We start from the raw sequence: 46575 nt of genomic DNA, 5'->3' as shown, positions 1-46575 counted from the left end.
ATGGGTTTTCCGTGTTGGTGTTGTTTGTTCCACACGCCATCGTAACGGATGGCACTACCAACGCGGAGCCCTTTCATGCCTACTGACCCCTTTGAGTCACTGACTGACCCCTTTGACATCCGTAGTAGTAATGTCAAAAAATCAATCACCAAAAACTCCCATTGACACGTCTCCTTGTGCTTGCTTAAGAATTACTTGGCCGCTGATAGTCAATTTCTCAGCATTAAGCGAGGTTTCGATATCCAAAGGAAGACCCCTCTCTTCTTGACCACGCAATCCTCGCACTTTCCCGTATGAGGTAGAATTTATGATCTCAATATCTTTTGTGTAATTCCCATAAGACTGTGGATCCACTGACAATACCCCCTCATTAAAAGCCGATCCAGTGGGATTGGAACCCTCAAACTCCACTGTTACTTTGATCCATGTCACATCGGCCGCCAACCCTTCCCCATCGAAATCAAGAAGCATAAACATATTCCCATGGCTCATTGTTCCTCGAATCTTAAAACGACTGGCGTTTCCATATGATACATGGTGAAGGCATTTCAAGCTGCCATGCCTCGAACCTCGGACATCCCATGACGCCGACTCACCACTCCCCCAGTGTAGAACGCTTGCATGAACGGTGGCTCGCGTCACTCCACTTAGAAAACCTATTGGGAGCCCTAAATAAGTTACATCAGATGGGCTTTCTTTCGCAAAAAACAGCTCAACCCTATGAGTATAAGGTCCAATCTGGACGGGTCCATAAAAATCCGCTTGAGCTAGATCTAATGAATCTTTCACTTGCTGACTTAGAGAAGCGGGACTTTGAGCAAGCTTAGACACGCCTTCAACTCGCAAATTCCCCTTTGCCCCCGCGGAGTCCAAGAGAACATTCAAATCACCTTCAATATCCGTATCCCCTAGAGCCTGTCCGTGAGATATTGAAATTGCATGTGCCAAAAACGCAAGAACAAGACTTGGAAATTTAAATTTCATTGTGAGTAGAGCTCACGACTTGCACTTCTAAACGTCAATCGCAAAAACAAAGTTTCTCTATTCTCGCAGCTACCTCATCGAAAGCCCTTGCTATACGGGCAACAAGACATGACCAGCTCCTGCTCATCAACCGAGCATCAAAGGGGGCAGTCATGAATGGCGCTGCGTTAAGGCGTATTTCGGTCAGAATTAGGTAATGAAAGCCGCCTGAAGTAAAGTAAGCATCTTGTGAATATTCAACCCCTTCTGCCCGACTTCCCGTCGACCACATTTGCCACTTCAAAGCGCGTCCAGAAAGCAACCATCCGCAGCAAGAGGCGAGAGAGGATCGCGAGTCTCCCAGTGGCGACGGGGTAATATTCGAGGATATACTGCCGCCAAGGAAGACGCAGGTCGATGACTGTTGCTACCACACTGACCGATCATCGGTGCTACGACGGACTGCACGCGCTCTACGCCCGTCGGCGGGTGATCGACTGCGCTTGCGCGACATCAAGACCACGCTGAACTTCGTGATGATCAGGGCTCGCGGCGACCTGCACGGGGCGATGGATGAGAGCTTCTGAGCCAAGGTCGGGAAACCGCACAGGTGGTAGCCACTCCTGAGCATTCCCATTGACGGAGGAGGATCGAACCGAGGCCCGGCAGGAACGAGCCAAGAGGGGTGAAACGCAGCCTGAAACCCTCCGCGTTGCTGATCACGACGAGCTTGGGCGACGCTGGCCCGACATTCTTGTTCAGGACGATGCTCGCCATCGCCGGGCCGTCAATTCGTGTGACCAAGGGAGCTCGGGGGGGAAGAAGGGCGGACAGGAGTATCCGCCCTTGATCGAAGGAGTTGGAAACTCCTTCTCCTTACTGGCACGCCTCGCACTCCCCGCCGTTCATCATGGCATCGATGGAGCAGGCCATCTTTTCCTCGGCGGTGTATTCCTTTTTGCCGCCGACGAGGCCGCGGGTTTCCTTTTTCACGGAAATCGTCGCCTTCTCGATGTTGGAGGCCTGCAGCGTGCGGAGGTAGTAGGTGGTTTTGAGGCCCTTGTCCCAGGCGCGGCGATACATGTGGCTGAGGGTCTTCATGTCCGGCTGGGCGAGGAAGAGGTTCACGCTCTGGCTCTGGTCGATCCACTTCTGGCGCCGGGCGGCGGCGTCGACGATGAACTCGTAGCCGACGCCGAAGACGGTCTTGTGCTTCTGCTTGATCGCTTCCGGGATGTCGTCGATGGCATCGAGTTCACCGTCGAAGTACTTGAGCTGGTCGAGCATCTCCTGATTCCACAGGCCTTCCTTCTTGAGGTCGTTGACGAGGGTGCCGTTGAGGACGATGAAGTCGCCGCTCAGGTTGCTCTTCACGTAGAGGTTCTTGTAGTTCGGCTCGATGCACGGGGTGGTGCCCATGATGTTCGAGATGGTCGCGGTCGGAGCGATGGCGAGCACGTTGGAGTTGCGCATGCCGTGCTTAGCGATCTTTTCGCGGACCACGCTCCAGTCCATTTTGCCGCCGCGGGGGACGTCGAGTTCCTTGCCTCGCTCGTTTTCGAGGAGGTCGAGGGTGTCCTGCGGGAGCAGGCCGCGGTCCCACTTGGAACCCTGGTAGGAGGTGTAGGTGCCACGCTCGGCGGCGAGGTCGCTCGACGCGTTGTAGGCGTAGTAGGCGATGGCCTCCATGAACTCGTCGTTGAACTCGACGGCAGCGTCGCTGGCGAACGAGAGGCCACGTTTGTAGAGGGCATTCTGGAGACCCATGACGCCCATGCCGATCGGCCGGTGGCGCGAGTTGGCGGTGGCGGCGGCCTGAGTGGGGTAGAAGTTGATGTCGATGACGTTGTCGAGGGCACGGATGGCGACGGTGATGGTCTCCTTGAGCATTTCATGATCGAGCGCGCCGCTCGGGGTCACGTGGGTGTCGAGGACCACAGAACCGAGGTTGCAGACGGCCGTTTCCTCATCGGAGGTATTCAGGGTGATCTCGGTGCAGAGATTCGACGAGTGGATGACGCCGGCGTGGTCCTGCGGGGAGCGGACGTTGCAGGGATCCTTGAAGGTGATCCATGGATGACCGGTCTCGAAGAGCATCTTGAGCATGCCCTTCCAAAGGTCGATGGCGGGCATCTGGCGGGACCAGATTTTGCCTTCGGCGGCGAGGGCTTCGTACTCGGTATAGCGTTGTTCGAAGGCCTTGCCGTAGAGGTCGTGGAGGTCCGGAACTTCGTTGGAGCGGAAGAGGGTCCAGTGCTCGCGAGCTTCCATGCGTTTCATGAACAGATCGGGAATCCAGTTCGCGGTGTTCATGTCATGGCAGCGGCGACGGTCGTCACCGGTATTTTTGCGCAGCTCAAGGAAGTCCTCGATGTCGTTGTGCCAGCTTTCGAGGTAGGCGCAACCGGAGCCGCGGCGCTTGCCGCCTTGGTTGACGGCGACGAGTTGGTCATTGTGGAGCTTCAGGAACGGAATGATGCCTTGAGATTCACCATTGGTGCCCTGGATGTAGCCACCGGTGCCACGGACGGAAGTCCATGATCCGCCGAGCCCACCGGCCCACTTCGAGAGGAAGGCGTTTTCGGCGATGCCGCGAATCATGATGCTCTCGATCGAGTCATCGACCTTGTAGAGGTAGCACGAGGAGAGCTGGCTATGCAGGGTACCGGAGTTAAAAAGGGTCGGTGTGGACGAGCAGAAGCGGCGGCCCTTGTAGAGGTTGTAGAGGCGGATGACCCAGGATTCGGCGTCCTGCTCTTCGCGTTTGAATAAGCCCATGGCGACGCGCATCCAGAAGAACTGGGGCGTTTCGAGACGCCGCGGTTTGGCGCCGGTTTTGTCGACGATGAGGTAGCGGTCGTAGAGAGTCTGGATGCCGAGGTAGTCGAAATCGAGGTCGGCAGTGGGATCGAAGGCCTCGGCAAGGCGATCGAGGTCGTAGGTTTCGAGAAGGTCGGGATGGAGGCGTTTGATGGCAACGCCGTGCTTGAGGTAGTGCTTGAAGGCCGCTTGGTGGGCGAACTTGAGCTTCTCGATGCCATCGCGCTGAATCGACCAGTCGAGGACTTCTTCGTAGATGTAGGAAAGCAGGATGCGACCGGCAAACTTGGCGAAGTCGGCATCCTTTTCGATGAGCGACTTGGCGTTGAGGATGATGGTGTTTTTGAGGTCGCGCTCTTTGATCTCGGCGCCGATGGAGCGGCGGAGCTCACGTTCGATTTCGGCTTCGGGGATGCAGAGATCGAGGCCAATGGAGGCGAAGGCGATGCGCTTCTTGAGCTCGGTGCCATCCCACATGTTCGACTGGCCGTCATCGGTGATGACGGTGATGAAGAACTCTTGGTTAGGATCCTCGGAGGTGGTTTCTTCGTCGGCGCGAAGGCGAGCGCGTTCGTCGCGGTAGCGGATGTAGTGGGCCGCGGCCTTGAAGTGGCCCTGACGCATGAGTTCCTCTTGGACGAGGTCCTGAACGTCCTCGATGTGGACAAAAGACTGATCCCCGGTGCGGACGCGATCGGTCACGGACTTGGCGACTTCCGCAGCGGGCTCGGGGTTTTCCTTGATGGTGAGGAACGCTTTGCGAACGGCAATTTCGATCTTGGTTTCGGACCAGGGCACGACGTTGCCATTGCGACGGATCAGGCGGACTGGCAAGGCGTGCGGCTGAGTACCGACGGAAATGGAGCCGCCCTGGACCATGGAGCGTCGGAATGCGAGAGACTTGGCCACGTCGTAGGCGTCGTTTTCGAGAAGCGCCTTTTCGATGAGGAGATAGAGGTCGGCCTCGGACAGTCGGAGGCGGCCTCCTTCGTCGAGGGACTTGGTCAGCGAATTGGCAACGGCGTGGGCAACGTCGGAGACAAATTTCCGGTTTTCCTCAGTGAAGATGGCATCGTCGGCCTGTTTGCGGGCGATGAGGAGGTCGGTGAGGGAATGGCCGATGGCATCGGCGACATCTTCGAGAGTGAAGTGGGATTCTTTGTTGCCGCGGAGAACGACGATGTCGGCATTGGGCTTGCGGCGATCTTCCGAAAGGACGGCACGCCAATCGAAGCTTCGGCCCTCGCCCTGAGTTACGGAAGCGTTGGCAAAGCGGTCGGTGATGACTTGCTTGAGCAAGAGGTCTTCGTCGAGGGTGAGGTTGGAATACATGGTCTCGGGTGGCGGTGTGACGATTTGGAGAAGAAAGCGGGTGAACGGGTGGGCTGAGGTGAGCCCGTCTTCAGTTTTCAGGAAGACTGAGTTTGGCGTCGTTGAAGGCTCCGGATAAGCCCCAGAAGCATGGCTGAGATCTCCTCGGATTGGCGGGGAGAGGATCAAAGGTCATCATCATCGACGTCGCCGAGAGCGGAGGCTTTTTGATACTCGGTGACCCGGCCTTCGAAGAAGTTCTGCTCTTTTTTGATGTCCATCATTTCAGCGAGCCAAGGGAAGGGATTGGAAACACCTTCGTTGAGAGGCGCGAGTCCGCAGGATTCGAGACGGCGATTGGCGATGTAGTCGATGTACTGCTCAAATTCGCCGGCATTGAGGCCGATGGCGGAAACCGGCAGGCAGTCGCGGATGAATTCTTTCTCCAAGCGAATGCCTTCGGCCATGGTGGCGCGAAGGTCCTCGCGGAACTCGTCGGTCCAAATGTCCGGGTTTTCATCGACGAGGTCCATGAGCAGGTTGCGGAAGACTTCGATGTGATTCGACTCATCGCGCAGGGTGTATCGGAACATCTGGCCGATGCCGGGGAATTTGTTCTGGCGATAGAGGCTGAGGATCATGCCGAACAGGCCGTAGAACTGGGTTCCTTCCATGACCTGGCCGAACATGAAGATGTTCTTGGCCAGGGCCTGCTTGTTGGCGGTGACGGTGAGGTCGATGTCGCGGCGCAGGCTGCGGGAGTTGGAGACGACGAAGTGGTTCTTGGCCTTGATGGAAGGAACATCTTCGAACATCGCCTCACACTCGTGGGGGTTGAGGCCGATGGAGCTGAGCATGTAAACCAGCGAGTCAGCATGGATGTTTTCCTCGTGAGCGTGGCGACCGAGGACGAGCTTCAGCTCGGGCGCGGTGACCACCTCGCGCACGACGTGGAGGATGTTATCGCCGACGATGCCTTCGGCTGCGGAGAAGTATCCGATGCCCATTTTGATGATCCACCGTTCGACTTCGTCGATTTCATCGGATCGCCACTGCTCGACGTCCTTTTGCATCGGGATATCCTCGGGCTCCCAATGGTTGGCCTTCATCGTCTTGTAGAGATCGTAGGCCCACTGGTATTTGAGCGGGAGGATGTTGAAAAACATCGTGTCCTTGCCGTTGATGACCTTTTTGGCCTGGAAAGCCTGCTCGGCTTTATCGCGATCGAGCACGAAGGTGCGGTTCCCGACGGTGATGGTGGTGGTGGCGGACATGTTGGGTGAAAGAAGGCGGAAATCGGTGGTTTAGCGGGTGTTGCAGGGATCGCTGTGGTGATGGGCGGCCTGCCCGGGCGGCGCGCGCGCAGCGTGGTGGAGATTGCCTGAAATGGTGGCTTTGAGACAAGGTCATTTTGCCCATATGGTATCCACAAATTATTCACACCACTAGATATGGTATCGTTTACCCTCGATCTGCTCCTTGACTTGAGGCCGAGGTCGGCGGGAGGCGAGAATTTTCAAGGGTTTCAGGCGGCTTCAAAAAATCCTACGGACCCCAAGATAGGGGGCGCCTTTTTCCCAAGAGAGGGGCCATCCGAGGGGAATCCGTCGGTTTTTTAAAATGTTAGTTCCAGGGACATGTCGACCCCTTGACCTTCAGCACGTTCCACGAATTTAAAAATTTCCGTAGTTTGATACCTCTGGTTCTAAAATTCGGAAAATCAAAGCCTTGGAGCGGGAGAGCTTGAGCGATCACTCGGTGATATTTTGACATTTTACCGATTGGAGAGGGGGAAATTGGCCTCCTCTGCCAAGCCGGCAGGAAAAAATGCGGAGTTCAAGGGGTCAGGGTGGTAAAGTCCCTGAGAACCCTTAAAAATCAGGGATAAATCAGAGATGGATGGCGGATCGGAAGGACCCCTTCAAAGAAGTCGGCGTGGCGAGAGCGAGGACGAGCCGAGGAGGCCGTGAATCAAGGGACTCAACACCAAAAGCCGCCGCCCACACGAGGTGAACGACGGCTGATTTTCAGGTTTTTGGAGAACGATGGGCGAGAAACGCCTCAGAGGGCCTTTCTCTTTGGAGAAGTGGCTCAGAATTTCCAATCGCCCTGATCGAGGTCGCACAAGCAAGCGGCCAGGAGGTCGATGCAAGCGCGGACGTCGGCCTTCGAGCAGGTTTCGATGGATTGGTGGATGTGGCGGGTGGGGATGGAAACTGCGCCTGCGATGGAGCCGCCAGGGACCATGCGTTGGAGGCCGGCGGTATCGGTGCCGCCAGCTCCGAGGATTTCCGGCTGCCAGGAGATCTGGTGGCGGTCGGCGGTCTGTTTCATGAAGGCCACCATGCGGTAATCACAGATGACGGAGGAGTCCATGAGCTTGATGCCGGCACCTTCACCCAAGGCGGTGCAGCGCTCTTGCGGAGTTGATCCGGGAACGTCGTAAGCGATGGTGGTATCAAGGCCGAATCCGAAGGTCGGCTTGGCTTCGAGGGCCGCCACGTTGGCACCGCGAATGCCGACTTCTTCCTGCACGGTGAAGGCGGCGTAGAAATCGTAAGCCGGAGTGCGGTCGGATTCTTTCAGGCTGCGCAGGGCTTCGAGGAGCACGAAGACCGACACGCGGTTGTCGAGTGACTTGCAGGTGACGCAATCGCCAAGTTCCTGAAGTTCGGCGCAGCGGGTGACAAAGTCTCCCACAGAGACGATTTCCTTCAGCGCCTCGGCCGACATGCCGGTGTCGATGAAGTAGTCGGAGATCTTCATGTTTTTGCCGCGCTCTTCGGGCGACATGATGTGGATTGGCTTGGAGCCGAGCACGCCGAGGACGTCCTTCTTACCATGGATGAGGACGCGTTGAGCGGTGAGGGTCTTGGGATCGAAACCGCCAACGGGGTTGAATCGGACAAAGCCCTTGTCATCGATGTGGGTGACGATGAAGCCGATCTCGTCCATGTGGGCGGCGGCCATGGCGGTTTTTTCCGAGGACTTGCCCTTTTTCAGGGCGATGACGTTGCCCATGTTGTCGACGCGGACTTCGTCGGCGAGTCCTTCGAGTTCGGCGAGGACGAGTTCACGGATTTCCTTTTCAAATCCTGGGGCTCCGGGGGCTTTGCAAATACGGGCGAGAAGATCGACGTCGATGACCATGTTGGGAGGCAAGGGAGCGAATCGGATGCCAATTGGCGAGGGGGAAGATACCTAGAAAGCTTGGAAAATGGGGGTTTGTGCCACTTTTTCGGCTCTAGCAGGGAAATCGGCAAAGCCCCTTGCATACAAGAATGGTTTCCTGTTTGAGGGGTCTCTGGAATGAAAATCTTCCATGACCTGGAAGCGGGGTTGAGTGGGCTTTGACCTTGGAAAGTGGGCGGTGCGTTCTACACCCTTTCCCGTGCCCCAAATTTCCCGGGAAACCGTCGAGCAAGTGCTGGCCGCGACTGACATCGTGGACCTGATCAGCTCGTACATCCCGGTGAAACGGGCGGGGACGCGATTCCAAGCGCTGTGCCCGTTTCACAACGAAAAGACGCCGTCCTTTTCGATCGATCCATCGAAGCAATTTTTCCACTGCTTTGGCTGCAAGAAGAGCGGCGATGCGATCCACTTCGTGCGGGAGTTGGAGAATCTCACTTTTACCGATGCGGTGCGCAAGCTGGCCCAACGGGTCGGGATTGAAGTGGAAGAGCGGACGCTGGATCCACGAGAAGAGCGCGAGCGCCGACAACGGGGGCAGTTGCTGGATCTCCACCGTGAAGCTTCGAGGTTCTTCCACAGTTTGCTTTTGCGATCGCCTGCGGCCGCGCACGCGCGCGAGTATTTGAAGTCGCGGGGTTTTGGCAAAGAGATGGCCGAGCGCTGGGAGGTCGGTTGGGCCCCGGATGCGTCCAAGGTTTTTCTCGACTGGGCCCGTGACAAGGGTTTGCGGGGGCGGGAATTGGTGGATTCCGGATTGGCCCTGCAACGGGAAAGTGGAGGGCTGTATTTGCGTTTCCGGGATCGCCTGATGTTTCCTGTGCGGAATGACCACGGCGACGTGATTGCCTTTTCGGGTCGGCAGCTGCGGGAGGATCCGCGCAGTGGAAAATACATCAATTCACCCGAAACGGCCCTCTTCAAGAAGTCGCAGGTGCTCTTCGCCCTCGACCGGGCAAGGAAAGCCATTCTGGAGCAGAAGGCGGCGTTGATCTGTGAAGGCCAGATGGACGCGGTGGCATGCCATGAGGCGGGACTGGAGCATGCGATCGCCGGTCTGGGGACGGCCTTTACCGCCGAGCACGCGAAACGACTGCGGCGCTACACCAAGGCTGCGGTCCTGTGCTACGATTCGGACAATGCGGGCTTCACCGGTTCGGTGCGGGCATTTCGTGAGTTGGCGAAGGAAGGTCTGGCGGTGCGTGCAGTGCGAATGCCCAAGGGAGAAGACCCGGATTCATACATGCAGAAGAATGGGACGGATGCCTTTCGGGATCTCATTGAGCGCTCCCAGGACTTCTTCGATTTCTTCATCGATCGTGCCCAAGGTGATGGCAAACTGAACGATCCTCAGCAACGGGCGGAGGTTGCCACGGAGTGCGCCTCCATGCTGGCGGAGGTGCCGGATCTGGTGGCGCGAGATGCTTTGCTCAATCACATCGCGACTCGCCTGCGGACGGGTGCGCCGGAATTGCGAGAGGCGGTTCGCCGGGCTGGCCGGAAGCCGAGCTATGCCCGCCCGGAACGCCCCTCGGACTCCCCTGCCCCGGTAGAAGCCCCCCCCCCTGCCCCGCTCGATCGTCGGATCGGCACCTTGTGTTCGCTGGCTCTGGGATCGGCGACGGCGCGAGACTGGTTGGGGGAACAATTTGAGACCCTGCATGAATTGGCGCGTTATTTGGAGGGTGTCGCGATTCTCCAAACGATCCTAACCGGGCGGCCCGATCCTGAATCGCCCGCCTCGATCAACAGCTTTTTGGGAGGGCTGCCCGAACCTCAGCAACGCGCATTGCGATCGGAGCCATCGTTTTCCGATCCATTGCCTGAAGATCCCGTGGCTTCGGCGGAGATCACACTGGCGGATGCCTCGGCCCTGGCACTGGAGCGCGAGGACTCCGAAATCAAAACCCGCCTGGGTGAGCCGACCTTACCCATGGAAGAGCAACTCGCTCTGCTCCAGCGAGCAAAGGAAATTGCCGAACTTTTAAGCAGTCTCCCCGCACGGGCGGTGCGAAATGACCGGTTCGGACCGAGCTCGCGTCGCCCACCCCGGCGCGGGCCCCCAGATTCCAAGGATTTTCGCGACAAAAGAAAATCTTGACGGCTCCCGCGAGCGCAACAATGGTCCGCGCGCGTTTCGGCTCTAGCCGGTCCGCCCAGCTAATAGGTGAGGTCTATCCTCATCTCGCACGCGTCCCGCTCATGTCCTCGAAGAAATCTCCCGCGAAGAAGGCTGCCAAGACAGCCAAAACCGCCAAGCCAAGCGCCGCTTCCAAGGCTCCGGCCAAGAAGGAAGCCGCCAAGGCCACCAAACCAGCTGCCAAAAAATCGGCCCCTAAGCCGACTGAGGAGGAAGAAGTGGAGGTGAAGGCCCCAGCTAAGAAGGCCGCACCGAAGGAAAAGGCCCCCAGCACGAAGGCTCCTGCCGCGAAAAAAGAAGCCCCTGCCAAAAAGGTGGCCGCGGAAAAGAAGCCATCCACCAAAGGCACCAAAGACGCCAAGGGCGCGGAAACGAAGGCTTCCACTTTGTCCGAAGACGAAAAGCGCCGGATCGACACCCCGGAAATCCAGGAAAAGATCCGCGAGCTCATCAAGCTGGCCAAAGAGCAGGAATACCTGACCTACGATGACATCAATGAGATCCTGCCGAACGACCTCGTCGATCCATCCGATGTCGAGGCGATCATGCAGCAGCTCCGCGACATGGAGTTCGACATCATCGACGCCTCCGAGGTCGATCGATTCAAGGACAAGCGCCGCGATTCCGAGGACGACGAGCCGGAGACCAAGGACCAGAAACTCGATATTCTCGACGACCCGGTCCGGATGTATCTCAAGCAGATGGGGCAAGTCCCGCTGCTGACCCGCGAGCAGGAAGTTGAGATTTCCAAGCGCATCGAAGATGCCGAAATCGAAGTGGCCAAACAGCTTCACCTCTTTGGGTTTGTCGCCGAGAGCTACCTCGAACTGGCCGACAAATTGACCAAGGGCAAAGAGCGCTTCGACCGCGTGATCCTCGACAAGAAGATCGAGTCCCGCGAGCGCTACATGAAAACGCTCCCCAAGCTCTGCGATCAGCTCAAGCAACTGCACGAAGAGAACGACGGCATTTTCCGCCAGCTGCAAACGAAGGCTCCACGGGGTAAAAAGAAGCTCGAGGACCAATTCGCCAAGAACCTGCAGACTCTGCACCGCACCTACACGCGATTCTACTACAAGCAGAAGGTCACCGAAGACTTCTGTGAGCAAGTCGAGGACTACCAGCAGAAGTTCTGGAAGTACGGCCGCAAACTTCAGGCGGATCCGAACGACAAGGAATTCGACACCAAAATGCGCGAGTTGCAGCAGAACTGCTGGCACGTGCTGGAAGATTTCGAAGCGACCAACAAACAACTCCGCCACTGGCTCAAGGAAGCCCTCAAGGCGAAGACTGAAATGGTCGAAGCGAACCTGCGTCTGGTGATTTCCATCGCCAAGAAATACACCAACCGGGGCCTTTCCTTCCTCGACCTCATTCAGGAGGGCAACATGGGCCTGATGAAGGCAGTCGAGAAATTCGAGTACCGCCGAGGTTACAAATTCTCGACCTATGCCACGTGGTGGATCCGCCAGGCGATCACTCGCTCGATCGCGGACCAAGCACGGACGATCCGGATTCCGGTGCACATGATCGAGACGATCAACAAGCTGATGCGCGTGCAGAAGCAGCTCGTCCAGGAATACGGTCGTGAGCCTTCACCCGAAGAAATCGCCGAGGAAATTCACCTTCCGGTCGAGCGGGTTCGCGCGGTGCTCAAGATGGCCCAACAGCCGATCTCGCTTCAGGCACCGGTCGGTGATTCGGACGACACCTCCTTCGGGGACTTCATTGAGGACAAGGCGGCGGAAAACCCGATGGAGGAAGCCGGCTTCGCGATGCTCAAGGAAAAGATCAAGGACGTGCTCGACACCCTCACTGAGCGCGAGCGCGAGGTGCTGGAGCAACGCTTTGGCCTCAAGGACGGCTACAGTCGCACGCTGGAGGAAGTCGGCCGCCAATTCCAGGTCACCCGGGAGCGGATCCGGCAGATTGAGGCAAAGGCCCTGCGGAAGATGCGCCACCCCACCCGGATTCGGAAGCTGGAAGGCTTCATCGAACTTCCGGGAATGTAAGACCCGGGAAACCACCGGAACTTTTCTCAAGCCGCTCCCTGAAAAGGGGGCGGCTTTCTTTTGCAGACGCAGGTGGGAAGTCCTGAGGATGGCGGGCCACTGCCTATTTCCCTTGCCCTTGAGCAGCATCACCGGATGCTCCGGGCATGCGTTGGCTCGATCGCCTTGAAACCCGTCTCCACTGGCTCGCTTTCCCTGGGTTGTTCAAGTGGATCACCCTGCTGGGAGCGATCGTGTTTGCTTCCCAATTCGCCAATCCGCACGTCGGGGAATGGATCGCGTTTGATCGCCAAGCGATCCTTCACGGCGAATGGTGGCGGCTCGTTACCTTCATTTTTGACCCGGGATTTGATTTCACCGCCTTCGGTGCGCTCTTTTTCTACTTTGCGGTGCGCATCGCGTTCATGATCGATGATCACATGCAGGCCATTTGGCCCCCTGCGCGGGTGACGCTTTACCTATTGGTGTCGTGGATCAGCCTGGCCTTGGGTCTGTGGTTTTTGCCGAACCAGATGATGGCGCCGGGAGGGGCGGGAAGATTCCTCTATCTCTCAGTTTTCTTCGCCTTCGCCACCTATTTCCCCAAGGTTCAATTTCTTTTGTTTTTCATGATTCCGGTGGAGGTCCGCATCCTCGCCTGGTTCGGATTTGGAGCCCTTCTGTTGGGAACGGTCATGAGTCCCCTGACCTTCCCATTGCTGTTTGGAGTCACCCTTCCCTACTTGATCTGGGTCGCCCCCTCGGTGATCCACCGTCGCAAAACCCTCGGACAAGCCTCCACCCGCCGGAAGAACTTCCAACGCGCCTCCACGCCGAAGGAGCAAGCCTTCCATCACTGCTCGGTGTGCGGGCGAACCGAACACGACGACCCGGCACTCGACTTCCGCACCCAAGAAGACGGCACCGAATTCTGCACCGACCACCTTCCGAAATCCTGAGGCCCACCATGTCCCTTGATCTTGCCCGCATTCGCGCCGAGTTCCCAATCCTCGCCACCGAGGTGAACGGGCGCCCTCTCGTCTACCTCGACAACGCCGCGACGACCCAAAAACCACGTCGCGTGCTCGACGCCTCTCGAGGATACTATGAGTCCCTGAACGCGAACATTCATCGCGGCACCCACCATCTTGCCCGCGCTGCCACTGCAGCCCACGAAGAGGCCCGGGTGACGGTTGCCCGGCATCTTGGCGCCACGTCCCCGGACGAGGTCATTTTCACCGCGGGAACGACGGACGGGCTCAATCTTGTCGCCAACATTCTGCCTGTCCACGAGGGTGATGAGATTCTCATTTCCACTCTGGAGCATCATTCGAACATCGTGCCTTGGCAGTTGCTCTGCGAACGCACCGGAGCCGTGCTCAAGGTGATCCCCTGCGATGATGCCGGCGTGCTCGACCAGGAGGCCTTCCGCCAGTTGCTTTCGGAACGAACTCGGGTGCTCGCGATCGGTTGGGTTTCGAATGCCTTTGGCACCGTGCATCCCATCGTGGAAATGATCGCCGCTGCACGGCAGGTTGGAGCGTTCACGGTAATTGATGCCGCGCAAGCAGCCCCCCATTTCGCGATCGACGTGGCGGCACTCGGAGCCGACTTCCTCGCCTTTTCCGGCCACAAGACTTATGCCCCCACTGGCATCGGCGTCCTGTGGGGTCGCCGGGAATGGCTGGAGTCTCTGCCCCCTTGGCGCGGTGGTGGGGAAATGATCAAGGAGGTGCGCTTCGAGGGCACGACCTACAACGATCCGCCGTTCAAATACGAAGCTGGCACCCCCAATATTGAAGGGGCGATTGCCCTAGCGGCAGCCCTCGAGTGGATTCAGGAAATCGGGCTCGAAGCCTTGCACGCCCATGAAGACGATTTGATCCGCCGGGCCGCTACCCAACTCTCCGCCATTGAGGGCATTCGACTTTTCGGCCCCGAGGACCGTTGTGGGGCACTCTCGTTCGCGATCCATGGGGTTCACCACTACGATCTTGGAACCCTGATCGACCAAATGGGCGTGGCCGTTCGCACCGGGCACCATTGCTGTCAGCCCCTCATGGCTCGCTTTGGGATCACGGGGACCACGCGGGCATCATTTGCCGCTTACAACACTGAAGAGGAAGTCGACATGCTGGCTGAATCGGTGCTCAAGGCCGCCCGGATGCTCCGTTGAGCACCCGGTTAGGAACCTGCGAGGTTCACCGATCCTCGGAGGGTTCGATCGGCTTGATTTCGATATTCCGGAACCACACCTCGTGGCCTTCGGCTTGGAGAGCGATGTGCCCGTAGGCCAATTCCTTGGTCGCGCCAAGGCGGAACAAGGGAGCCGTCGCTCCCACTTGGCCCTGCGGATCGAGCTCCAGAGTTTGGTAGCGGAGCACCTCCTTACCATTGACGCGGTGGATCGCCTCCTTGGATCCGTGGACCTCCAGCTCCACCTTCACCCATTCTTCCGCCGGAAAGGTCGGGGCCGAGGAGCCCAGGATGTGATCGGTGAACAACTTCCCGTCTTTCCAAACATTGGTGCCTGGCGTGCACAAGTTGGCGGTCGCTCGCGGACCCTTTCCTTCATCAGCCAGAAACTGGAATTCCAGACTGATGGGGAAAGGTTGATCGAGCCCCAGACTGGAAGGCGGTTGGGTATGGAACATCACCCCGCTGTTCAGCACCGCGTAGCCCGGCGTGTCCGGCAGCGGATCGCCATGGAATCGATATTCCAGTCGCAACACGTAGTGCGAGTAGGACAGCTCGGAGTAGAGGTGGCCGAACTGACCGTCGAATTTCCCGTCATATTGGTCGTAGCTGACCTTGAGGATGCCATCCTCGACACGGAAGGTATCGAGGGCGTTTTCCCCAAGCGGGTGTTTGGTGATTTTCGGGATCCAGCCGCTGAGATCCTTGCCATTGAATAGCGAGATCCAGGTATCGCCCGCGTGGACGATCGACGACAGGGCGAGAAGTGAGAGTGTCAGGCGCGTGAAGCTCATGTCAGAGAAGATACGATTCCTTGGGGATGAAGTTTCAGTGCCAACTCACTTCCGGAACATGAAAAAAACCGCTCCCGCCAAACAACAGCAGGCACCGAGGTAGTTCCAAGTCAGCTTTTCCTTCATAAAGATCACCGCAAAGGGGATGAAAACCGACAGGGTAATGACCTCTTGGAGGATTTTCAATTGTCCCAGAGAGAACACCTGATGACCCAATCGATTGGCCGGGACCTGCACCAGATACTCAAAAAACGCGATTCCCCAGGATGCCAGCACCGCCACCATCAAGGGTTTGTCCTTCAGGTCCTTCAAGTGGCCGTACCAAGCGAAGGTCATGAAAATATTGGAGACCGCCAACATCGCCACCGTTTTCCATCCGATCATGCCGCTCCTATCCGCGCGCGGGAGCCCCGCTGCAAGCCCGCGGAGAGATTCCCGCTGGAAATCCTCCCCATTCACCGCGATGGCTAAGGACCGGTGCCTGCCTGCCATTCGCATTCCCTCACCCCGCCACTCGCCGCCTGGTTCGCCGATCAGCGGGGACAGCCTCAGGGTTTCCAACGCGCCGCCTGGAAGGCCCATGCCGAGGGTCGAAGCGGGCTCATTCATGCACCCACCGGCTTTGGTAAAACCCTCGCCGCCTGGCTGGGTCCGCTCGACGAGGCCATGCGCGATCTGCCCCACGATCGCCCTGCTCCTTGCAGGCTGCTGTGGATCACCCCCCTGAGGGCACTCGCGGCCGACACTCTGCAAGCGCTCGCCGAACCCATCCAGCATCTAGGCTTGCCTTGGGAAATTGCCGCCCGAACGGGCGACACCTCCGCCTACCGCCGCGCCAAGCTCCGGGAGCGACTCCCTTTTGCCCTGATCACCACGCCAGAAAGCCTGTCGTTGATGATCAGTCAGCCCGACTTCCGCCGTCGTCTGGCCGGACTCACCACCGTCGTTCTCGATGAATGGCACGAGCTGTTGGGGTCGAAACGCGGTGTCCAAACCGAGCTCGCCCTGGCACGACTCCGCCGGTGGTTTCCTGAGCTTCGGACTTGGGGCCTATCCGCCACCCTCGGCAACCTCGACCAGGCTCGCGAGGCCCTGCTCGGAAACCGCCATCCTGAGGGGGTCACGCTGACTGCCCCGGTCATCAAGCCCCTCGAAATCGAGACCTTGATTCCTCAGGACATCGAGCGATTTCCCTGGGCCGGCCACCTCGGCACGCGCATGGCAGGACCGGTTGCCCGCCGGATCCTCCAAGCCCGCACCACCCTGCTTTTCACCAACACCCGCTCGCAGACCGAGCTGTGGTTTCAGGAAATCCTGGCTGCCCTGCCCGATCTCCATGGGCAGATCGCCATGCACCATGGCTCACTGGATCGCGAAGAACGTCAACGCGTCGAAGCCGGTCTCAAGGACGGCAGCCTGCGCTGCGTCGTCTGCACTTCTTCCCTCGATCTTGGCGTCGACTTTGCGCCCGTCGATCAGGTCATTCAGGTTGGCAGTCCCAAAGGGATTGCCCGATTGGCGCAACGTGCCGGGCGCTCCGGCCACCAACCGGGTGCCAAAAGCCGCATTCTCGGAGTTCCCACCCATGCCCTCGAACTCATCGAATTTGCCGCTGCGCGCGATGGCTGGGAGGCTCGCGAAATCGAAGCACGCATCCCCCTGCACCAACCGCTCGATGTTCTCGTCCAGCACACCTTGACCTGCCTCCTTGGCCAACCCGATGACCCCGCCGAGCTCCTTCAGGAATTCCGCACCACTCGGGCCTTCCGCGATCTCGACTCCACCAGCTGGCAGTGGTTGGTGGGCTTCATCACCTCCGGCGGTCATGCGCTCCAAGCCTATCCCCAATACCGCAAAGCCCACCAGGGCAACGACGGCCTCCTCCACTTCGACGATGCCGCAGCCGCCCGACTCCACCGGATGAACATCGGCACGATCACCAGCGATCCCGCCATCACCCTGCGCTTCGCCTCCGGCAAATCCCTTGGCACCGTCGAAGAAAGCTTTATTAGCCGCATCCGGCCCGGACAGGTCTTCGTCTTCGCCGGGCGACAACTTGAGCTCGTCCGTTTCCATCAGCTCCAAGCCACCGTCCGCGCCTCCACCAAAAAACATCGTGGACAGGTCGCCACCTGGAACGGAGGCAAATCGCCCCTTTCCAATGAACTCGCCAGCGCCATCGCCCGGCGGCTTCATCATCCGCCATCGCCCGCCCCCGAACACCGTGCCGTTCAGCCCATCCTCGATGTGCAGCGCCGCTGGTCCGTTCTTCCCGGCCGAGACCAACTGGTCGTCGAGTTCACTCGCACTCGCGAGGGAGAGCACCTCTTTATCTACCCCTTCGCCGGGCGCCTCGTTCACGAAGGCCTCGCCACCCTCGCCGCCGCCCGCCTCAGCCGCGACATCGGTGAATCGGTCGACCTGACTCAAAATGACTACGGCTTTTCTCTCATGGCCGTGCGTGGCCTCTCCTTGTCGGAGGCCCTCATCCGATCCCTCCTCAGCCCGCAGGATCTCCTCGACGACCTCCTCTCCGCCATGAACTCAGCAGAAATGGCGCGGCGCCAATTTCGAGAAATCGCCCGCGTCGCCGGGCTCCTCGCTCCTGACCTCCCCGGAAAACGACGCAGCCATCGCGACCTTCAAGTCTCCTCTTCCCTCCTCTTCGAGGTCTTCACCCGCTACGATCCCGACAACCTCCTCCTCGACCAAGCGCGTCGCGAAATCTTGGAACGACAGCTCGAATGGACTCGCCTCAAGGCCACCCTCGATCACCTCGCCCAGCGCCCCCTCCACCTCATCGAAACCGAACGCCTCACCCCCATGGCATTTCCCCTCTGGGCCGATCAACTTTCCGCCCACCTTCCGGCAGGAGATGCCCACACCCGCCTCGAAGCCATGCTGGCTCGCCTCGAGCAAGAAGCCTCCCAGTCGTGAACACCCCCATGCACCTTCACCTCGCCGGTATCGACCTCGAACTTCTCCCCGATCTCGCCGTATTCGTCCCTGAAACTCGCGACCTCCTCGTCGCCGACCTCCACCTTGGCAAATCCGCCACCTTCCGCGCCCGGGGCATTCCCATCCCCGAGGGGGAAACGGCCGCGGACCTCCAACGCCTCACCCTCCTTGCCGAGCGTACCCACGCCTCACGCATCATCGTCGCTGGTGATCTCGTCCATGCCCCCGAAGCTCTCCGCCACGACCTCCCAGACACCCTCGCTCAGTGGATGGAAGACTGCCCCGCCACGGTCTTACTCGTAGCCGGAAATCACGACCAACGCGCTGGGCTCCACCGCATCCCCTGCCCGAGTGTTCCCGAACTCACCCTCGGCCCCCTGCTTATCCGTCATCATCCCGAATCCATCCGCCCCGATCAGCCCGCCATCGCCGGTCATTGGCACCCCTCCATCCGCCTGCCCGATTCTCCCCGTCGGTCCTCCCGCCTCGCTTGCTTCTTCCTTCATCATCAGTGCCTGATCCTGCCCGGATTCGGCTCCTTCACCGGCACCCATCCAATCACACCGACTCCCGGTGACCGGGTTTTCGTTCCTCTGGGCACGAAGGTGCGGGAAATCCCCGCCGCGCTTCTCCCTTCCTAACGCAATTCGTGCAGAACGGCACGAACGCCGCGCCATTTCGGTAGGCTGGATGCAATTTGCACCCATTGTCCGCGGAAAGATGCGAAGCGCAACCTGCTTCCCCCGCGCTCCTGACCGCGAAATTGTGCGTAAACCCATGATTTTAAGTGTTCGGGAATCCGTTGGAGCTTCTGGAACGTTGCTTGCGAATGAAGCAGTTATGAATCCCGTCCAGCCGGAAGCCACGACCCCTCATGCCGATCCCGAAGCGGAAATCCTTCCGCTCCTTCGTGAGCGGTGGAGTCCGTCGACCTTTTCCGACCGGCCGATTAGCCCCGAAATCCTGCGGTCGGTCTTCGAAGCGGCTCGGTGGGCCCCCTCTTCCTACAATGAGCAACCGTGGGCCTACATCGTTGCCCGCAAAGAAGACGAAGAAACCTATCGCCGAGCCCTGAGCTGCCTCGTCGAGGCCAACCAAGCTTGGGCCCAACACTGCCCCGTCCTGCTTCTGGCCTGCTATCGCACTCACTTCGCTCGCAATGGCAAACCCAACCGCCATGCCGCCCACGATCTCGGTGCTGCCGCCGCGCACTTGACCTTCCAGGCCACCGCGCACGGATTCTTCGTCCACCAGATGGCTGGCATCGACCCCGAGAAAATTCGGCAAAGCTTCGAAATCCCAGACGATTACGAACCGTTGACAGCTCTCGCACTCGGTTACCTCGAAACCGCCCCCGGACCCGATCGGGCCGATACCGTCGAACGCGATCAGCAGCCCGATCAACGTCGCCGCCTCGCCGACACCTTTTTCACCGGCACCTGGGGAACCCCCCATCCCGTCGCCCAGTAAATTCTCTTTTGCTCTTTCCTCACCTACCTACCCCACCTCACCGTGATCCAACCCAAGCACCCTGAGTCCATGATCCACCAACCCTCGGCAAGATTGGCCCAGGTGGACCTGATGTCCCATCCTGCCTGGCCTGACTACCAGTCGGCCCTTGAACATTTGTCCCGTCGCCCCATTGCCACTCACGAAGCCGCGGGCCTCGCGCTCGAAAACGCCGACGGACCGCCTGTGGTCGTTCGCACCTCTGCCGGCGATCGCCCCGTCCTCTGGATTGCCACTCCTCAAGCACCTCTCGATTGGCGACGCAATTCGCTCATGCAGCTCGTCCAAGCGATGATCCGCTGGGTGAATATGGGCCGCGGACCTTGGCCGAAGCCCACCCGCGTCGTCTGGCGGTTGATCCAAAATCACTCCGATCAATCCCTCGACCTCGGCTCCATTGCCAAGCACCTCGACATGGCTCCCGCCCGACTGGGAGAACAGTTCACTTTGGTCACCGGTCTAAGTTTCCGTCGTCTCCTCGGCGAGGAACGCTGCGCATGCGCCGCGAAAATGCTCCTCGAACACCCCGAGCAACCGATCGCCGAGATCGCCATTTCGTGCTCCGGTCAATCGGTATCCCAATTCAATCGGAACTTCCTCTCCGCGACCGGATCCACCCCTCGGCAGTTCCGCCGCACGGGTCACACCTGACCCCCGAATCCCCCCGGTTTCTTCCCCCCATTGCCCCGTGAGAATTTCGCCCAAAGGTAGAGATTCCCATCGTCCCCCCGCTGGCTAGGATCGAGCGCGGTTCCAGCAGAGCGCCTCCCACAAGAGGCTCGCCTGCCGGACTGATTTCTCTCCGTCGCCTGTCCATGTTTTCAACTCCGCCGCTCCCATACCCCCCAGCCCGATCTCATCGATCAGGCCCCGGCGGCGCGGTCGAGAAACCCTCGGAATACAGCGAAAGTTTCCACTGCGGCAGCGCAAGCTCGGTCGACTTCTGCGCCCCCCGAGACGTGGCCATCAAGCCACGCCACCATCGCCATCCAGGCTTCGCCCGTTCGCGCGCCATATCCTTCGTAAAAGCGATTCGCTCCACTAGGGAATCCTTTACCCGATCGCATCATCGCGGCTCCGCCCAGCGTCGAACCTTCGATCACGTAAAGCTCTCCCGCCAAGCGCGCGCCATCTTCTGCCGCTCGGATCTCCTGTGCCGCCGCAGGCACATCGACTCCCAGCCGCTCCAAATCCTCGGCCAGCCACAGGGATTTCTCGAAACGAAATTCCCCCAATTCAGCGACCACCTCTGGATGGAGCGTTGCCACCGATGGCTCCCAAGCGGAGAACCATCCAGCATACTCCTTCAAAAGGATCTCAAACTGGCTTCGCGTCACGTTTCCATTGACCATCGCCTGAACCACCGGATGCTCATCAAGCTCACGGTGAGCGGCCATGGTCGCTTGTCTCAAGGCGTTCCTGATGTCCGATCCTGGCATTTGCAGGCGCAATCTAACACCTTTCCCGGATTCGGCAAACCTCTCGACTCTCGCGTTTTTTCATGACCACTGAACCCCTTCCCTGCCACCCATCTCATCAGCCCTGCGATGAAATCCAGATCCATCTGATCGGCCAGATTCAGAGTGGCAAGGCCCTCGTGGCCGTCGATCTCGCGGCCGGGACATTCACACACGGCAGCAAAGGCACCGAGGCCATTACCGGCTCCCAAATGGAGCATCATCCAGCAAGCTGGGTCCCCCTCTCCCATCTCTCCGCTCTCCAGCGGCGCTGCGGCACTTGGCGCGGGAGAGGTCCGATGCCCGCCGTCATTGAACCCCTCTCAGGCCCCCCCATTCAGGCATGGGTCTACCTCTCCGGCAGCAGCCTCGTCTTCGAATGGGATTGCCAAGATCCCCTCCCCACCGTCGCCGAAGACTGGGACCTCGAAGTCAAAGAATGCCTCGAGGAAATTGAGACCCTGCCCACCCTCGACGAAAAACTCGAACGCGTCGTCACTCGGATCCGCGACCTGACCGGCTTCGACCGCGTCATGATCTACCGCTTCCACGAAGACGAATCGGGAGAAGTGGTTTCCGAAGCTCGACGCGGCGATTGGGAACCCTTCGTCGGGCTGCGCTACCCGGCCACCGATATCCCTCGCCCCGCACGCGAGCTCTTCCTTCGCAATGACCTCCGCCTGATCGGCGATATTGCCGCCAAACCGGTTCCCGTGCACGGCGCCGAACCCCTCGACCTCTCACTCTCCCGCTTCCGCCAACCCGCCGAAGTTCACATCGAATACCTCGGCAACATGGAGGTTGCCGCCAGCCTGGTCACCGCCATCCGCGTCGATCACAAACTCTGGGGCCTCATCTCCTGCCACCACGGCACGGCACGCCCCCTGACCTCGCGCGATCAATCCCGCGTCTCCGCCCTCACCGGCCACCTCGCCGTCGACCTCGCCGGCGCTGCTCGCGAGCAACGGCTTAAAGACGAACTCGCCTGCGCACGACTTGCCAACAAGCTCGTCCAGTGCGTCACCCTCACCACCGACTGGGCTCCCGTGATGATGTCGATCTCCTCCGACATCCTTCGCACGATGCGCTCCGACGCCTTGGTCCTCCACCTGGATGGTACCACCTACATCTCCCATGGCGACATTCCGCCTGCGGAAGTCGAATCCTTTATCCAGGCCAACGGGCCCCAGCTTCGTAACCGTATCCACGCCACCCACCATCTCACCGGAAGCTTGAAGGACGCCGCGGGCCTCGCTCCCTACGCCGGTGGCCTTTGGATTTCCCTCTCCGCTTTTCGCGACGATTGCCTCCTCCTCCTGCGCAAGGAACAACGCAAGAATGTCCGTTGGGCCGGCAACCCTACGGAAACCACCGTACTGAAGAGCGATGGCCGCATCGGCCCTCGCAACTCCTTTGCGGAATGGGCCGAGGAAGTCACCCAGAAGAGCACTCCCTGGACCCCTTGCGAAACCGAAATGGCGGAAGTCGTCCGCTCCACCCTAATCGACATCGTCATCACCTCTCAGGGATTTCGTGAACTCGTCGAAACTCCTGCTGCACGACGCTTCCGAATTGCCCACGAGGAAACCGTCCAGCCTCTCGTCTTTGCCGATCCCGATGGCAGGATCGTCTACCGCAATCGCTCCGCTCTCGACGACGGCCTGTCGCACCTCACCACCCTGGATGAACTATCCGTCTGGAAAACCGACATGGAGCGGTTCCCTGAACGCTTGGCCGAAATCCAGCACAGCTCCACCCCCCTGCGCTTCACCACTGAAGGCCGCCACTTTGAACTCGCACGCCTCGTCGAAGACGAAGAACTGCACGGATACAGCCTGCGCGTCATCGCCGATTCCTGATTTCTCCTATTCCTCCGAGGTCGGTGCCTTCTGGTAAACCCGGACGTAGTCGACCTCGTACACCTGCGGAAAACTCGTCTCCGCAGGATCCCCCCCCTGGCCTCCGATGGCGAGGTTCAGTCGTAGTCTTTGGGGCGCGGCGAAGGGCTTCAATGTCGGATCCGTCCCCGGATAAGGACGCGTCAAGTCGTGCCGATTGAGCAATTTTCCATCCAGCGAAATCTCGATCGATTCCTCGGTCCATTCCATCACCCAAAGATGGAATCTCTCATCCCAGCTCTCCGGATCGAAATCCGCCAACGGATGTCGGGAGTCGTTCCACACATCCCGACCCTCACGACTCGCTTCCACGAAATTCGCAAGGATCGTGTCCTGATAGAACTCCATGATATCAATCTCCCCGGCATGGGGCCAACGTCCGTGACCCGTCATCCAGATGGCAGGCCAAAGCCCGGGGCGGGCCGCGAATCGAGCCCGGATTTCAAACCGTCCATAGGTCCAAGAGTGTTCGGGACGGGTGATCAAGGATGACGAGGTGTACTGCGCTTCCTTGCGTTGCCTCTTCCAGTCCCGCGAGCCCTCTACCCAATGGGGATTCACCACCTTTTCGCGGCGACCTTCAATCCTCAGCATTCCATCCCTCACTTCCGCATTCTGCGGCTGATACCATTGAAGTTCCCGGTTGCGTTCGAATCCTTGCTCAAATTCCCAGAACTCCGGATTCGGCCGTCCTTCCCCGTCAAACTCATCCGACCACACCAATTTCCATCCAGGCAACTCGGGTATCTCGCCAGCAAAGGCGAAACCCAACGAACAACCCAGGAAAAGCACGGCTGTGAAAGCATTCATAGAGATGACAAGAGGGAAAGGGACAGAGCTCGGAGCCTGTGTCGAAAGAAAAGGCGGCCCGGATCTTGCGTTCCGGACCGCCACGAAGGAAGCATCAGCGTAGGGTGTCTCGATTCCAGACACCTGATTTCATTCCAGCACCACTCGATAGAATGACTTTCCTGTCGGGGCGCCAGCATCGGTATAGCTGGTGACCGTCCCTCCGGTCGCTGCTGGTACTCCAGACGCCACCGTCACCCAGCTCCCCAGTTGAGTGGAACGTTCGATGCGGAAGGTGACCCCTTCACGGCTCGGCCAACTCAGAGTGAAGCCTCCCGTGGATCCGTTGGCATCTGAGGTCCATGCCGCAAAGCGAGAACTGCTGTCATTCGGAATCAATCCCAACAAATACTCCGTTAGGTTGTCAGTTCCGTCGCCATCATAGTCCTCTGTCGGACCACCACCCGTCGCGCTGGTGCCGCCGAAATAGGTCGTCTCCCAGGAGTCGTCCATTCCGTCGCCATCTCCATCAGCGGAGCTCCCCACACTGAGCACCCCGGTGCTTTCATCATAGGAGTAGCCCCCTTGGGTCCAGACACGACTTCCTACGGCTGCAGAATCAGCTGCGAATCCACTCACCGAGAAGCTCGCATTCACTGTCAGCGTTCCCGTCGAGGTGATCAGGTCCCAACTGGAACCTTCCGCCGTCGCTGCGCCACTTAGATCGAGCACGAAGCTGCCGTCCAAGGTCACGTTACCCGTCCCGGTAATGGCGTTGGACACTCCACTCGCTCCCGGTGCGAAGCGAATGCTGCCTGTCGACGCCAATGCCAGCGTGGGGGTTTGTCCCGTGGTACCGGTGTGGCTGCCCAACACATAGTTTCCGCTGAGCGTATTCACGCCGCCCAGTGTCACGGTGTTGACTCCGGTGATGTTCACCGGGCCCACTCCACTCAATGGAGCGTTGACCGTCATCCCCAGATTGTTCGCCCAAAGTTCGGAGCTACGGGTCACTTCCCAAGTAGTGCCCGTCAAAGTGCAAACCGCCGCAGCCGCCTGATTGAGCAAGGCTCCATCCAGAATGAGATGCGGGATGGTCGTCACCCCACTCGACTTGATCACCAAGGTCGCATCGACGTCTCCATTTCTCGACAAGGCCAACAGATCCCCTGCAAAGGTGCTATCGCCATCGGCGACCGTTCTCAGGCCATTGCCATAGGTCGAACCTGGAGCTCCATAAACCATGTAGTTCGAGCCCGCCACGGGTGCTAGGGAGTCGTCCCAATGCAAACCGGTGTTGAACGAGGTCGTACCGAGCACGTCGATTCCCACCAACAGGTGGCCGTCGGGTTCCCCATCCCCATTCAGATCCGGAACATCGTTCCCATCTGTTGGGTCCGTACCCGCCGTGTACTCTGCGGCATTGACCGAATCGTCGCCATCGGGATCCCCCGCGGCCAGCTCGTCCAAGTCGCCAAAGTAAAACCGCTCCCAGCCATCCGGAAGACCATCACCGTCCGAATCACTCGAGGAGAATGGATCCGTCGGATCAGAGCCATTTTGATACTCCGTCAGGTTGCTGTCACCATCGTTGTCGAAGTCTCCGGTGCCCGACTGTGCGAGCGAACCGAAGTTCAACATCTCCCAACCATCGGGCAATCCGTCGTCATCACTGTCCGGCGACGAATTGGCGTCCGTCGGGTCCGTGAAATACTCCGCTTCCGTGGCATTGTCGATCAAGTCTCCGTCCGGATCATCATCACCATTTTGCAGAAGGTTATTGAAGTAAGCCAATTCGAAGAGCTCATCCTCAAGTCCATCAGCATCGCGATCAAGAGGAGTCGAATTCACGTCCATCGGATCACTTCCGTCCACCAACTCTTCCAGGTTGGTGTAGCTGTCGTGATCCGGATCCCCAGCGGCGCTCGTCGCCGTGGTGGTGTTGCCGAAATAAGCCATTTCCCACGCATCGGGCAGGCCATCGCCATCCGCGTCGCTGCGATCTGTGCTATCCGCTCCCACCAAATGCAGGGTTTCCCGCTCATCGTCGGCCAGAACGCCATTCCAGATCCGCACTTCATCGTAAGTCGCATTCGCCGTGGCATCCGGCCACATCGACCGACCCAGCAGATTGACACTATCGACCAAGTCGGCGAGATGGAGCGTGGTGATGAAGGAGCCCTTCGCCCCCATCAGCGGATGACCATTCGGTTGGCTGCCGATCAAGGGAGCACTCCACCACGTGACTTCTGAACCACTCAGCAAACCCGCATTGTAGGCAGGATTGATCGTCAAGACGATGTGATACGGCACATCCAGGAGATACGGTGCATTGGTGCCGCTGATCGCGCTCTCGTTTCCGTTTTCAGGATCCCACGCCACCTTGTCGCTGTTAAGATCGGTCGCGACGGTCCAACTCATGAACAAGTAGTTGTTCGCCGCTCCGGTGGTTCCCACATCCGTTCCAAAATCAAAGATCCGACCCCAGTTCTGGACACTGTGCTGAGTGGCAAAGATCTCAATCGTCACCGGAATCTCTGAGCCGCCAATAAGGTGACTGCCCAGCTGCACGTAGTCGCTCTCACCCTTCGCCCCACCGGTCAAAGTCACCCCGGTCGCCGTCAGCGTCGCATCATTGGCGCCGACTTCGATGATCTGGGCATCCGAGCCGCCCACTGAGTCTTCGAGGGAGCCGTTGAAACTCCACCGATGCTTCAGTTGGGCCCGCGTTGCAGTCCAACCTGCATCCTGAGGATCGGAGCCTGCATCGTGTTCCGCAAGGTTGCTGCTCCCATCCATGTCCGCATCGAGAGCCGCGTCATTGACGCCGACATTGAGTCCGTGGAGCAACTCCCAGGCATCGCCCATGCCGTCGCCATCGGAATCCGGCCAATCCCCCGCATCGCTGCCAAGTGTTCCCGCCGCTTCCTCTTGCGCATTGGTGGCAAAGTCATGATCGGGATCATCCTCTGCGCCATATTCAAGGCTGCCGAAGCTGTCGATTTCCCAGGCATCATCCAAGCCATCGGCGTCACTATCCGCTGGTACCGAGGATCCATCCGCGGGATCAGAACCTCCAAGATACTCCTGTTGATTCGTGTAGCCATCTGAGTCGGCATCACCGCTTCCGGTTTGGAGGGCAAGTTCGATCGACGTTGGGTTGTCGTCCGCATTGCCGAAGTACTGGTCTTCCCAGAAATCCCCTAAACCATCACCGTCGGAATCCCGTTCTTGGACGGAAAGCACCACACTGTCCCAACCCGGCCAGCTCGCCGCTGCCGCGTTATTGCGAATGCCCACGCCGACCGGTAGGCCGATCGCCACACTGCCCTCCGGAATTCGATACGTCAGCGTATAACTTCCATTGGAGGTGTCCTCCTGAGCCGGAGCACCTGGCAGGGCAATGTAGCCCAACGACAAGCTCGTCCCGTCCACCACCAAGAAGGTATCTCCCGTGGTGTATCCGTTGACCCGATCGTAAGCCAGACGCAGCACATCACCAGCCCGTGCCAAATAGGGCGTCAGGTTCTTTGCTCCGTTGCCAATTTGACAAAATCCTTTGAGGCTGCCGTGGGTCACGTTCCCGGTTTCCACACCACTATCTGTCGAGGTGGTGGTCTGCTCCGTCCAGGTCGTCCAGTTGTCGATATTGTCCGGAGCTGCCCCGTCCCAGCCGAGCTTGTAGTTGGTGGCATTGGCCACGCCACTACGAGTTTCAAAGCTGCCGTTGCGTTTGCTCAGGCCCACCAACTCATGAAGTTCAGGAACTGCCAGGCCATCATTGGGATCGGTCCCAAAGGTCAACTCGTCGGCATCCAGATAACCGTCGTAATCCGTGTCTTCCGAATTGGGGTCCGTCGGTTCATTCGAAAAGGCAGTGTTCAGGGTTCCCAGCACCTCCTGACCATCCGTCAGGCCATCGTCATCACTATCGGCATCAAGAGGATCCGTCTCTGGCGGGAAGAAATCATTGAGAGAGCCCGAGACTTCCTCTGCGTCGCTCAGCCCATCGCCATCGGTGTCCGTCAATGTCGGATCCGTGCTTGCTTGGTATTCCTCAAGGTCGGTCAGCCCGTCGCTATCGGAATCGCTGATCGCTGTAGGGCTCAAGTCACCAAAATAGTGCATTTCCCACGCATCGGCCATCCCGTCCCCATCCGAATCCACGAGAGTCGGGCTGGGGTTCGCAAGGTTGGAACCGGTCACGTCGACATAGAAATCGTCGATGTAAACCGAGGTACTTCCCGAGTTCGAAGTGAGCTGAGTCGCCAAAATGGCCGTCGTCGAAGCCGTTCGGAAATTCCAAGTCCCATCCGGCGGAAAATACTCCGTTTGGGTAGCATAGGCCGGGTCGTCATCGCTTTGGAGAAACATCCGGTAGCTGTCGGTCGTGTTATCAATCACCGTCCAAACGTCATACCAAGCTCCGACGACCATGTTCGGCACCACCACCGAAAGCGTCGCTGCATCGCGCCCACGAAAAGCGGATCCTACCGCATTCGGTTGCACCTGAAAGTTCGCAAAGTTGGTGATCGTCGTCGTCGTCGGGGCGACATTGGTAGCGCCAATCGAAATATCATTGTTCAAGGCCACTGCCCGGACCCGGAAGAAATAGGTTCCGCTGCCGGTATCGGGAATGGTAACGGGCCAAGGAACGCCGGCATCTCCCGCACCGGTATGGTGAAGGACCTGATTATAAGCGCGTCCGGGTTCTGCGACGACATTCGCCGTCGTCGTGGCAGCTACCCAGCTGCCTTGGCCGTTGATGTCTCCGAGTGTGCGTGACTCAAAGCTGTCGATTTCTGTAAAGGCCGCCCTCGCTCCACCCGTAAGGGCACACGCAACGAGGGGCGCAGGCATCAGCCAGCGCAATCGACCATGGGGTCGGTTTTTCATGGGGTTCTGGGTCTGGATCTTTCGGGGAGATGGTTGATGCCTCCCCGGGTTCGTCGAAACTCCGGAAACATAGATCCGGTTCGACTCATGCCATGATATCCCAAGGTGATGTTTCGCATACCCCCACATGAGGAGGGTTTTGTGACACCCATCTCGAGATCGATTCCCGTTTTCCATCCCCACTCCACCGTCTATGCTCGCGCCCGACATGAACCGAAGTGGCCCACCATTTTGCCCATGGCTCCGTCGGGCCCTCCTCCATCTCTCGCAGCGCACTACCCTGCTCTGCGCACTCGCCCTTTTCCTTCCCGCCAAGGCTGCCGACTACCTCAACGATTTTTGGCAGACCAACGACGGACTGCCCAGCAACGTCGTCAGTGATGTCATCCGGGATGCCGAGGGTTTCCTGTGGGTTGCCACGGGCAACGGACTGGCTCGCTTCGATGGACTTCACTTCGAGATCCACTCCCTCGCTCAAGGCGTCCCCGGCACCCAAGTTCATGCGGTCGAACTCGATTCCCAGGGGCGCGTGTGGGCAGGCACCAACAACGGTGCTGCCTACCTGGAGGGGGATCGTTGGCATCCCGTCCCGGGCACGACGGGTCAGATCGTCTATTCGCTCGGCACCACCCATGATGGGGCCGTTTGGATCGGCGCCTATCGCGCCTGCTGGAGATGGCAGAACGGGCAGCTCGACGAAGTTTCTCTTCCGGTCCATCTCCCCGATGTACGAGCTTTCAGTGAACTCCCTGACGGGCACCTCTGGGTTCTCTCCTCGGAAAGCCTCTGCCGCATCGATCCCGCCTCCCTGACCTCGGTGGAAACCGTCCCGGGTCCATGGATTGGCAAGGACCTCCGTGACCTCTGCATCACCTCTGACGGGCATCTCTGGGTCGCGGGAAATGGAGTGCTCTACCGCAAAGAAGCCAACGGCTGGGAGAACGTCATTTCCGAACTCCCCACCGGCCCCGACACCTTTGTTTTCAGCTGCCGGCCCGATGACAACGGCCAACTTTGGCTGGCCACTCGCGACTCCGGAATCCTCCTCTACCGGGACCAGCAATGGTCGGTCCTCGACGCCCGCATGGGCATGGTTTCGCTCAACGACGTGCGCTGCCTCACCCTCGATCAGGAGGGACTCATTTGGGCGGGAACCAACGGTGGAGGTCTCAATCTCCTCCGCCGCCAGTGGTTTGAAACATTCACGGCTCCCGAGGGATTGGGGCGCACAGTCACCACCTCCGTCGCCGTGGGACCAGACGGGAGCGTGTGGGCGGGAACCGATGGCGGGCGCCTCTTCCAGCTCCAAGGGAACAACTTTGTGCAATCGATCCCCGATGTCTCGGGGAGCCCATTTGGAGCAGTTCGCGCTCTCCTCCCCCGAGGCGATGATTCCGTCTGGGTGGCCACTTACGATCGAGGCATCTACCGATTCGATCGATCCTCTGGGCAACTCGACCAGCTTCCCAGTTCCGACCCCTCCGAACCGTATTCCAGCCTGCTCGAATTTCACGACGGTACCGTACTGAGCGGCAGCTCAGAAAGAGACCGCCCGCACGCCTTTATCGAGCGCTGGACCGCTGAGGGCAATCAAGGACCTGCCACTCCTGAGATGCCCTCGTTTCGGCGCATTCTCGACGTCCTCGAAGACACTCAACAACGCATCTGGGTCGCCACCGCAGGGGACGGTCTCTGGCGTTTTCAGAAATCCAGCTGGGATCGCATCGACGACCCCAACCAAGGAAACCTCATCCTTGCCTCCTGCTTGTTGGAGACCCGGGATGGGGCCATTTGGGTGGGCACCCTGGGCCAAGGGCTCTACCGCTTCAATCACCCGGAACCTCGGCACTGGACCACTGCCGAGGGGTTGGTCAGTCAGACCGTCTCTCAAATCCTTGAGGACCAAAATGGCAGTCTCTGGCTAGGCACCGATACGGGGTTGCAACGGATGGACCCCACTCGTCCCAACACACCGGCCGGAGGATTGCTCGTGCTCGGCCGCGGCGATGGTCTGCCTTCTCCTCAATTTACCGGTGAATATGGCAACCTCTGCGATTCCGATCCGGAAGGACGCCTTTGGTTTGCGCTCCCTTCAGGCGCCATTCGCTTGGATCCCGCCGAAATCGAGAAATCCCAAACCACGGTCCCTCTCTATATCGAATCTGCCGCCAACGACTCCGGAGTGTTTTGGAAACGCTCCCGACTCTCTCCCTCTGAGCCCCTCCGCCTCGAACCCGGGTCCGGCACCTTGCGCATCGAACTCGCCGCGCCTGAGTTCACCCATCCACAGAACCGGGTCATTCGATACCGCATGTCCGGCCTGGAAAACGAATGGCAGGAACTACGAGGTTCCCGCTCGATCGCTTACGCATCCCTGCCGCCCGGCAAATTTCGCTTCGAAGCTCGCGTGGTCGAAACCGAAGAGGGCTCCGGCTCCACCGCCAGCATCGACCTCGTCGTCATCCCGCACTTTTGGGAAACCGCCCCCTTTCAGATGCTGGTTCTCTTGCTCCTTATGACGGCTACAGGCATCGGAATCCGAGCTTGGTCCCTTCGCAAAGTTCGCCATAAAGTTCTCGCCCTTCGTCAGGCAAGACGCGTCGAAGCCGAGCGTTCGCGGATTGCTCGTGACCTCCACGATGATCTAGGTGCCAGCCTCACTGAGGTCAACCTCATCGGCACCCTCCTCTCCAACTCCCTTGCCGCAGGCGACCAGAAAAACAAGGTCGACTCAATCGTCAGTCGCGCCCGACACATGGCCAAGTCGCTCGACGAAATCGTCTGGACCGTCAATCCCGCCAACGACCTTCTCTCCTCCACACTCTACTACCTTTGCTCAAGAGTTCGAGAAAGCGCCGATGCCGCAGGGCTGCGCGGGCGCTTCGAAATCGACGGCGACATCCCGGAGCGCAGCTTGGACTCCCGGCAACGTCACCACCTCCTGATGGCCGTCAATGAGGCCGTCAACAATGCCCTCAAACACGCCCACGCTACCGAAATCAAGCTCCAGCTCTCCGTTTCTCCCACTCACATCATCGCCCGAGTCATCGACAACGGGCTGGGATTTGATCCCAACACCGCAACCCACTTGCGCAATGGCCTCGGCAACATGAGGAGTCGCATGGAAAGTGTTGGTGGAACCATGGAGCTTGAAAGCGGCTCCACAGGCACCACCATTCAGCTCACCCTGCCCCTCGAAGCACCCCAGTCCCAACGTCACCCCGCCACCCCATGACCCGCATCGCCATCGTCGAAGACAATCCCACCATTCGTGAGAGCCTCGCCGAATTGGTCAATTCCATCTCTGGATGCCAGTGCATCGCCTCGTTCGAAACCGGAGAGGATGCCGAAGCCAAGATCCCCGAACTGAGTCCTGACCTCGTGATGATGGACATCAACCTCCCGGGCATGGACGGCATCGAGTGCACCGCTCGGATTAAGAACCTCCAGCCTGAGGCCCGCGTCCTCATCCTCACCATCTACGAAGATGGTGAGAAAATCTTCGATGCCCTCAAAGCCGGTGCCAGTGGCTACATCCTGAAACGCAGCAGTCCCTCCGACATCGTTCGCGCCATCGAAGAAATGCTCGATGGCGGTGCCCCCATGACTCCTGTCATCGCCCTTAAGGTCGTCGAATCGTTCCGAGAGGTCCCCACCCGTGCCCACCAGATCGATCACCTTTCCAACCGCGAAAACGAAGTGCTCCAGCTTCTCTCCAAAGGGCTCTTTAACAAAGAGATCGCCCAGGAGCTTCAAATCAGCATCGAGACCGTGCGCTGGCATCTCCGCCAGATCTACGAGAAGCTCCACGTCAACTGCCGCACCGAAGCGGCCCTCAAATTCCTTCACGCAAAGCAACGGCCCTGAACCCGGATCCTCTCCGGCCCTTCGGGCTCATGCGACTCCAGAAACGTGCCTCCCCTGCCGTTTCCCCAGCACTTCCTGCCTAAACGGCATCACGACAGAGTCGATCATCCCCCCTTAAAAAACAGAGGCGGTTCGGACGTGCACATCCGAACCGCCAAGTATCCCTTGTATCAACCCAAGATGCAGGGAAATCTGTGTGTTTCAGTCGCTTAGCCTGCAAACCCTTGAAGGGTAGCGGTTCTTATCGGCTGACGAGAAAACCATTACTCGCTTTTCATACGTATTATCAACTGAGAAATTTCAGCGAGCGGAAAACAAATGGGGTATGGACAGCTTCAGGCACCCTCCGAATGAAGGGATATCCCTCTTTCCATTCACGACTTTCATTCGCCGTGATCCACTCGCAATCAACGCAAAAGGAGAGTTCCTGCACCCTCCTGCTCGGGGACCACTCGGATCCACTTCCCCTCCCTTCGTGTGGGCAGAGGTACCTCTTCCTTAGATACCTTCCCCGAACCCCGGTAAGGCAACAAAACCCGCGCTTTCATCCCCTCAGGCAGGGAGAACTTCAGCCCATACGAAGTGCCTGTTTTCTTCCAATGCACCTCCACCGGACCCCGAGGGGTCGGAACCTTTCCCTTCGCTTCGTTCAGACCACAAGGCACGGGTGCCATCCTGACCACCGACCATCCCGGCTCCGCCGGCTCCACCCCAAGAATGAATCGAGGTAGCAGATTTGCAGGGGCAGCCCCCCAAGCATGGTTCCAATCCTGATTCGGTTTGTATTTTTGGTCCCACGCTTCCCACGTCACCGTAGTTCCACTTTCCACCATGTGCCGCCAACTCCGATCCCCCTTCGCCGTCATCAAACCAAGCCCCGCATCTCCCCGACCTGCCTGAAATAATCCCTCCAGTAGATACTGCGCTCCGTATACCGAACACTTCATCCCCCGATCCACGAGCATCTCCGCGACCGCGTCCTGCTCAGATTCAGGAACCAACCCGAAGGCCAACGGGAACATCGACGCATGCAAAGAGGCGTGATTGCTTCCCACCCCGTCGCGATACGCTCCGCGGCCATGTAGAAAAAAGGCTTCCTGAAAAGCCTGCTTTCGCTCTTCAAAACGCGACTCATAGGCCATCGCTTCTTGCTCCTTCCCCAAGGCCCGGGCCATTTCCCCCATCAACTGAACTGCCCTCAGGTGAAACGCGTTGACCACCGTATTGACCTCCCGGTGCTCAAACCCATCTCGCTCGCCCTGAGGCCAGTCGACGATATCATTCCAGCTGCGTTGCTTTTCATTGCTGGTCACCCATCCATCTGGCCCGACCCGTTCCATCAGCAACTTGGATTTCACAGCCTCATAGCGCTGAGCAAGACCCTCACGGTCTCCCGTATGCATCCAATCAGCATACGCCATGAACACCATGTGAGGCCCCCACTCGCTCGGCCAGGTCGGATGCCGGAGCAGGTGATCAAACGTATCCCTGGCCATCTCCACATCCGTGTCCGTCGCGTAATGGCTCAACTGATTCAGATAAGCATCCGCCTCATAAGGGATGCGTTCCCGATCACCATCCACGTAAATTCCCGCGAAAGACGTTGCTTTGATCGAGTCCCTACACAGACCCCAAATCCGTTGAATCAGGGGATCAGAACACTCGAACGAGGCCGCTTCATCATTCCAGGACTCAAGAAACACAGAATTTCGCAGCACATTTTGGAGCGTCAGATCCCCCTTCCATCCGTGGAGCTCCACCCAGCGGAAAGGAAACAGCACTCCCCATTCCGGCGGTGTCAGGATCGCTTCCGGTTGCTTCGTATTGCGAGCATCGGCTGGGGGCGCCACACGAAGGCTTTGCCCGCCGATCAGATGTTGACGAACTTCCGCGTACCTCACGGTTCCAGGTGGTTTGCGATCCACCCTTCCGTCCTTCAAGGCTTCGCCAAACCGCACCTCCACCACACCGGACATCCCTTCAGGTGCTGCAATTTGGAGATTTCCGAAAGTCACCTTGCCAAAATCCACCAACCACCCGCCGTCGCCGAGCTTCTCCACCGACACCGGTTCCTCTGAAACCACATGGGTGGGAGCCGCGCCGAGAGGAGGCACCATCACCACCATCATCCACAACACGCCGATCAGGCGCATCACCGTCCTCGTTCCACAGGCTATCATTGTCATCCGTTAAAAAAGTCAAATCTCCGTTGCAATCTCAACACCACCCCAGGTCTTGAATTCCACCATCCTTCCCATGGACGCCTCGATGTCAAAAAAGCTCCTCACCCGAGACACCATCCACAAAGGACCTTGCCACCACCTCGGCAATCGCCGCTCCCCCTCCCTCACGGCTCGGATCCCCATTTCATCTGTTCACAAGCGACTTAGAAAACAGCGCCCACCATCCATTCATGGATCGAATGCGGTCGCTTGCTCTTCCTCTCCGCCAAATCTCCCACAAAAAGGGGGGATCGCCTACTGACCGAAGTACTTCACCACGGCTTCCGTCCGAGTTCGCACGTGCAACTTCCGGTAAATGTTCTGCAGGTGATATCGTACGGTCTCCACCCCGATTTCCAAATCGGAGGCGATCTCCTTATAGAGTTTGCCCTTGGCAAGAAGGTCCAAGGTCTCTCGCTCGCGCGGGGTCAAATCAAACTCTTCTCCCCGATCAACCGGGCGAGGTTGGACGAAGTGCTGGAAAACCTTTCGGGCCACCGAACTCGAAATCGGACAGGCCCCTTCCCATGCCTCCTCCAGCGAAGCTCGCAGTCGAGTGGGCACATCGCGCTTCAGCAAATATCCGCAGGCTCCCGCAGCCAGCGAATCAAATACCCGCTGACTGTGGTCGTAAACCGTGAGCATCAGGATTCTCACCTCCGGCAGAGTGGACTTCAAGGCCGCCGCCAGCTCGATTCCCGACATTCCCGGTAGCTGAATGTCCATCAACACCAGATCCGGTTGCAGACGAACGATCTCTGGCCCAGCCACCTCAGCGTTGGGAAATGCGCCGACCACCTCCCAATGATCCACGTCCGCAAGAAGCTCGATCAAAGTACGCCGCAAATCGGAGTCATCCTCCACCAAAGCCAGGGTTCTTTTCGTCTCGGTTTTCATACGTTCCTCGGATCTCTCAACAAGCTTTCCAATGGGCAGTCCAACTGCACGCGGGTTCCTTTGCCTGGAGAACTGTCGATTCGGCAAATCCCCCCGACACTCTCCATGCGATGTCGCAAATTGCCGAGCCCATTTCCGGAAGGGCGCTCGGTTCTCTCAAATCCTCTGCCGTCATCTTCGATGCGGATCTTCAACCATCCCTCCTCCAACCTCATGGAAAGGCACGCCTGGCAAGGACCTGCATGGCGAACCACATTGTGCAGCGATTCCTTCACCGCGAACACCAAGTGATGGCGCGGTTCCGCACGCAGCGGCCACTCCGGAAGAACCAACGGAACCTCCAGATCATATTGCACTTCGCTGTCCTGGAAAACCTCCTCCGCCATCCGTGTCAGGCGTTCCCCCAACTGATCCAAGCTGTCATTCGCGGGATCGATCGCCCACACCAAGCTCTCCATCGTTTCCACCAGCTCACGCGCGGAAGCCGACAGATTCCCCAGGTGCCGTGGCACTTCACCCGGCTCCCGCGCAAAATCGCGATTGGCCAGCGCCGCATTCATAGTCAGTCGCGTAATTCGGGTACCCAAATCGTCGTGCATGTCTCGGGCAATCCGTGCCCGATCCGATGCCAGTGCATTCTTCACTTTCAGAACCGATAGCCTCCGACTCGCGCGGCGGCGCAAATCACTGATCACCCCAATGGCCACCGATGCCGCAATCAATCCCACCGCAAGCCCCCAGAACCATGGCCGACTCCAGAACGGAAATCGAATCTCAAACGGATACAACAGATGATATCCCACCGGAGCTTCGTCCGTCGTCACCGCAGCCACCTCAAAATCATAAGACCCGGACGGGACATTGGGAAAGGTCGAGCGCCGAGTGCTTCCCCCGATCACGTTGAACATCTCTCTCCACTTCAACAGCAGCGTCGCTCCTTCCTCCCCCAGTTCGGGCAGGACTTCGGTGCGAGACCAACTCCCACTCGCGGCCTGATCGCCATCGATCAATGCCAACATCGTGTTGCCGCCCAACGTCACCATTCGCCCAATCGTCGGTGCGGAGCCTGATCGCTGCCACCCCTCAGGAACCCCATCTGGATCCTCAATTCTTACTCCTTCTGAAAAAGATCCGTTGGACCACAGTGAATTGCCTCCCCCATCCGCCCCGCGAATCATCAACTGCAGATCATCGATCACCGCCAAGCCGGTCGTGTCTTCCGTTCCCGAGGTCAGGGAAATTCGCAACGCCTTTCCTTCCGGTGGAATGAAAATCGGCTCATGACGCATCGCCCACTCCGAGTCCTCCAATCCCGTCCGCCACCCGCGACTCGCACCGCTCATCGCAAATTGGATCACCGACAGCGCGCGCCCTCCCTCATCCAACACCTCCGCAATCAAGGTCATTCCCGGCACACTGTCCCGCCACCGCTCATCTCCTCCCTTCATTCGCGCCAGCACCTCGATCGGACGCTGACCCGACAAGGGGATCAACTCGTAGTCGAAGTCCAATCGATGTGGCCCCGGCGGCAGCACCATATGTGGGATCAAAGGTCGACTGACGGGGTCACCATCGATTCGAATCCCCGTCAATTTCACCTGTGGCGGCCCCGCCTGATGAGGTCCGATTTCCCGTGCCACCCTTCCGCCTCGGTCTTCCACCGGCGTCATCAAAAACTCGTCCGCGGCTCGCGCGACCGAACTGATTCGCACCTCGTCAATGCATCCATCGAACGGCTCAGCTTCACCGATCCCATACTCCTCGCGAGCTTCATTTCCGATCGCGAAATCACCCGGGCTTCTCGGCAAATCCTCGACCATGCTCCCCTTGCCAATCAGATGGGCCTCCTTCTCTCCAGCGTCCAAACGCGTCCAATACAACGCCAGATTATTCGGCGTCCCCTCGTTGCCGTCATAGCTCACCGCCACATGGAACCACTTTCCCACCTCAATGGCATGAACCCCGGATATCGGAATCGCTGCCAACGCCCCGCCCCCTCCTGAAAGCGGCAAAAAAGCCAGAAAGCCACTCTTCTCCACCCGAAAATTGAACCTCCGATGGTCGCCCTCTCCATCCATTGAAACCACGCTCATCGCCGTCGTTCCCGCCTCCCATGGCAACAAATCGAACTTCACCAGAGCTTCAACCGTGAAGGCACCATCCTCCCCGGCATATCCGAAATCCGGTGGAGCATTGTCGGCATCTCCATCGGCCAGCCCCGGCATTCCCAAGAGAATTCCACCTTTGAAATCCATGCTTCCCCGCACCCCGCCCGCATCTCGGTGAAAAGTCACGCATCGGTCCATTCCTGGTAGACCCACCTGGCCTGCTTCCGCGCCATTGAGCAACCCCTGGAGATGAAATCCCCCTTTCACCGAATCCCAAAACGGTGCCCTGCTCTCGTCCAGATGCCATAGATGCAAAGTCCACTCATCCGGCGCATACGGATCCAAGCGGGGAAGCTCTGCAGCCCCCGCCACCGCACCCATCAGCCCGAAACCCATCCGGACCAACCACGTCCAAACCACGCCACCATGCCTACAGCCCTTCATGGAGAATGGCCGATTCAACCCTTATCCGTCCATCACGGCCAGCCTCTTCGACGCCCTGCGGAGAATCCCTCAGGCAAATACCTCCATCACAGGTTGCCCCTGATCCGCGATCCGGAACGGGCGCCGACTCGGTGACATGACCACCTGCTCATGGGGAATTCCTAAAGCATGCGCAATCGTAGCGTTAAAATCCTGAACCTCGACCGGTTGACTCCGCACCTTGGCCCCCTTCGAGTCCGTCTCTCCATAGCGCATCCCCCCTTTCACCCCACCCCCCGCCAGCAGACAAGAGAATGCAGAAGGATGGTGATCTCGCCCCAATTGATGCTCCTCCTTGATCTCTGGCGTCCTTCCGAACTCCGTGGCTACGACGACCAAGGTGTCCTGCAACAACCCACGTGATTCCAAATCCCGCAGCAGACCCGCATACGCTTGATCGAATTCCTGACAACGTCCCCTCACCCCGGCGAAATTATCAAAATGCGTGTCCCAGCCACCCAGCTGAACCTCCACAAACCGGACACCATGCTCCACCAACCTTCGGGCTAACAAGCACCCCTGGGAGAACCTTCCCGAACCATAAAGCTTCCGCATCGATTCCGGCTCCTCCGCCAAATTGAATGCCTTCAAATCTTCGCTCTTCATCAACCGGGTCGCCTCTCGGTAAAGCTCCTGATAGGCCCCCACATCCGCATTCTGAAATCGACCATGGAACTTCTCGTTCAATCGATCCGCCAGAGCTAACCTCCGTTCGAAAGCGTCCTCACTCACCGCCCCCGAGCGATGCACGTCCTTCAAACCTGCCTCCGGGCTTCCGATCGGAGCCGCCGCATACTTGGCGCCGAAAAAGCCTCCACTCGTGACCTCCTGAGACGAGTCAATCGCCACATATCCCGGAATCTCGGGATTGATTCGCCCACTCATCTTCATCGCCCAAGCTCCCAAAGAAGGGTGCTGAATCGTCCCCCGCATCGCATAGCTCGTATGCATGATGTAGGTCCCCTGTTCATGGGCTCCCTGCCGTGACGTCATCGAATTGATCACGCATACTTTGTCCATCACCTTCGCCGTTTCCGGCAAATGCTGGCCGACAAAGACATCGTCGACATTTGACGCAATCGCCTCCATCGGCCCCATCACGTCCTTCTTTTTCGGCTTAGGATCGAAGGTATCAAGGTGGCTCATGCCGCCGGACATGAACAAATAAATCACCCTCTTCGCTGAGCCACTCGAAGCCGCTGCGTGGGCCGTCGGGGCCATCATCGCCAACCAGGGAATCACTCGAACCCCAAGAACGCTTGATGCCACACCTGACATGAAACTCCTCCGCGACCACCGATCTGTTTCACCCTTCATCACTTATCATTACTATTGAATAAATACAAACTCCGAGGACATCACCAGCACTGCGACAATGTTCCTCCACGCCTCACTCCCTGAAATTCGCACCTCATCCATCATCCAGCTCAACTCCTCGTCCGTGGGCGGCCGCCCCAAAACCGCCAGATAAATTCGCCGCACCCGTTCCCGTGCGTCCTCCACGCCTTCCAAACAAGTGAACACCTGGGCGTCCCCGTTCTCCACCAATTGCTTTTGAACGAACCCATTCATCAGAGTCAGCACCTGACCCACATTCGGTTCCCGGCTCCCGCCTTCCACAATCTCGCGATCCGATTGCCCGAACACATACAAGAGATGATCTCGTGGTGCCGGACTTGGCAAAAAACAAGCCCTCACCAACCCGCCTCGACCACCACTCCCTCCCCTCGGCCCCATCGCAACCATCGAACTCTCCTCCCCGCCCCCGCTTCCTTCGGATTGGGTCGCCTTCACCAAGTCCGCGAAATACTTTCGAAAAGCCGCCTCACTCCCCAACTCCATCACCTCAGCATAGACATTTTCGTAGCTCAGCGTTCCTCCCCCCACCAAGCGCCCGTTCACACGAAATCGCCCATCTGAGGTCGGAACCTCCACCTGGTCTGGATCTCCTTTTGCCAAAGTCACCAGCGAGTCCCAGATCTGCTCCGCCGCCAGCCGCGCCAACGGCCGACCCATCAGATCCTCTCCATTGCCAAATCTCCCCACCTCCGGATTCGGAGCAAATTCAAACGCCCGCGTATTGAGCAAAACCCACTGAAAACGCTGGAGATCATAGTCCAACGCCACCATCAAACGCGACAAATCCCGCACCAATTCCGGAAACCTCGTGTCCTCTGCATCCTGATACTCGTCCACAGGATCATACAACGGTCGACCCATGACCCGCGCCCACATCCGATTCGCAATCACCGAAGCAAACTGCTCCCCCGTCCGCTCCGTCACCCACTCCGCCAACTGAGCACGTCCATCATTTGCCTGAGAGCGTTCCGACATCCGCACCGTCTTCCCAAACGGAGTCCGCCCCCCAATCCACTCGCCAGGATCGCCATCACGATACTGATAATCTTCGGGCAAACGAATCCGACCCTCACCCCCGCCGACCACACTCATTCCGTAAATCCGGTCCCATAGCTCCCGCGCTACCCGATACTCCCAGCTATCGCGCCGATCACCCTCCTCCAATTCATCCCAAAGCGGGCGCATCGGACTGCGATCCGCCTCATGCAAACCGTGAGTAAAAGCAGCAAGCTCGTAAAAATCGCGACGCTCTGTCGTCCCGAACGGGTCGTCATGGCACTGGGCACACTCCATTCGCGACCCCAAAAAGATCCGCGTCGTATTGGCGAGATTATCTAGAGGCATCCCACGGTCCCGCAGATAATAGCCCACTGGTGCACCCTCCAAACTCCAAGGGTTTCCTTTCGCAGCAATGACCTCTCGGGTGAACTGGTCCCACGGACGGTTCTCCACCATTGCCCGAGCAACCCAAGCACGGTAGGGCTCAAAGCTCCCATTGAATCCCGGTTTTCGATCCGTCACCCGCAGCAGGTCGAAAGCCCAATTGGTCATGCTCCAAGAGTATCCAGGAGCATGCACCAAGTGCGAAATCAGACCCCGCCGCTTCTCAGGATCCGTGTCATCCAAAAAAGCCCTCGCTTCCTCCGCCGTCGGGATGCGACCCACCGTCACCAGAAAAGCTCTCCTCAAAAACACAGCATCGTCACTGATTTCAGGAACCTTCTTCTTTTCCGCCTTAAGCCACGATGCGACCCGACGGTCAATCGTGCGCACGCCCTCCACCATCACCGCATCCATCTCTGGACCCGCCCAAGAAACCCCAACCCAGAATAGGCTGATGCCAAGAATGATGAGACGAGAAGCAACCATAGAATCTGCAAACCTATGAAACGAACTCATCGTCGTCAAACTTTCGCATCTTCCGCTTCATTCGCTTCGCATCAGGCTTCGACCTACCCAGCACGACTCCACCACCCCAGCCCCATCAAGCCTATCGCACACTGGCGATCCCCCTTCCACGGACAAAAAAAGAGCCCGACATTTTCATCCCTGAAAATGCCGGGCGTTTACCTGGCGGCGTCCTACTCTCACAAGGCCTGTCGCCTCACTACCTTCCAAGTCCAAGGGGTCAGTCCTGAATGGCACTAGATTAAGCTCGTTTTCGGCCTCGAGGGTGACGGAAAGCCAGCCGGAAGCGTCCCATGAATCGATAGAATGAGGTGGTGGCTGGTTGGTGCCACGCGTCAGCGTGGCGTTGCTAAACCAAAACCAACCAACCACCGTGAACCACGAAAAACTGAAGGAGGCGTTCCTGCGAGGCGGAGAGCGCGAAGCGGCGGAATGGTTCCGCGAAATGTTGAAGGGAGTGGTCCGTCTCGGTCTGCTTGAAGCGATGGCCGAGGAGGTTGAAGCCCTGTGCGGACCGCGTTACCGGCCGGACCCGAAGGATGCATGCCACCGTGCCGGTTCCGAGCGTGGCGTGGCGTTCCTCGACGGAGAGAAGGAGGCAATCCGGCGCCCTCGGGTGCGTCACGAGACCAATAGCGAGGTGCGCCTGGCGACCTACGAGGCGGCTTCGAGCCCGCAGGGGATGTTCGATCAGGTTGTGGCGGCGGTGGCCCAGGGCATGCCGGTGCGCGGGGTGGAGCGGGCTTTCGCTGGAGCGGTGAGCAAGAGCGAGGCGTCGCGCATGTGGGTTGAGAAAAGCCGGGAGCAACTCTCCCTGTTGCGGGGTCACCGTCTCGACGACGCCGACTGGCTGGCCTTGCTGATCGACGGAGTGTGGCTGACGCGCGAGCTGTGTGTGGTCATTGCCGTGGGCATCGATGCGGAGGGGAACAAGCGGATGCTGGATTTCGAGATTGGCTCCTCGGAGAGCGCCGCAGTGGTCGCGTCGCTGCTCGACGGCTTGGAAAAGCGGGGTTTCGCTCCGGGAGCCAGCCGCCGACTGTTGGTGCTGCGGGACGGGAGCGCGGCGATTGAGAGGGCCGTATCGCGGCGCTGGCCGGACTCGGTGCGCCAGGAATGCATGGTCCACGCCCAATCAAACCTGCGTGAGAAAGTCCGGCAACGCGACCGGGCCGACATCGACCGACTCTTCAAAACGCTACGGGAAGCCCAAGGGCGGCAAGCGGGGGAAGAAGCGTTCGACGAGCTGTTGGAGTTCGTCAGCGAGCGCAACGCCGCAGCGGCGGTGGCGCTCAAGGAAAGGCGTGGAGCGCTGCTGGCCTTTCATCATCTCGAGGTGCCCGCGACGCTCAACACCACGTTTCTGAGCACGAACCTCATCGAGAACGTGATCCGCAACTGGCGTGCGCAGAGCGGCAACGTGAAGCGCTGGAACGAGAAGGCCGACATGGTGCCGCGCTGGATGGCCACGGGGCTGCTGTGGGCCGAAGCAGGCTTCCGCAAGGTGCGGCATGCGGGTGATCTCCCCCGTTTGGCGACCGCGCTGTCGCTCTGCGCTCCGTCCTCGGACGCGGCAGACGCCGCGCCCTCGTCCTGCGCTCCGAGCGAAAGCGCGGGGCAGGAGCAGGCTTGTCAGGAAGCCACCAACCGATGAATCTCAACCCGACCGGCTGCCACCGTTTCTAACGATCTGAGGGACATCCCCAGCTGAGCCACGAGGCCCAACGACTGCCCCCGGACCACCAACGCGGGTAGAGGAGGCATGATGACTGCGCTGGCCATTTTTTGCAAACTGAGCGCAACGAATACGAGGCCAGCAGCCAGAATGCCGCAGCGGGTTTGCAGGACAGCCGGGGTGGCATCGATTTCAGCGACAGCGCGGGATGTCTGGTCAGGGATCACTCACGCGCATGGCGTCTTCCAGATTTTGGAAGAGATTCTTACTTGGGTCAAACTCGAGGTTCCGGTCGTTGGGAGTCGGGTTGAAGTAGTAGGTGAACCTCATGTCGCCGGTATACCAAAACTCGAAATCACCGTGAACCTTGGCGTAGTTGGCACGAATCAACTCGCCGTCTTCATCCAGCTTGGTTCTGACACGAAGGTAATAATTCCGCGTCCTTTCGAATCCATCGTGGCGCACCTTATCCGCCAGGTCGGTGGAAGCCGTCATGCTCAGCGTGGGTTTGTAGCCTTTTTCAGGCGCTAGATAGTCGAGGCGGAGTTCGCTTCCCTCGTTCAGGGGTTTCGGGGAGCTAATCAAGCCATCACCCTCGTTGCTAAAAGCCACCTTCAGTGTGCAGTCATTGTCGTAAACTCCGTTGTCCCTGTTGACCTCCAGATTGAACACGATGTCGGGTGTCACGCCCTTGCCGTGCGGGGCGATCCAATCGCCTTTCTCCAGATCGTAGCCACATTTCTCGTTCTTTTTGGGGATGGTGGTGTGGTTGATGATGTAGGTCTTCGCGTAAAGGGGAATCGGATCGCGCTTCCTCTTGAGCACATACGGGATCGTCGGATTCTCGGGGATCCAGCGTCCGGAGACGACTTGCTTGAATTTGTAGTGTGGCCAGTTCGAGCGGTAATAGTCATCTCCCGCATCTACCCCGATGCCGATCTTCCCGGTTTTACTTTGGAAACTGAACGATGCCTCACCAGTTAGATCAGAAAGGCTTTTTTCCGTGTCGTAGATATCCTCTCCAAAACCCTGGCCAGGCTCCCACTTCAAAAAGGTTGAGACGCCGACTGTAGCGTTGGAAACGGGCATTTCCTGATCATCGACTACTTTAACGGTGAATTTGCAGGGATGGGCATTTTCTTCGCAGCTTGCCACAGACAAGGTTGCTAACGTCACAAAAAACAGTTTTATTTTCATTGGTCAAGTTTCCCTTGATTGATGAACTCATCAAAAACCTTATGAGTGTACAGATAAGCCATATTACGTATATCTGAATGTCTCCAGCCCCTGAGATCAGGATCGACAGTGGGTGCCGTTCTGGCCTCTGGCCACCCATTTCTCAAACCCATCATGTCGATGTTTCGCGTATTGAAAATCTGGATTGGATTCGATCCCGCCGCGAAGGTGAGGGCGGGCAATGATTCAGCGAGGGCTTTGCTGACTTCATCGTATTTCCCGGCCTCGGCACTACCAAGGGCCGGATCGTGGAATTTCTCGTTCTCGAAGGGCTCGAAGAACGGGTTTTCTTCCAGATCAGCGAGTGGAATCGTTGCGGCTTGTGCCGGGGGGCGGCGCCCCGTCACCGGCCCCACCATCGGATACCAGGTTGTCACATCCCAATAACCATTGAAATCCCAGCCTCCGGTGCCGTTATGAAAAAGACCTCCTCCAGTGCCAAACGAGAACCCTTTCGACATCTCGTTCTTCACCCATGCTCGGACACCTCCGCTCGTGGCAACCCCTATGGTTCCCGGCACAGTCCCGTCACCGTTCTTGAGCACCTCCTCGCCGGTCGAGTGGAAGTTGTAGGCGTTTGGGATCGCACCGAACCGATCCCGCCACGTCATTTTCTTGCGACGGTTGTCTGATTCCGGAAAAATTTTATACCACTCGCTACACCAGAGTTTCTGGTCGTATACCCGCCAGTCGGGGTGGCTCATCTCGGCATTTCCCAAGGTGCTGGCGAACGAATATGCCTCGATCGCCGCCGCAGCGTCCACCATGTAGTAATTCGCCACGGACAGGCCGTGATCCCTGATCGCGCTGCTGACCACAACGTTTCCCAAGCTGTGCGCCGCGATGCATTTTCCGCCGCCGGGCAGGGCGTTCACGAAGTCGGCCACCGATTCCGATGTCTGGAACGCGTTGTGGACGTTACGCCAGTAGTCCGGAGTGGCCGTTCCCAGCTGGCTCTCATTGCCGTGCCAGGCGACGCCCGTGAACATCGCATTAGACTCGCTCCAAAACATTCTTTTGAACATTTCCGAGTTCCAGCCGCGTGCTTGCTCGCCGCTGACGTTGTACCCGTGGACGAAGATGAAGTGTTTTCCGTTGCGGTCGGCGTCAGGCCAATTGCCCGGCTCCGGTGGCACCCCGCCTTGTGTGCCACCACCAAGATTCTCGTTGAGGAACTTGGAGCGGAACATGGATTCCACCTCCAGGATTCTCACCGGCATCTCGATCTCCGCGACTGAGCTTCCATCGCTCTTTCGAATCTCGATCACGATGGGGTTGTCCGTAGGTTGGCGGGATTCGAAGAGCGCGACGCCTTTGCCTTCCATGGCAGCAGTTAGCATGTCTTCGGGGATTTGCAGGCCGTTTTGCGGAATCAGATTGGAGGTTCGGCCCGCGATATCCTGCGCCCGCACCAGATTCTTAAGATAAGAACCGACGCCGTTCCCTCCCGTAGGATCCGCTTCGAGATCCGCTTCCAGATACCAGAGAACATTGAACGACGGCACAGGCACTGCACCGCCCAAGGTGGTGGACTGGGATTCGTGCTTGAGGAAATATTGATATTCAGTCTCTGGCAGTGCTTCCAAGACAGCCTTCAGATCGAAATGAACCGGGAAGAAGTCCACCAGGTCGCGGACGCCATCGACCAAACTGTCCTGATAGTCAGGGGCATCGGCACCCTGAATATCATCTCCACCCTCTGTTCCTGAATCATCGTCGCTATTTCTCCAAAATCTCCACGGATTCTCTTCTGAAACTTTCCCACGATCCTCATTATTGATCATTCCATCACGGTTCCAATCCGGCACTATCTCCACCGGCAGGAGATCCACATCATACCGCCTCTCGTTCTCGAAGGTCCCTTCGTTCGCTTCCAAGGGGTCCAACACCACGCCCGTTTCCGACA

The 46575-nt window shown here is 58.7% G+C and carries 28 protein-coding genes; 12 read left to right on the top strand and 16 right to left on the bottom strand.

Annotated features, from left to right (window positions below; all coding sequences use genetic code 11):
- Window positions 1-141: 141 nt before the first annotated feature.
- The 4 genes from HNR46_RS18525 to HNR46_RS18510 form a co-directional block, all read right to left on the bottom strand.
- Window positions 142-984: a hypothetical protein gene (locus HNR46_RS18525; protein ID WP_184021684.1), complete on the bottom strand. Its 843-nt coding sequence runs from the start codon at window positions 982-984 to the stop codon at window positions 142-144.
- A gap of 855 nt (window positions 985-1839) precedes the next feature.
- The gene (locus tag HNR46_RS18520) at window positions 1840-5115 is read right to left on the bottom strand and encodes a ribonucleoside-diphosphate reductase subunit alpha (RefSeq protein ID WP_184021681.1); all 3276 of its coding nucleotides are present in this window, start codon (window positions 5113-5115) and stop codon (window positions 1840-1842) included.
- Window positions 5116-5279: 164 nt separating this feature from the next.
- Entirely contained in the window at window positions 5280-6368 is a 1089-nt protein-coding gene (locus HNR46_RS18515) for a ribonucleotide-diphosphate reductase subunit beta (protein WP_184021678.1), read from the bottom strand.
- A gap of 817 nt (window positions 6369-7185) precedes the next feature.
- On the bottom strand, window positions 7186-8244 hold the full coding sequence (locus tag HNR46_RS18510; protein ID WP_184021675.1) for a M42 family metallopeptidase: 1059 nt from the start codon (window positions 8242-8244) through the stop codon (window positions 7186-7188).
- A gap of 241 nt (window positions 8245-8485) precedes the next feature.
- On the opposite strand from HNR46_RS18510, the gene dnaG reads away from it, so the two are divergent.
- The 4 genes from dnaG (at window position 8486) to HNR46_RS18490 (ending at window position 14593) form a co-directional block, all read left to right on the top strand.
- On the top strand, window positions 8486-10387 hold the full coding sequence (dnaG, locus tag HNR46_RS18505) for a DNA primase (RefSeq protein ID WP_184021672.1): 1902 nt from the start codon (window positions 8486-8488) through the stop codon (window positions 10385-10387).
- A 101-nt stretch (window positions 10388-10488) separates the two neighbouring features.
- Window positions 10489-12438 (top strand): RNA polymerase sigma factor RpoD, encoded by a 1950-nt coding sequence (gene rpoD / locus HNR46_RS21455; protein ID WP_184021669.1) that lies wholly within the window; start codon window positions 10489-10491, stop codon window positions 12436-12438.
- A 146-nt stretch (window positions 12439-12584) separates the two neighbouring features.
- Complete coding sequence (locus HNR46_RS18495; protein ID WP_184021667.1) at window positions 12585-13376, top strand: rhomboid family protein; 792 nt, start codon at window positions 12585-12587, stop codon at window positions 13374-13376.
- An 8-nt stretch (window positions 13377-13384) separates the two neighbouring features.
- Window positions 13385-14593 carry an aminotransferase class V-fold PLP-dependent enzyme gene (locus tag HNR46_RS18490; protein ID WP_184021664.1) on the top strand — a complete coding sequence of 403 codons (1209 nt, stop codon included), beginning with the start codon at window positions 13385-13387 and terminating at the stop codon, window positions 14591-14593.
- Between the two features lie 25 nt (window positions 14594-14618).
- On the opposite strand, the gene HNR46_RS18485 is transcribed toward HNR46_RS18490, so the two are convergent.
- On the bottom strand, window positions 14619-15407 hold the full coding sequence (locus HNR46_RS18485) for a 3-keto-disaccharide hydrolase (protein ID WP_221285279.1): 789 nt from the start codon (window positions 15405-15407) through the stop codon (window positions 14619-14621).
- Window positions 15408-15452: 45 nt separating this feature from the next.
- Complete coding sequence (locus tag HNR46_RS18480) at window positions 15453-15791, bottom strand: DMT family protein (protein ID WP_184021661.1); 339 nt, start codon at window positions 15789-15791, stop codon at window positions 15453-15455.
- 93 nt (window positions 15792-15884) lie between these two features.
- On the opposite strand from HNR46_RS18480, the gene HNR46_RS18475 reads away from it, so the two are divergent.
- The 4 genes from HNR46_RS18475 (at window position 15885) to HNR46_RS18460 (ending at window position 20525) form a co-directional block, all read left to right on the top strand.
- A complete protein-coding gene (locus HNR46_RS18475; RefSeq protein WP_184021658.1) occupies window positions 15885-18344 on the top strand; it encodes a ligase-associated DNA damage response DEXH box helicase in 2460 nt (819 codons plus the stop codon).
- A gap of 8 nt (window positions 18345-18352) precedes the next feature.
- The gene (gene pdeM / locus HNR46_RS18470) at window positions 18353-19006 is read left to right on the top strand and encodes a ligase-associated DNA damage response endonuclease PdeM (RefSeq protein WP_184021655.1); all 654 of its coding nucleotides are present in this window, start codon (window positions 18353-18355) and stop codon (window positions 19004-19006) included.
- A 199-nt stretch (window positions 19007-19205) separates the two neighbouring features.
- Window positions 19206-19835 carry a nitroreductase family protein gene (locus tag HNR46_RS18465; protein WP_184021653.1) on the top strand — a complete coding sequence of 210 codons (630 nt, stop codon included), beginning with the start codon at window positions 19206-19208 and terminating at the stop codon, window positions 19833-19835.
- Between the two features lie 69 nt (window positions 19836-19904).
- On the top strand, window positions 19905-20525 hold the full coding sequence (locus HNR46_RS18460) for a helix-turn-helix domain-containing protein (protein ID WP_184021650.1): 621 nt from the start codon (window positions 19905-19907) through the stop codon (window positions 20523-20525).
- Between the two features lie 212 nt (window positions 20526-20737).
- Here the strand turns inward: HNR46_RS18460 and HNR46_RS18455 are convergent, their stop codons facing one another.
- Window positions 20738-21313 carry a biliverdin-producing heme oxygenase gene (locus tag HNR46_RS18455; protein WP_281375614.1) on the bottom strand — a complete coding sequence of 192 codons (576 nt, stop codon included), beginning with the start codon at window positions 21311-21313 and terminating at the stop codon, window positions 20738-20740.
- 62 nt (window positions 21314-21375) lie between these two features.
- On the opposite strand from HNR46_RS18455, the gene HNR46_RS18450 reads away from it, so the two are divergent.
- Entirely contained in the window at window positions 21376-23190 is a 1815-nt protein-coding gene (locus HNR46_RS18450; protein ID WP_184021646.1) for a GAF domain-containing protein, read from the top strand.
- A 6-nt stretch (window positions 23191-23196) separates the two neighbouring features.
- Here the strand turns inward: HNR46_RS18450 and HNR46_RS18445 are convergent, their stop codons facing one another.
- Entirely contained in the window at window positions 23197-24039 is an 843-nt protein-coding gene (locus HNR46_RS18445) for a glycoside hydrolase family 16 protein (protein ID WP_184021643.1), read from the bottom strand.
- A 129-nt stretch (window positions 24040-24168) separates the two neighbouring features.
- A complete protein-coding gene (locus HNR46_RS18440) occupies window positions 24169-28914 on the bottom strand; it encodes a hypothetical protein (RefSeq protein WP_184021640.1) in 4746 nt (1581 codons plus the stop codon).
- A 208-nt stretch (window positions 28915-29122) separates the two neighbouring features.
- On the opposite strand from HNR46_RS18440, the gene HNR46_RS18435 reads away from it, so the two are divergent.
- Together HNR46_RS18435 and HNR46_RS18430 are read left to right on the top strand one after the other, a co-directional pair.
- Window positions 29123-32149 (top strand): sensor histidine kinase, encoded by a 3027-nt coding sequence (locus HNR46_RS18435; RefSeq protein WP_184021637.1) that lies wholly within the window; start codon window positions 29123-29125, stop codon window positions 32147-32149.
- A complete protein-coding gene (locus tag HNR46_RS18430; protein ID WP_184021634.1) occupies window positions 32146-32781 on the top strand; it encodes a response regulator in 636 nt (211 codons plus the stop codon). The genes HNR46_RS18435 and HNR46_RS18430 overlap by 4 nt, the downstream gene beginning before the upstream one ends.
- A gap of 407 nt (window positions 32782-33188) precedes the next feature.
- Here HNR46_RS18430 and HNR46_RS18425 read toward each other — a convergent pair whose 3' ends face one another.
- The 5 genes from HNR46_RS18425 to HNR46_RS18405 all read right to left on the bottom strand — a co-directional run bounded on the left by HNR46_RS18425 (window position 33189) and on the right by HNR46_RS18405 (window position 41719).
- Entirely contained in the window at window positions 33189-34967 is a 1779-nt protein-coding gene (locus HNR46_RS18425; RefSeq protein WP_184021632.1) for a family 78 glycoside hydrolase catalytic domain, read from the bottom strand.
- 291 nt (window positions 34968-35258) lie between these two features.
- Window positions 35259-35900 carry a response regulator gene (locus HNR46_RS18420; RefSeq protein WP_184021631.1) on the bottom strand — a complete coding sequence of 214 codons (642 nt, stop codon included), beginning with the start codon at window positions 35898-35900 and terminating at the stop codon, window positions 35259-35261.
- Window positions 35897-38452, bottom strand: a complete 2556-nt coding sequence (locus HNR46_RS18415; RefSeq protein WP_184021629.1) for a LamG-like jellyroll fold domain-containing protein — start codon at window positions 38450-38452, stop codon at window positions 35897-35899. Before HNR46_RS18415 ends, HNR46_RS18420 begins: the two co-directional genes overlap by 4 nt.
- Window positions 38453-38521: 69 nt before the next feature.
- Window positions 38522-39769 carry a DUF1501 domain-containing protein gene (locus HNR46_RS18410; RefSeq protein ID WP_246418202.1) on the bottom strand — a complete coding sequence of 416 codons (1248 nt, stop codon included), beginning with the start codon at window positions 39767-39769 and terminating at the stop codon, window positions 38522-38524.
- Between the two features lie 51 nt (window positions 39770-39820).
- A complete protein-coding gene (locus HNR46_RS18405; RefSeq protein WP_184021625.1) occupies window positions 39821-41719 on the bottom strand; it encodes a DUF1549 domain-containing protein in 1899 nt (632 codons plus the stop codon).
- A 412-nt stretch (window positions 41720-42131) separates the two neighbouring features.
- Here HNR46_RS18405 and HNR46_RS18400 point away from each other — a divergent pair, with 412 nt between their 5' ends.
- Window positions 42132-43412, top strand: a complete 1281-nt coding sequence (locus HNR46_RS18400; RefSeq protein ID WP_184021623.1) for an IS256 family transposase — start codon at window positions 42132-42134, stop codon at window positions 43410-43412.
- A gap of 237 nt (window positions 43413-43649) precedes the next feature.
- Here HNR46_RS18400 and HNR46_RS18395 read toward each other — a convergent pair whose 3' ends face one another.
- Together HNR46_RS18395 and HNR46_RS18390 are read right to left on the bottom strand one after the other, a co-directional pair.
- On the bottom strand, window positions 43650-44630 hold the full coding sequence (locus HNR46_RS18395) for a hypothetical protein (RefSeq protein WP_184021621.1): 981 nt from the start codon (window positions 44628-44630) through the stop codon (window positions 43650-43652).
- Window positions 44627-46501, bottom strand: a complete 1875-nt coding sequence (locus HNR46_RS18390) for an alpha/beta hydrolase family protein (RefSeq protein WP_184021619.1) — start codon at window positions 46499-46501, stop codon at window positions 44627-44629. The genes HNR46_RS18395 and HNR46_RS18390 overlap by 4 nt, the downstream gene beginning before the upstream one ends.
- Window positions 46502-46575: the final 74 nt, after the last annotated feature.

The organism is Haloferula luteola, assembly GCF_014201715.1.
GTDB lineage: Bacteria > Verrucomicrobiota > Verrucomicrobiia > Verrucomicrobiales > Akkermansiaceae > Haloferula > Haloferula luteola.
The sequence above is the reverse complement of the archived record's forward strand: the minus strand, read 5'-3'. Positions and strand labels throughout refer to the sequence as shown.

Coding starts and splice junctions, on each gene's coding strand:
- HNR46_RS18525 (WP_184021684.1), bottom strand. CDS start 984: ATGAAATTTAAATTTCCAAGTCTTGTTCTTGCGTTTTTGGCACATGCA.
- HNR46_RS18520 (WP_184021681.1), bottom strand. CDS start 5,115: ATGTATTCCAACCTCACCCTCGACGAAGACCTCTTGCTCAAGCAAGTC.
- HNR46_RS18515 (WP_184021678.1), bottom strand. CDS start 6,368: ATGTCCGCCACCACCACCATCACCGTCGGGAACCGCACCTTCGTGCTC.
- HNR46_RS18510 (WP_184021675.1), bottom strand. CDS start 8,244: ATGGTCATCGACGTCGATCTTCTCGCCCGTATTTGCAAAGCCCCCGGA.
- rpoD (WP_184021669.1), top strand. CDS start 10,489: ATGTCCTCGAAGAAATCTCCCGCGAAGAAGGCTGCCAAGACAGCCAAA.
- HNR46_RS18495 (WP_184021667.1), top strand. CDS start 12,585: ATGCGTTGGCTCGATCGCCTTGAAACCCGTCTCCACTGGCTCGCTTTC.
- HNR46_RS18490 (WP_184021664.1), top strand. CDS start 13,385: ATGTCCCTTGATCTTGCCCGCATTCGCGCCGAGTTCCCAATCCTCGCC.
- HNR46_RS18485 (WP_221285279.1), bottom strand. CDS start 15,407: ATGAGCTTCACGCGCCTGACACTCTCACTTCTCGCCCTGTCGTCGATC.
- HNR46_RS18480 (WP_184021661.1), bottom strand. CDS start 15,791: ATGATCGGATGGAAAACGGTGGCGATGTTGGCGGTCTCCAATATTTTC.
- pdeM (WP_184021655.1), top strand. CDS start 18,353: ATGCACCTTCACCTCGCCGGTATCGACCTCGAACTTCTCCCCGATCTC.
- HNR46_RS18465 (WP_184021653.1), top strand. CDS start 19,206: ATGAATCCCGTCCAGCCGGAAGCCACGACCCCTCATGCCGATCCCGAA.
- HNR46_RS18460 (WP_184021650.1), top strand. CDS start 19,905: ATGATCCACCAACCCTCGGCAAGATTGGCCCAGGTGGACCTGATGTCC.
- HNR46_RS18455 (WP_281375614.1), bottom strand. CDS start 21,313: ATGCCAGGATCGGACATCAGGAACGCCTTGAGACAAGCGACCATGGCC.
- HNR46_RS18450 (WP_184021646.1), top strand. CDS start 21,376: ATGACCACTGAACCCCTTCCCTGCCACCCATCTCATCAGCCCTGCGAT.
- HNR46_RS18445 (WP_184021643.1), bottom strand. CDS start 24,039: ATGAATGCTTTCACAGCCGTGCTTTTCCTGGGTTGTTCGTTGGGTTTC.
- HNR46_RS18440 (WP_184021640.1), bottom strand. CDS start 28,914: ATGAAAAACCGACCCCATGGTCGATTGCGCTGGCTGATGCCTGCGCCC.
- HNR46_RS18435 (WP_184021637.1), top strand. CDS start 29,123: ATGAACCGAAGTGGCCCACCATTTTGCCCATGGCTCCGTCGGGCCCTC.
- HNR46_RS18430 (WP_184021634.1), top strand. CDS start 32,146: ATGACCCGCATCGCCATCGTCGAAGACAATCCCACCATTCGTGAGAGC.
- HNR46_RS18425 (WP_184021632.1), bottom strand. CDS start 34,967: ATGACAATGATAGCCTGTGGAACGAGGACGGTGATGCGCCTGATCGGC.
- HNR46_RS18420 (WP_184021631.1), bottom strand. CDS start 35,900: ATGAAAACCGAGACGAAAAGAACCCTGGCTTTGGTGGAGGATGACTCC.
- HNR46_RS18415 (WP_184021629.1), bottom strand. CDS start 38,452: ATGAAGGGCTGTAGGCATGGTGGCGTGGTTTGGACGTGGTTGGTCCGG.
- HNR46_RS18410 (WP_246418202.1), bottom strand. CDS start 39,769: ATGTCAGGTGTGGCATCAAGCGTTCTTGGGGTTCGAGTGATTCCCTGG.
- HNR46_RS18405 (WP_184021625.1), bottom strand. CDS start 41,719: ATGGTTGCTTCTCGTCTCATCATTCTTGGCATCAGCCTATTCTGGGTT.
- HNR46_RS18395 (WP_184021621.1), bottom strand. CDS start 44,630: ATGAAAATAAAACTGTTTTTTGTGACGTTAGCAACCTTGTCTGTGGCA.